Consider the following 56,682-nt stretch of genomic DNA (forward strand, 5'->3'; position numbering starts at 1 on the left):
ACCCCAGCCAAGGCGCCGACCTCCTCTCGGACCGAGGACGCGCAATGGCCGCAGGTCATTCCGGTAACGGTGACAGTGGACGTACTCATGACAACCCCTTGCTCTTGTAACTGCAGTGCCGTGCAGGTGGTGACGCACGGAGACCTCATCAAGGCCTACCTACGGTCTACCATACCCCCTAGGGTATTCAAGGGCGAGGTGTGAGGGTCCACAGGTCGGCGTTGGTGGCGGCGTAGGCAGTGCCGTCGGGTGCGACGGTGATCGCGTCGGGAGCCCCGATCCAGGAATGTTGCAGCCAGGCCCGGCCCTCGAAGCGTTGCCAGGAGTACCCCTCGGCATCGACTGCCCACAGTGTGCTGCCGCTCCCGGCGAGTAGCCCGATGGTGGGTGCGGCGACCTCGGCGAACGAGCGCCCGTCATCGATGCTGTGCCACACCGCGCCTTCGTCGGTGGCCGCCCAGATACCGTCGTCGGTGATCGCCAGGGTGCGTGGAACCAGTTGTGCTCCAGCAGTCCATGTTTCGCCGCCATCATGGGAGACCCGTAGGGGCCCGCCATCGGAGCCGATCAGCAGTCCGTCCGCGGCGGCCAGCACGTGAAAGTCAACCTCTCCAGACAGGGAGCGGTCTTGCCAGCTGCGGCCCCCGTCAGTACTGGCCAGCAGTCCCAGCGGGTTGGGGGCGGTGCTGGACCTACCGGGATGGCCCGAGGCGAAGACCACATCGCTGCCGGGTATTCCGGTCAGGCCCATCAGGTCATCGTCGGAAGTGCCCACCGCGGTGGTCGCCCCGGAGGGATCGATCGCGACCAGCCCGTGGTGGGTTCCGGCCAACAACGTTCGGTCGGCGGACACCTGCAACCCATGCAGGTGTGACACCCCGGGTGAGAGGGCGATGCGCGCGGTGACCTCAGCGCTGGGCTGGGCCCGCTCGGGAGCAGGATCAGCCGAGGTGCACCCGGGCAGCACCAGCATCACCACACTGATGCCGCACGCGGCGGCCACCGTGCGAGGACCCCTCATTGCAGTGCGCTGCCGACGAGCCACTGTTCCCAGGGCACGCTCCAGTCCCCGTTTTGCCAGAGCTCCAGGGGCGGGCCGCCGGTGTTGCGGACTTCCACGATGTCTCCGGGGACCGAGAAGTCGTAGAACCAGCGGGCGTTGTCGGGGTTGAGGTTCAAGCACCCGGCGGACATGTTGGTGTTGCCTTGCTGGGCGATGGTGTCGGTCAATTCGTGCAAGTAGATGCCGTCGTTGCTGATGCGGGTGGCGTAGTTGATCGATTGGCGATACCCCAAGCGCGAGTTCACCGGTAGCCCGTAGGTGGAGGAGTCCATGATGACCGGGTTGGCCTTGTCGAGCACGGTATAGGTGCCCGATTGGGTCCAGAAGTGGATGGTGCGGCCGTTGACGGTCTCGGTGCCCCCGCGGCCCATCGAGGTGGGCATAGTGCGTACCAACTCACCGTTGTTGAACACCGACACCTGTTTGGTGGTGTCGTCAGCGATCGAGACATGGGCATCACCGATGGTGAACGAGGTGCTCACGTCCTCTTGACCGAATAAGTTCTCTCCCAACTGAACTCCGTAGATGTTGGCGCTCACCGACACCGTGGTGCCGGGGGTGTAGTACTCGCGGGGACGCCAGTGCACGCTTCGCTCGTCGACCCAGTTCCAGGACCCGGTCACCGGGGGTCGGTGCGCACCACCAGCGACCGTTCGGCGGCGGCGCGGTCGCCGATGGGCTCGTCGAACTGGGCCACCACCACGATCCCGACTCCGTAGGTGGCGCCGTCGGTGAGCAGGTTCCCGCCGGTGCTGACAAAGGTCGGTTTGGTCTGCGTGCCTGGGGTGACCGTGGAGAACGAGATGGTGCGTTCGGTGCGCTGGTCCTCGTGCACAGCAGCCGCGGTCAGGGTGTAGGTGCGGCCGTACCCCAGTGGCACAGCTGGCTTCCAGTCCACCCGATCCGGGGTGTAGAAACCGTCGATCTGGGTGCCGGTCTCGTTGGTCAGCACCACCGATTCCAATGTGCCCGCAGAGGTTTGCACCTCCACCCGATCAGTGGGGGTGACGGTGGCGTCGCCGTCGCCGGGCGTGATGGTCAGTTGCGGGGCATCATCGCCCGGCCGGTCGGCCGAGGCGGCTGCCGACGTGCTCGAGGATGGTGTGGACGGGGACGAGGTGCAGGCGGTCAGTGCTGCCACACAGAGCGCCACCACCGCCAGCCCCCACCGGGGAGGGGTTCGCATGAAAACTCCGAAAAGTGATGAGAAAGGGAAGCCAGGCAACGGCTGCGCCCGGGTTGGTAGCGACCAGGACGGTGCTGCTGAAGCCAAGAAAGGGGACACGTGGAACGCCAGACCCCGATCTGGCACCGGCGGTGCCAGACCGGGGCGCTGCGCCAGGCCTACTGCGTTTGCAGCGCCTTCATGGTGTCGATCTCAGTCTGCTGGGTTTGCACGATGGTGCGGGCCAACTGCTTGGCCTGCTCATTCGAGCCGTCCGCGATCTCGGTGTTGGCCATCTCGATGGCACCGGTGTGGTGTTCGATCATCATCGTCAGCCACGCCTGATCGAACTCAGCGCCGTTCTTGGCGGCCAGATCGGTCATGTCCTGCTCAGACATCATCCCGCTCATACCGCCGCTGCCGCCGTGGTCCATACCGCCCATGTCGGCGCCGGTGGTCGGGGCGGGTTTGCCCCACTGCGCCAGCCACTGCTGCAGCTGCGTCATCTCCGGGCCCTGGGCGGACTTGATTGCCGCGGCCAGCTCGATGATCTGCGGGTTGGTGGTGCGCCCTTGCACCAGATCGGCCATCTCCACAGCCTGAGCGTGATGGGGATACATCATCTGCGCGAACATCACATCGGCATCGTTGAACTGTGCGGCGGCCTCGGCCGACGGCGACGGTGCGGCACTGGCCGATGCCGTCGACGACATCGAGTCGCCGCCCATCGAATCCATATCGTGGCCGCCGTCGTCGCTGCAGCCGGCTAGCACCACGGCCGCGGCGACGCCGGCGGCGGATGCAACAACTTTGAGTCGGGTGGTACGGGTCGAAAACATCATCGTCTCCTTGAAAACAAAAGTGGCAGAGCGGAATCTAGAGTCGCGACGCGCCGAGGTAGGCACGTGCGAGTGTCAAACGAACGTGCCGTTGGCACCTCGTCTGTCAGATCCGCAACACCGACAATTTCTCCAAAGATGGCGCCGCCCACGGCGGCGCACGCGAGGCATACCCGCCCATCACCAGCGCCCACGCGGCCGAGCAACTCTCATTTTCTCGTAGATCCAGAAGACGGCGCACCACAATCAACGCGGTCGCGATCGTGATGACGGCCATGCACATCGCCATCCCAACATGCGGCGAACAGCCGTCACTGCACCCCATCTCGAGCACAACACCCGACCCGGCCATCACCGCGGCGGCCAGCTCGTTGGTCTCGGCGTGGTGACCGACGTCGGGGTGTAAAGCGGAGACCGCCGTGGGACCAGCGGCACTATGTCCGCTGGGGGGATGCACCATCGGTACCGAATGCATCAGCAACACACCCAGCAGCACCCCGAACGCGGCGCACGTCATCACCGCCGCGGTCAGCCACCCGCCCTGGCGGGGGCGCGCAGAAAACCCGGCGATGGACCCGCCGTCAAGGCGCGGCAACACTGGCATATGCACCCCCGTCCGTTCTTTGTCTCGCTAGCTCTTTACCCCTGGGAGGTATCACCCGATGGTAGATCACGATCAGATCGGCAGCTGGACACTGGATAGAACAAACCCCGTCTACAACATGTCGACTATGACGGGCCGCGGCGGAGTGAAGACTCGCACGGTGGGGGCCATCCCCCGCATGTCGAACATAGGTTCCCTTGGGTTCATTGCGTCGTTGTCGGGGCTGACCTGGGCTTCTGCGTTGAAGACGGTGTTGTCGACGTGGAGGCGATGGCATTTGCGCGCCGTTGTCCGTGGGCGACGGCGAGCTGGTGGCGCAGCTTTTTGTTCTCTTCGGTGAGCTCGGAGATGCGGGCGTGGGCGAGTTCGATTCGGCTTTGCCACGACGCGTCGCTCGCTGGCGTCGCAGGAGAGGAGGAGATTCGGCCGCTGTTTTGGATCGCGTCGAGGAGGTCGGGCTGGGTGTAGATCCAGGATCTGGCGACGTGGGCGTGGCGCGCGAGGAGCGTGACGGTGATAGGTGCGGCTGCGGTATGAAGTTCTGTGAGCGCGTCGAGCGCGCGCCGCCGGGCATCGTCGCTGCGCCGGCGGGTGGCCAGGCGCAGGTGTTCGGTGTTGTCAGCCTTCATTCGGGTTGTCCTGCAGCATGTTTGCTCTCGTCGCGTTCGAGGCTGGCGATGATCGCGGTGAGGTTGTCGGCGGTGCGGGTGTTCATTTCGGCGAGCCGAGTCTGGCCGTTCTGTTCGGCGCGTTCGACGATGTGGAGTGTGAGTTGAAGGTGGTCGCGGTGCTGGGGCAGGAACTCGGGTGTGGTGATGAAGACGGGGCAGCTCAGACAAGCGTTGGCGTGCGGGCAGCTCTGTTGCAGCGGGAGGCCGCAGTATCCGTTGGGCAGGGCCATGGTGGCCCGGGAGAGGTGTTGTTTGGTCCACGCCGCATCAGCAAGGGGGCTGTCTTCGGCAACGGTGACGGGGTCGCCGTGAATGTTGACTTTGCGGGCTTGTTCCCAGTGTCTGCGGACGGTGCTGTCATGCAGCCGTGCGTAGTGGGCGGTCATTTCGGTGGAGGTGTGGTCGAGGATTTTGCGGACTACTTCTTGGGGCACGTCGTTGTTGATCAAACGGGTGCCGAGGGTATGACGGAACTGGTGGGCGGTGAGATGGATTGGTATCTGGTGTTCATCACGGATATCGCAGGCCAGAACCCAGGTCTTGAGTGCGGTGTTGAAGACGTTGGGGCCGGGGATCGCGGTGCCGTCGGCGTTGTTCTGGATCCGGGGGAACAGTGCTGCGGCTGGGGAGTAGGTCTCGCGGACGTGGGCGATCTGGGTGCCGATCTGGCCGGCCATCTCTTCGGAGATCGGCACCAGCGCTTCGCGTTTCATTTTTCGGTTGAGGTAGCGAAGGTAGGGCGCACCATCGCCGTCGCGGACTAGACAGTCTTGGCCCAGATGCAGTGCGTCGTTGGACCGCAGCCCTGTTTGCATCAGGAGCGGGAACAGAAGGCGCCAGCGTGGGTCGGTGAGTTTGTCGAGGTTGCGCGGGGCTTCGAGTTGGGCCATCACGTACTCCGACAGTCCTCGGGGGAGCAGTGCCGTGGTGGCAGGGATGTCGTCGCTGTAGATCCCTGTGTTGGTCGGGACTCCGGGTATCCAATCATGTTGTCTGGCAATAGTGAAGAACCGTGCGACCGAACTCAGCGCTATCCGTCGGCCGTTGGGGGTCAGGCCGTCCTCGCGCAGCAGCGTCAGGAGTCTGTCGATGACGGGGCGGGTGAGTTGTTGCGGTGCTGCGGCGGGTCCGTGCGTGGCGGTCAGCGCCCGGGACAGGCGGCTCAGGGAGATGACGTCCCGGCTGAGGCAGCTGGCGCTGAGCCCGGTGTCGTGGCGCCATCGGACGAACCTTTTCGCGGCGTCGCGAAGCCAGGGTTGGTCGATGTTGGTGAAGTCGAGAATCCAGCCGGCAGCAATACCGTCCACCCCGAGTCGGCGCAGCCGCCACCGGTCGTGTCGATATTCGTGCTCGAAGCTGGCGCAGCCAGCTAGAACGTCGAGTTGATCGATGGTGAACGTGAGGAACCCGATGTTGAGTTTGGCTGGCTTGTGATCCGGGTCGCCGGGGTTCGGCAGTCTGCGGCCGCGGCGTGGCCAGTCGCTCTCGTCGTGATCGAGGAGCGAGGTGATGGCCGATGCTTGCAGGCCGTTGATGAGCGAACGCAGAATCGAATAGCTCAGGTGCGGTGGGTTCGGGTGGGTGCGGGCCGTGCTGATGCCGTAGGCGATCTCCCATCGCAACGGAATCGGTAGTGCTGCCAGGGGAAGTGGACGATCTTCGGTGGTGTCGCCGAGGTTGCGGCTGCCACCGACCGGGTCCGAAAGCGTCAGCGTAATTGCATGGTTAGGATCCAGTTCGCCGGCCACGAGGGTACTGAGATCGTTTGGTTGGCCGACCAGCGCGCGCACCTCAGCTGTCCGCAGGGGGTCGTGGAGTAGTTGGTTCAAGCCATCCCGCGACCTCGAGAGCGGTGCGGACGTCGCTGATCTGCAGGTGAGCGTAGGTGCCGATGGTGGTGGTCACCGACGCGTGGCCCAAGAGCTTTTGCACGACTTCGGCTGGCACGCGGCGCTGCAGGAGTTCGGTGGCGTAGGTGTGCCGAAACATGTGCGCGGTGAAGGTAATTCCGGTCTGTGAACGAATTCTGCCAATTAGATCGGTGACGTTCCAGTACTTCCACGCCTGACCATGCGGTCCGCTCCACAGGTTGACGAACACGTAGTCGCAATCGAGGTCCTGGTACTCGTAGACGAGGTAGTCGGTGTAGAGACGAATCAGCGCCGCCGATACCGGGATCTCGCGCTGGCCGGACTTCACCCGGGCGTAGTTGCTGTTGCGGCGCGCACGAACCCGAATCAGACTGCCCGCGGGATCGATGTCCTCATGCCGTAACCCCAGAACTTCGCCGACTCGCATCCCCGTGCCAGAGAGAATGGTGAATAGCAACTGATCTCGAAGATGATCACAGGCAGCGATCACTGCTCCCACGTGCTCAGGGGTTAGGGTCCGCGGGAGTCTGCGTTGGGCAGGTAATTTGATGGTGCGGGACTTTCGGGAGCCGCCCAGGTGCGCGAGGAACGGCCGCCACTCGGTCGATGCGGCACCGCCAGGCTTCATCGCCGAGAGTAGATCGTCGCACTTGACCCCGTGCCGAGCATGGAACCGGTAAAACGATCCGATCGCTGAGAGTTTCCGATTGATCGTTCCTGCAGAGCAATACGGGGCGACTGTGGGAAGTGTCGTCACTGTGCCTCGACGTGCGTCCGGGGTGAGTCGTAGCCAGGCTACGAAGCGGCCGAGATCTTCCAAGACCACTGCAGTCCAGTCAATCTGTCGCGAGTGCAAGAAGGTGAAGTAGTCGCGGAGATCGAAGGCATACGAACGCACGGTCGTCGGAGAACGCTCGATCCGTGTCAGGTGAGCGAGGAAGAAATCTACCGGCTCGAGGACCGCGTAGCGCTCATCGAGCACGGTCCACGAGGTGTCGCCGTCGTCGGCATCGAGCACCCGCTGTACCAACATGGTGGCTCCGTTCGTAGCCCGACCCGAACACGTGTTTCGGACCGTAGCCGGGGCCACCGACAGCGAACGCGCTCAGTGGGGTCTTGCGACCTGGCTGAACGCGGGTGGTGAGTGCTTCAGGGTTTCGAGGGATAGGTGGACGGCTGGGCCGGAAAGCCGGGGTGCAGAAGATTCTGCAGCCGGTGCAGGGCCGACGTATCCAGTGTCATGTGCTCATACATGCCAAGGGCCCAGTCGTAGTCAGGCGTTGACCACCTGATTGCTGGCAAGTGCTCGGCGTTTTCCCAGCGCAACGGCCACGCCTCTGAGCCCCGAGGCCGCCGCGCGAGGATGCCACGGATACCGCTGCGAGGACTGCCTACGGTTGCTTCGAATGATCCATCGTCGGTGTACTGGCGTACGTCCTGAACCTCCAGTTCGATGGACACGGGGATCTGCAGTTTCTCAGCGCTAACGTGCTCGCGGAACCACTCGACTCCCTTCTGGGTGGCCCTGTCCCGTTCGGCCCGCATGAGCGCGTCGCGTTCTTCAATCGACGTGGCGGGCCCATCCCATTGAAAGAAGTCCGTCGAGGGCGGATCGACCACCGCAAACTCGATGTAGGAAACTCTCGTCGCGAAAGCGTCGTTGCGTTGCTCGAGCACCGTCCCGGTGGCAACATCGACAACTAACTGGATCGGCGCTGGCTTGTGGGACGGCGGAGCGAGCTCAACTTCCCAGCAGGGCCGACCTAAAAAGTCGATCTCCCTGATCGGTCGGTCTGTGGGGCGCGTGAAGTCAGAGCCAGTCCATTCATTGGCCGACCGCGTTCGAATCAACACATCCCCTGGGCCGACGTACAGGACACGTCCAAGAGGGGCCCGAACGCACTCGCCGTTGCTGAATTGCCAGGCACTACTCCCATCGGTCCGGAAAGCTGGTTCACCACTGAGTAATTCGGCGCGAAGACGGTAACCGTGTCGCCACATCCGTACTGGCGTGTTCGTGTTTACGACCAGTGGTGGTTGACCGGCCCACCCGAAGGTAAAGGTGCGTTGATCATCGGGCACATCTGGACTAACGACGCCGGTCACCGGAGCACTGGGCCCATCGACCATTGCACTGAGGACCTGTACCCACTCGACCACAACCAACGCCTCCACCCCGCTCGATCCGTCCCTAGGGGCAGACTACGGGCCCGGGATGGTGAGAACAGAGAACTGGGATCCCCAGGCCAGGCGACTGCGGCAAAGACGTGACCCGCCGACCGCCCATGGGCGACGAGCGCAGCGCTACGTCAGAGACGGACTGGATAATCCCGAATAACGCACACCAAGAGCCTGTTTAGCTGCCCGTGGGCTACGTCGACGGCACCCAGCGCGGAACCCAGGGGTACATAGGTTCGATACTATCTCAGGAGGCGCGGGCCGATGAGGTGTGAAAAGCCTGGGTGCCTCTGTGTCTGTCAAGCGATGAAGCGTTCGAATTCTGTTGGTACGAACAGTTTGGTTGGCATCTGCGCTAGTGGCAGCATGAGGGGTCGAGGACCTGGCGAAGTGCTTGCAGAGCGTCGGTGTGGGCGCTGTAGTAGACGTTCATGCCTCGGCGTTCGGGGTGGACCATGCCGGCTTTTTTGAGTTGGCCGAGGTGGTGGCTGACCGTCGGTTCGGACAGGCCGACGGCGACCGCTAGGTCGCAGGTGCACACTTCTCCTGCGGCGTCGGTGAGCAGGATCGACATCAGTTTGATCCGCACTGGATCGGCAAGGGCTTTGAGCCGTAACGCCACTTCCAGGGCTGCGGCATCATCCATCGGTGATGCCGAGACTGGGGCACAGCAGATGGGCGCGGTCATGTCGATCACCGGCAGTGTCTTGGGCATAACTCAATCCTACCCACGCTATTGACATATGTCGAAGAGGTCGGCACTCTTGGTCCCGACGGTAGTTTGATGTATGTCTCACAGGTGGAGGAAGTTATGTCCCGTATGCAGTTGGCACTCAACGTCGACGATCTGGAGCAAGCGGTCGAGTTTTACTCGAAGCTGTTCAATGTTGCTCCGGCCAAACGTAAGCCGGGCTATGCGAACTTCGCGGTGACCGAGCCGCCGCTGAAGCTGGTGCTGTTGGAGAACCCCGGTAAGGGTGAAACGATCAACCATCTCGGTGTGGAGGTGGAGTCGAGCGACAAGGTGCACGCCGAAATCGCGCGCCTGAGTGGCGAGGGTTTGTTCACCGAGGAAGAGATCAACGCGACCTGTTGCTTCGCCACCCAAGACAAGGTGTGGGTGACCGGCCCGGCAGGAGAGAAGTGGGAGGTCTACACCGTCCTAGCCGACTCGGAGACCTTCGGCACCAGCCCACAGTTGCTGGCCGACAACAATACTCAGGTAGACGGCGACGAGTCGCCGTCTACGTGCTGCGGTACCTCCCAGACTGCGCAGGTCAGCGCCGCCTCCAACTAGAGCACTGTCAGCTGGCGTTCAACCAACCTGTGGCGGGCACCGGTGTGGTTGCCCGCCACTCGTGCTCAGCCTGGGTCTGGAAGTCAGGTGGTGAGGCGGGTGTGTAGGTCGGCGACTCGTGCAGCGATGTCATCGCGGACCAGGCGCATCCGTTCGATTCCGTCGATGCCGCGTTCGGAGGGTTCGTCGGTGTCCCAATTTTCGTAGCGGGGTCCGGCGACGACGGGGGTTTGGCTTCGCGGCCGAGGGTGACCACGACATCCATGTGTGCCAGCAGATCATCATCGATGGCGCGGGGTGTGTTGGCGGAGATGTCTACACCGACTTCGAGGAGCGATTGGGCCGAGAGTGCGTTGATGGCCGACCCGGGAGCGGTGCCCGCGGAATAGACGTCGACCGAGTTGCCGGCGACCTTGCTCATCAGGCCGGCCGCCATTTGCGACTTGCCGCCGTTCTTGACGCAGACAAACAGAACACGAGGAGTCGAACTCATGATGGCAGGCAATCCTTTTCGTTCGGTGGAGCGCTTGGGTCTGGTGGTCAGTAGCGAATTGGTGTTGGAGTGCGCGCCGTCGATGCTGCTAGGGCCTGTAGGGCGCTGACGCCGACGGGTTCGGTGGGCAGCATGGGGATCACGGCAACACGGTGGTGGGCGTCGGTGATGGCCGTAATTTCGTCGAGTTCGGCGTCTGCCCTGCGGGCTAGGAGCGGTGAGGTGGGGTGTGCGGCGGCCAATGAGTTGTTGATGACCCAGGCCCATGGGGTGATGCCGGCGCGTTGCAGGTCCTGCTGCAGGCCTTCGGCTTCCAGGCGCGGGGTGGTCTCGGGGAGCGTCACGACTAGTACTTTGGTGTTGTCGGGACTCTGTAACCGCATCATCGGGGTGGTGAACGAGGCGTTCTCACCCATCTGCCGGGTGATCTCACGGTGGTAGGAGCCGGTCGCATCGAGCAGCAGCAGGGTGTGCCCGGTGGGTGCGGTATCGACGACCACGAAGGTGCGTCGCGATTGGTTGATGACCCGGGAGAAGGCTTGAAAGACAGCGACTTCCTCGGTGCACGGTGACCGCAGATCCTCGGCCAAGGTGGCGCGGCCCTGCTCGTCGAGGTGGGCGCCTTTGGTGGCCAGCACCCGCTGGCGGTACTGCTCGGTCGCCTCGGCGGGATCGATGCGTGAGACGGTCAGGTTGTCGAGATCCTCGGTGAGGGTGTCGGTGAGGTGGGCGGCGGGGTCGGTGGTCGTCAGGTGCACCTGGTGGCCGCGGCCGGCCAGAGCGACTGCGACCGCTGCGGCGATCGTGGTTTTGCCGACACCACCTTTGCCCATGCACATAATGAGCCCGTGGCCCTGGGGTTCGAGGTCGTCGATCAGCGCTGCTAGCGGGGCGTCATCGATGCCGGCAGTGATTTCCGGTTCTGTACCGATGTGGCGATCAGTGGCGGTCGGAGCAAGCAGACTTGCCAGCGCGTCGAGGCCGACGATGTTGGTGGGTTTGAGGTCGATATGGTCGACCGGCAATGCCCGGAGCTCACGGGGCAGATCGGCGATGGCTTGTTGGTCTCGGTCGTAGATGGCTTGTGCGAGTGGGTCATCGGTGTCCGGGCGTGGCAGGACGCCGTTGATGACGACGTGTTGGGTGGTCAGTCCGATGGCGGCGAGTTCGGTGTGGGTGCGGGCGATCTCGGCCAGAGTGGAGTGCTGGGCGCGGGCAACGAGGACGAGGCGGGTGCGGGCCGGGTCCGCCAACGCGGCGACCGCACCTGCGTACATGGCGCGTTGTTTGTCCAGCCCGGACAGTGGTCCCAGGCAGGAGGGGTTACCTTTGCCGGCGGTGAGGAAGTCGGTCCATGATCCGGGTAGTTGCAGCAGGCGGATGGTGTGTCCGGTGGGTGCGGTGTCGAACAGCACGTGGTCGAACCGGGCCAAGGTGTTGTCGTCGTCGGTGAGCAGGGTGGTGAACTCGTTGAACGAGGCGATTTCAGTGGTGCACGAACCGGAGAGCTGTTCGGTGATGGTGGCGAGGTCGGCCTCGGGGAGCAGGCCGCGGACTGGTCCGATGATGCGTTCTCGGTAGGCGGCGGCAGCTTGTTCGGGATCGATTTCCAGCGCCGAAAGGCCCGGCACGGCAGGGATTGTGGTGATGGTGTTGCCGATCGTGAGTCCGAACACCTGGCCGACGTTGGAGGCCGGATCGGTGCTCACGAGCAACACATTCTGGCCGGCGGCGGCCAGGGTGATGGCCGAAGCGCACGCGATGGAGGTTTTCCCGACACCGCCTTTGCCGGTGAAGAACAGAAAGCGGGGTGCCTGGTCGAGGAATGTGGGGGAAGGCACGGTCAGCAGCAACCGCTCGCAGCGGCGGCGCCGGGAGCGCAGCCTCCGCTGGTGTCGGTGAGGGTGAGCAGTCCGGCACCTGCGGCCGGTGCGGTCGCGGGAGTGTCGACCGGGGCGGTGAGCCCGGCCCAGGAGGCCAGCTGATCGCGGGTGGGGTAGCGGCCGGTCATCGCGGTGACACCGTCCACCAGCACCAGCGGCAGGCCTTGGGATCCGGAGAGGTGCAAAAATGCGGTGACCGGTTCGCGTTCGGCGAAGGCCATGGGTTCGCTGGCCAGATTGAATCGGGCGATGTCGGCGCCCTGGGTGCGGAGCCAGTCCAGGTCGGCGGTGAAGGTGATCAGGGCTTGATCGACGTCGTCGCCGCAGACACCGGTGGCACAGCACAGTGCCGGTTCGAAGATTTCAATTGTCATGTAGTGCACGCTTTCTAACAGGTTGATCAGGCGGTGGTGGCGACGGGCTGGTTGGCAGCAGCGAGGGTGTTGGTGGTGATGTCGCCGCGGTCGGCGAGCCAGCGTTCGGCGTCGATGGCTGCCGCGCAGCCGGTCCCGGCGGCGGTGATTGCTTGCCGGTAGGTGTGATCGACCAGATCGCCGGCGGCGAACACCCCATCGATCGAGGTGGCGGTGGTGGGGGGCTGCACTTTCACGTAGCCGGCGTCATCGAGGTCGACTTGGCCGGTGACCAGTGCGCTGCGCGGGTCGTGACCGATGGCCACGAACATCCCGGTCGCCGCGAGGGTGGTGTGTTCACCGGTGATGGTGTCGCGGACAACGAGTCCGGTGACACTGCCCTCGCCGAGGACCTCGATGGGTGCGGCGTTGGTGACAAACCGGATCTTGTCGTTGGCTCTGGCGCGTTCGAGCATGATCCGCGACGCCCGGAACTCGGTACGGCGGTGGACCAGAGTGACGCTGCGGGCGAACCGGGTCAAGAAAGTGGCCTCTTCCATCGCCGAATCACCGCCGCCGACGACCACGATGTCCTGGTCCCGGAAGAAGAACCCATCACAGGTCGCACACGCGCTCACCCCACGGCCGAGGAGTTCCTGTTCCCCAGGAATGTTCAGGTAGCGCGCTGCGGCGCCCATCGCCAGGATCACCGCATGAGCGTGGTAGGCCATCCCGCCGACGTGCACTGTTTTGATCGGCCCAGCGAGCTCGAGCTGGTCGACGTCTTCGGTGCGGATGTCGGTGCCGAACCGTGTTGCCTGCTCGCGCATCTCATCCATCAACTCCGGGCCCGTGATGCCACTGCGGAACCCGGGGAAGTTCTCTACCTCGGTGGTGGTCATCAAAGCGCCGCCGAACTGGCTGCCCTCGAACAGCAGCGGTGCCAGTTCGGCGCGGCCGGCGTAGATACCGGCGGTGTAGCCGGCGGGCCCAGAACCCACGATGATCAGTTCGTGCACGGTGTCGGTCATAGCTCTCCTGGTCTAACAATCAGCAGATCAGTGGGCGGCGGACGCGGAGGTGAGTTCGTCGACGAGCGCTTGCACGCGGACTTTGATTTCGTCGCGAATCGGCCGGACCGCTTCCACGCCTTGACCGGCGGGGTCGTCGAGGACCCAGTCCCGGTAGCTTTTGCCGGGGAAGATTGGGCAGCTGTCCCCGCATCCCATGGTGATCACTACATCAGAGGCCTGCACCGCGTCGGTGGTGAGGATCTTCGGTGTTTGGGCGGTGATGGATACCCACCTCGGCCATCGCCTCGACAGCGGCCGGGTTGATGGTGTCGGCGGGGGCGCTGCCCGCGGAGCGGACCTCGATCGCATCGCCAGCCAGGTGGGACAGGAAACCGGCGGCCATCTGCGAGCGGCCGGCGTTGTGGACACAGACGAACAACACGCTGGGAGTGGTGGTCATGGGAGTCGAGATCCTTTCATCAAAGCGAGAAGACGGTAGTGGGGGAGGTTAGGCGGGCACGGGAGTGGTCAACTCGCGCAACAACTCCTGGACTCGGGTGTCGAGGTCGTCACGAATAGCGCGCACCACATCGAGGGATTGGCCTTGCGGGTCGTCCAGGGTCCAGTCGAGGTAGCGTTTGCCTGGGTAGATCGCGCAGGCATCGCCGCAGCCCATCGACACGACCACATCGGCGGCGGCCACAACATCGTCGGTCAGCGGTTTGGGGTACTCAGCTCCCAAATCCAAACCGCTCTCGGCCATCGCTTCGATGACCATCGGGTTGATGGCATTGACCGGTGCCGACCCGGCTGAGCGCACATGCACCCGGCCCTGGCCGTAATGGTTGAGAAGTGCTGCGGCCATTTGTGATCGGCCGGCGTTGTGCACGCAGATGAACAACACCTCAGGCACATCTTTGGGCGCCTCACCCTGGGATTGGGCCAGCGCGGTGAGCCGGTCGGCGGCAAACCGGCCGGCCAAGGTCGGCAGGTGGTTGTGGATCGTGGAAGTGCGCCGCAGCGCAGTGTAGGACTCGAACACGTAGCGCTCCACCGTTTGCGGGGAGAACACACCCTCGTACTTCTCAGACAGAACCGCAGCAGTGCGCGACAGCAGCGCTTGGGGCATCAACAGTTCGGGTTGAGCGCGGTGTTCAGACATCAGGACTCCTTGGTCACAGACGAGACGGCGGTGGGGGCGGGGGTGAAGCGTTTACGCAGGGCGAGTGAGACGTACACCAGGCCAACGAGCACCGGGACCTCGATCAACGGGCCGACCACCCCGGCTAATGCTTGTCCGGAGGTGACGCCGTAGGTGGCGATAGCCACAGCGATCGCGAGTTCAAAGTTGTTGCCTGCGGCGGTGAACGCGAGGGTGGTGGTGCGTTCGTAGCCCAACCCCAATGCCGCGCCCAGGGCGTAGCCGCCGCCCCACATGATGGCGAAGTAGGCCAGCAGCGGGAGCGCGATCCGCACCACGTCCCACGGCTTGGAGGTGATCTGGTCGCCTTGCAAGGCGAAGAGGATGACGATGGTGAACAGCAACCCGTACAGCGCCCACGGGCCGATCTTCGGCAAGAACTTGTCCTCATACCAGGTGCGGCCCTTGGCTTTTTCGCCGTAGCGGCGGGTCAAGAACCCGGCGAGCAACGGGATACCGAGGAAGATCAATACTGATTTGGCGATCTGCCAGGGGAGGCGTCGATGGTGGTTTGTTCCAGGCCGAGCCAGCCGGGTAGCACCGACAGGTAGAACCAGCCCAAGATCGCGAACATGATCACCTGGAATACCGAGTTGATCGCGACCAGCACTGCCGCGGCTTCGCGGTCACCGCAGGCCAGGTCGTTCCAGATGATGACCATCGCGATGCAGCGGGCCAGGCCGACGATGATCAGGCCGGTCCGGTACTCGGGTAGGTCGGGCAACATGAGCCAGGCCAATGCGAACATCAGTGCCGGTCCCAGCACCCAGTTCAACACCAGCGAGCCGATCAGCAGCTTGCGGTCACCGGTGACGGTGTCGAGGCGGTCGTACCGCACTTTCGCCAAGACCGGGTACATCATGATCAGCAGTCCGATCGCGATGGGCAGGGAGATGCCATCGATCTCGACCGCGCTCACCACATCGTCCAGGCCCGGAATCATTCGGCCCAACAGTAGGCCGGCGACCATCGCCACTCCGATCCATACCGGCAGGAACCGATCCAGGGTCGACAGTTTGCCGACCACGGCCGGGTGCTCGGCGGTGCTCTGGCTCATGCGTCGACCTCCGCCTGGGTCTCGGCCGGCACCGTCATGGTGCTCTCCACCAGGAGCACCGCCGACAGTTGCTGCAGCGCCGAGGGGATCACCCAGTAATAAACCCACGTGCCTCGGCGTTCGCAGTCGAGCAGACCGGCCGAGCGCAGCACCTTGAGGTGATGGGAGATCGTGGGCTGGGACAGGTCGAACGAGTCGGAGAGATCGCAGACGCACGCCTCACCGCCCGCGTGACTGGCGATCAGGCTCAGCATCCGCAACCGGACCGGATCGGCCAACGATTTGAACATCCGCGCCAGATCAGCGGCCCAATCCTCGGTCAACGGCTCACGCACCAGCGGAGAACAGCACGCACCGCCCTCAGATCCCTCTTGTATCGACATACTTCAATATTGACAGGTGTCGATATACGCTGCAAACCAACAACAGGTGAACGCTGCAGCGAGCTGCCCGGGCACGGGCGGGCATCGCCCTCGGAGGAAGCCGCAGGTGCAGACTCGCCCAGCCGCAGCGACAAGTTATCCACAGAAACTGTGCAACACTGATGACGCGCTAGAACTATGCGCACAACCGGCCACTGGCCGGTTTTTTGTGCCCGCTGACCGTCTGGCCAGCATCGGGCCATCACCCTGTCACGCATCGCCGACCGGCACGCCCTCGTGGTGGCTGGTCTCGTCGGCGTGCGCGGCGCACCTCACCTAAGGGGTAACCAAATGTTCGGAGACGTCTCTGCGTTCTGCGTCCTGGGACTGATCGCTCTCACTCTGCTCGGGGTGGGTGTTCTTCCGCTGCTCTACCTCGTGGTCCTCGGTGGCCGCGAAGCACCGGTGCGACGCGTCGAGCGCTTGCTCAAAGCCCTCGCTGTGCCGGTGCGGGCCTGGCGCCGGAAGTAACACCTATATCCCTGCCATGGAGACGCTGATGTCGCCGTAAGGCGCCGCGCACCCACTGGTTGCGCGCCCTCCAACCCCCTGGGCGTTCTTGCAAGCCCCGTGGTCGAACCCAATTCGACGCACGGGGCTTTTTCATGCCCAAAATAGGTCGCCACGGGTTCTTATTCATGCGCACACCCCAGCTAGCGAACCCATGTTCGAACGCCTAGTACGCTCTAGGCGAGCGGGGACCTGGCGCACTCACATCGATTCGGGGTACGCGGGAAGCAGGTCCCCGCCCCTTCGCCGCCACACCGGAATAGCCGTCGCAGGCGGGTGTTGCGCCGCGACGACCGGGGATCTGTCGAGGTTTACATCGCTGGGCTTTCGAGTTGCTGGAGTGCTTGCCATCGTCGGTGGTCGTCGCACATGGTGCGCCAGAGTTTCTTTGCGACTTGGCGTTTGAGGCAGCGCATGGCTGACCGGCGGGTCATCCCGGCGTCCATTTTGGAGTGCAGGTAGGTGTAGCCGGGACTGTTGGCGTTGATGCTCTGGCACACGGCGATGATGTGGATCGCTGAGTTCAGTGTGCGGTCGCCGTCACGGGAGAGGCGGTGGCGGCTGGTGTCGGCGGAGGCGACCTGAACGGGGGCGGTACCGGTGTAGGTGGCGAACGCCGATTCGGACTGAAACCGGAATGGGTTGCCAGTGCGGGCGATGATGCGGCCAGCGGTGACGGGACCGCAGCCGAAGATGGTGGTCAGGGTTGATCCGCAGTCGGCTAGCGCATGCTCGGTACGTTCGGTGATGTCGGAGATCTGGACCGTGCACCGCCGGGCATCCCCGACCAGCTCGAGGCCGATCGCACGTCGCACACCGTCAGCAGCGGTGCGGGCCTCAAACGTCCGGAGAAGATGGAACGCCTTCTCCGAGTCGAGATTCTTTGCGGCGCCGCCAGGTAAAAGCTGACGCAGGATCGCGTGAAGTTGATTGATCAGCCGATTCTTGGTGTGCAGCAGGTTGCGGCGGCGTTCATCGAGACCCGTAACACGCTGGTGTAGTCCTCGGCATAGATCGGCCGGCCCTCACCCTGCAGGACCGCGACACAGGCCGCGGCCGCGGCGTCAATGCGATCGTTCTTGCGGCGACCGCCCCTGGAGAGCTGTCGGACACGGGCGGTCGCGGTGGACGGGACATCGACGACCGACTCACCCTGTTCAAGCAACCACAACGACAAATGATGGCCGAGGCCTTTGCCGTTCTCCACCGCCCACCGACGCTCAGGCCACCGACCCGCCCACTCAATCAGGTTTTGGTAGTCCGAGAGAGTGGACTGGATGCGCAACGACCCGAGGTCGACGTTGGTGGCGGGGTCGACGGCGGTGGCGGTGTGGGAGGACTTGTGCGGATCGATACCGATGACGATCATGGGTTCCTTTCGGTGAGCGGTATTGAGATGGGAATCCCCGGTCGGCACTCCGACTTTTAGCGCACCCGTGGCGTGATGCGTTCATGCCTCTGTTGAGCCAGACCAAAGACGGAGAACGCAGAGGAAGGCACACCCAGGCCAAGCCAGCCCCTCAATGACACGCCGGCAGGGCGGCACGAAGCATCCGAGCCACCCCCTGCGCTCTCCTGCGCCAGGCTACGAACCCGCCGGTTCGAACACCACGACGTACTTCAATCCAAGTCGGAAGCATCGGCCTGCGCCGGCCACTTGTTCCGCCCGCTCCCGCCGGGCGCCGACCGCCAGCCCCAACGGTCGGCAGCGGAAGAGCAGACGCAGGGGATCCAGGATCGGGCCCGCAGACAGGGCCACAACCTCCCTTAATGATCGCCGGGCCACCCGACTGAGGATGCGGGTATGTCCCGCAGTCCTTTCCAGCTGGGATGGCGCGCAGGTGGCCGGTGAACTCGCGGTACTCGATATCGCCGACGTAGACGGCCCTGACCCACCGCATCGACGAGCCGGCATCGGCCGTGAGCGGCTGGGTGAATGGTGGGGTCGGTTGCTCGATCGCCTCGAGCTGCACGCGCAGAATGCGCCGGTCTTTGGCGCTGAACCCGGTACCCACATGCCCGATGTGGCACAGGTCGCCGGCAGGGTTGCGGGCGCCGAGAACCAGCGCCCGGAGCCCACCGCGTGGACCGGGATCCCAACCGCACACCACCACCGATGTTGTCCTCCGCAACGGCGATTTGATCCAAGACGAAGAGCGCCTACCAGTGTGGTAGGTCGAGGTAAGGCGTTTGGCGACAATGCCTTCTAGGCCGTGCTCGCGGGCGATGTCGAGCATCACCTGATCGTCAACATCAATCCAGTACGGTGGGGCTTGCACCGACGTGTCCGCCAACGCCAGCCCGTCGAGAAGGGCGCGGCGCTCGAGATAGGGCAGGGCAGTGTTGTCCTGGCCGTCTAGGGCGAGGATGTCGAAGGCGTAGAACGTCGCCGGGACCATCCGCAGGGCCTATCGGCTGGGTTTGGGAATCCGCAGCCGTCGCTGTAGTCGGCTGAACGAGGGCCGCCCGGCCGCATTGAGTACGACGATCTCGCCATCGAGAATCGCCTGCCGGCCGCCCAACGCCGGCGGGCACACCAGCAACGATCTCGGGGAAGTGGGAAGAAAAGTTGTTGCGGTGCCTACCTACTCCACACATACGTTCTCGCAGAACCGGTTTCGACCAGCGCGCGAGCCCCATCCCCACTTGAACTCGAACGCCCATCCCTCGCCAGATGGGGCTTCGCCCAGGGTGGCGAGCATCGGATCCGGAACAGGCGGCACCCGTTCAGGATGCCCACGCGGCATTCACGTCACACGTACTGCGGTCACGATGTCGCCGCCGGCGGGGAAGTGCGCAATGACAGGTGCTGGCGCGACACTCGCAAACACGCCGGGTGCCTTGCCTTCGAATCAGTGCTGGGCACGACGCCATAGGGGTGCAAATCAGTGGTTGATGACAGGATCCGGTCGTCGAACGCTCCTACGATGGTGACGGTGTGCCGAACCGGGTACACCGAGCCGAGCACAGGAGTTCATTTTCATGGGTGGAATTGCCGACAAGTTCGACAATGCGTACGAGGAAAAGCCGATCAGTGAGCTCGCTGACGCCCCCGTTGAGGCACTGCAGGGTGTGAGCCCGGGCGATGCCCAGCACCTCAAAGAGGCGTTCAACATCAAGACCGTGCGCGATCTGGGCACCAACAAGTACTTCCTCTGGGCCCAGGCAGTCGCCAAACTCGCCGACTAGCCAACCCCGACAGCGAAAGCCGCGACCCTCCACCAGGGTCGCGGCTTTCTGCGTGTCGGTATTTAAAGAGTTGCGGGCCTGGTCGGTCGAGGTCAGGTTCCGCAGGCAGTCGCTGTCGAGGTTGCCGCCGGGATGTTGCGTAACCGGATTGGCCCGGAAACCCCGCTGATTTCGCGTGAGCACTGTTTGCTGTTGAGGCTGCGCAATGACTAAGTGCTGGTTAGGTGACTTAGACAGGGGCCGTCGAGTGGGACGAGGGGCGTTTTGAGTGCAGACGACGCAACAGATCACCGCGTTGATCCGAGAGTTGCAGTCCCACTTTCCTTCCTCGCTAGATGCCCTTGAGGAAATGATCGGCGAGTTTGCGCAGACTATGCCTGGAGAGTGTGCCTGGTACTTTTGCCGTGTCCCGCAAGGGTTCGGTGACAATTCACCAGTTGCATAAGTGTAGGACAGGGAGAACGTTTCACCACTTATTGCACGTCTGGTGACCAGCGCTAGTCGCGGCCTATGCGACGGATACCGAGCAGCAAGATGGTGAGTATGACGGCACCTACAGTCGCTGCCCAGGCCCAGTTGTGTAGGTGTGGCCAGCCGGGGTCGGTGATGTTGGGTGGGTGTGGCTGGCGGGTGTGGACGACGTCGGTGGCGTACGGGGCGGAGAGAACCAGACCCAAGGTAAACGCGATTGTTGCCCCGGAGGCGACGACGAGTACGGAAAACCAGTGGGGCAGGCGTGTGGTGTGAGCCATGACGGGTGGGCAGGCCTTTGGTCGTGGAGCGAACGCGAATTGCCGAGGCTGCTTTCCAAGGGTGAGGAAAGCGAGACTTGTTTAGGAGCGCACTAGCCGGGCGATTGCATCGGAGGCTTCTTTGAGTTTGAGGTCGGCCTGCGCACCACCTGTCTTAGCGGCGTCGACGACGCAGTGTTTGAGGTGGTCGTCGAGCAGGCCGATGGCGACGCCTTCGAGCGCTTTGGTCAGCGCGGAGATCTGGGTGAGGATGTCGATGCAGTATTGCTCTTCATCGACCATGCGGTGCAGCCCTCGGGCTTGGCCCTCGATGCGTTTGAGGCGAGCGAGGTACTTCTTCTTGTCGTCAATGTATCCGTGGGGGGCAGGGTGATCCCCGTCGTGGGTGGGGGTTTTGGCAGCCATGTGAGTCCTTCGTTGTCGGGCGTGTGCATTGTAGGTGGCTACCGGCTGCCTGCGGTGGTCGCGCTGATCTCCGGTCGCAGGTCCAGTCGCCGCAACAGCTGGGCGTTGAGCGCCACGACCACCGTGGACGCCGACATCAAGATTGCGCCGACGGACATGGGCAAGACGAAACCGATACTGGCAAGTACCCCGGCAGCAAGGGGAACCGAAATCAGGTTGTAACCGGCGGCCCACCAGAGGTTCTGCTTCATTTTTCGGTAGCTCGCCCGCGACAGCTCGATGACCGATAGTACCGACCTGGGGTCGTCGCTGGCCAAGATGACGCCGGCTGAGCCGATTGCGACGTCGGTGCCGGCGCCGATGGCGATGCCGACGTCGGCTTGGGCGAGTGCGGGGGCGTCGTTGACGCCGTCACCGACCATGGCTGTCTTTCGTCCCTCGCTTTGGAGCGCTTTGACTTTGGAGGCCTTGTCTTCTGGGCGGACGCCGGCGAACACGCGGTCAATACCGAGTTCGGCGGCCACCGACTGGGCCACAGCGTGCGCGTCACCGGTGATCATGACCACTTGCACGCCGAGTTTGTGGAGCGCGGCGACGGCTTCACGCGATTCGCTGCGTATTTCATCGGCTAATTTCAGTGCTCCGATCGGGTTTCCGTCGGCCAACACATGAAGGATGATGGCACCGTCGGTTCGCCAGGTGTCGGCGATGTCGAGTTCAGCAAGGTGGTACTGCTCCAGCAGCCGTGGGCCACCGACTTGAATGCGGCGTCCGTCCACGAGTGCCGATACACCCACTGCCGGTGACGAACTGAACTCGCGGGCCCTGCTCAGAGATAGAGCACGCGTGCGGGCTGCGTGCACGATCGCTCTACCCAGCGGGTGTTCACTGTCGGCTTCGGCCGCGGCCGCGGCCGCAAGCACCTCATCTTCGGTGTGGCCTGCTGTGGTGTGCACGGCAGTCACGGTGGGTTCACCTTTGGTGAGGGTGCCGGTCTTGTCGAACAACACGGTGTCCACGGTGCGCATACTCTCCAGCGCGAGGCGGTCTTTGATCAACACACCACCGCGGGCAGCGCGCTCGGTCGCGATGGCCACCACCAGCGGGATCGCCAATCCCAGTGCGTGAGGGCAAGCGATGACCAGGACGGTGATGGTGCGCACGACCGCGTCATCCGGATAGCCAAGTACTGTCCAAACAATGGCGGTCAGTACCGCTGCACCCAGGGCGAACCAAAACAGCCAGGCAGCGGCGGTGTCGGCGAGCCGTTGGGCCCGAGACGACGAGTTCTGAGCTTCAGAGACCAACCGTTGGATACCGGCCAGTGCGGTGTCGTCACCGGTGGCGGTAACCTGCACGCGCACACCCGAGTCGGTAGCGACAGTGCCAGCAACGACCATGTCGTTGACGTTGCGGCGCACCGTTTTTGATTCACCGGTCACCATCGACTCATCCATCTCGGCAGTGCCCTCGACGATCTTTCCGTCTGCGGGCACACTTGCCCCTGGACGGACGATGACCACGTCGCCGACCTGTAGCTGTGCAGGTGAGACGGTGACTATGTTGTCGCCGTCGATACGCTCGGCCTCATCGGGCAACAGAGCGGCCAGCGAGTCCAGCGCGGAAGTGGTTTGGGCCAGCGACCGCATTTCGATCCAGTGCCCCAACAACATGATCACGATCAGCAGGGCCAGTTCCCACCAGAAATCGAGTTGGTGGTCGAGCAGTCCAATGCTTGCGCCCCACGACGCCACGAACGCCACCGTGATCGCCAGTCCGATGAGGAGCATCATGCCTGGAGTCCGTGATCGCACCTCGCTGGCTGCGCCGACCAGGAAGGGGCGGCCGCCCCAGGCGAACATCACCGTACCCAGAATCGGCGAGATCCACGACACTGCTCCAGAGTCGGGCACGTCGTAGCCCACCAGCATGGCGAACATGCTCGAAAAACCGACGACAGGGATGGCCAGCAGCAGCATGATCCAGAACAGGCGCCGGAACTGGCCCACATGGTCACCATGCCCGGCGTGGCCCTGATGGCCGCTGTGGTCATCGGTGTGGCCCTGATGGTCACCCGCGTTATGGCCAGGGTGCTCATGGTCGGTATGACCGTGCATCCCACGAGCTTCGGCGTCCTCGGCATGGCCGGGGCTCGATACGGGCGGGTGTGCCCCGGTCGATGCCGGTGTGGGCATCGACTGGCCCTGGTGGTGGTGATGAGAAGCGTTCATAACTACCATCCTATACCCCCAGGGGTATTAGTCGAGGGTGAAGCTGTTGGTGGGTGGGTGGTCAGGCGTGCTGCAGCGACCGGGCCGGTGCGTCGGGCGTGAGCGAGGGGGTCGAGGTGGCCTGGGAGGTGAACGTGCGTAGTCGCAAGCTATTGCTGACCACGAACACACTGGAAAAGGCCATCGCGGCACCGGCAAGCATGGGGTTGAGCAACCCAAGAGCGGCCAGGGGTATTGCGGCAATGTTGTAGGCGAATGCCCAGAACAAGTTCATCTTGATGGTCCGTAGGGTTCTGCGGGCCAACCGGATGGCGTCTGCGGCCGAGCGCAGATCGCCACGTACCAAGGTGATGTCGGCGGCTTCGATGGCCACGTCTGTGCCGGTACCCATGGCTAGGCCCAGATCGGCCTGGGCAAGGGCGGCAGCGTCATTGACCCCATCGCCCACCATGGCCACTGTTTTGCCCTTTTTCTGCAGGTCGGCGATGACGGTGAGTTTGTCCTGGGGCAGGACCTCGGCGATGACCTCGGTGATACCGACCTGGGCGGCGACATGATCGGCGGCGGCGCGGTTGTCCCCGGTCAGCAGGATCGGGGTCAGGCCCAGGGCAGTGAACTGCGCGATCGCGGCGGCGCTGGTCGGCTTCACCGTGTCGGCGACCACCAGCACACCTTGCACGTGCCCATCCCAGGCGACGGCCACCGCAGTTTGGCCGGTCTGCTCGGCGGCAGACTTGGCTGCGGACAGGGTGTCGTCGAGATGGAGGGACCAGTCGGCAAGCAAGCTTTCACGGCCCACCAGTACAGCGTGACCGTCGATGACACCGTGTACGCCTTTGCCGTCCACGCTGGTGAACGACTCCACCGACGGCAGTGGGCCGGCTTGGTCGGCCGCGGCGGCGATGGCCCGGGCGATCGGGTGTTCGGAGGCGTGCTCGAGCGCGCCGGCCAGACGCAAGACATCGTCGGAAGAGGTACCGGGGGCGGTGACGATGTCGTGCAGGGTCATCGTTCCAGTGGTCACCGTGCCGGTCTTGTCTAGAACGATGGTGTCCACAGCGCGGGTCGATTCGAGTACTTCGGGCCCTTTGATGAGGATTCCCAGTTGCGCGCCGCGGCCGGTGCCCACCAGCAATGCGGTCGGAGTGGCTAACCCCAGCGCGCAGGGGCAGGCGATGATCAGCACCGCTACGGCGGCGGTGAAGGCGGCGCTGAGCGGGAACCCGGCACCGATCCAGCCTCCTAGAACGGCGACTGCGATAGCGATGACGATGGGGACGAAGATCCCGGAAATGCGATCAGCGAGTCGCTGGACTTGGGCTTTGCCTGATTGGGCGTCTTCGACGAGTTGGGCCATTCGCGCCAACTGGGTATCGGAGCCCACACGGGTGGCCCGCACGATGAGCCGGCCGCCGGCGTTGACGGTGGCACCGGTGACCGCATCACCTTCGCTGACTTCCACCGGTAGTGATTCACCGGTCAGCATGCTTGCATCGACCGCGGAGTTTCCTGTGATGATGACCCCGTCGGTGGCGATCTTTTCTCCGGGTCGCACCACAAGCTGTCGCCCACCTGCAACTGGGCGATCGGGATTTGCGTTTCGGTGCCGTTGCGCAGCACGGCCACCTCTTTGGCGCCGAGTTCAAGCAAGGCCCGCAGTGCCGCGCCTGCTTGGCGTTTGGATTGCTTTTCGAAGTAGCGGCCGGCCAAGACGAACATGGTGACTCCCGCGGCTACTTCCAGGTAGATGTTGCCTGCGCCGTCGGACGGAGAAACGGTCAGCTCAAAACCGTGGGTCATCCCCGGTTGCCCGGCAGTACCCCAGAACAGCGCGTAAATCGACCAGGCCAAGGCTGCCAGGGTGCCGACCGACACCAGGGTGTCCATGGTGGCCGCTCCGTGGCGCAGGTTCGTCCATGCCGCTGTGTGAAACGGCCAAGCCCCCCATACGATTACCGGTGCGGCCAGGGTGAGTGAGGCCCATTGCCAGTAGGTGAATTGCAACGCCGGAATCATCGCCAGTGCGATGACTGGAACGGTGAGGGCCACCGACACCCATAGACGCTGACGTAACGCGACGAGCTCGCGATCAGGGCGCGCCTGCTCGTCGTCGGCGCCACTGCCATCGGCGGGGCCGGAGGTAGGAAGTGCGGCGGTGTAGCCAGCGTCCTCGACAGCGGCAATCAGGGTGTGTGGATCCAGGTTAGGGGAGGCTGCGGTGACCTTCGCCTTTTCGGTCGCGTAGTTCACTGTCGCGGTCACCCCGGGCAGCTTGTTGAGTTTTCGTTCGACCCGGTTGGCGCATGACGCGCAGGTCATGCCGCCGATCTCGAGTTCGATCGCAGCCTCGGGCTGGGATGCAGGTGCGGTGACCATAGATGCTCCTCGGGAATGGTTAGCGCTGGCGGGACGCCGAACAGCGGTGGTTGTCCAATGGCGGTGGTTAGTGACCACCGTGGGCGTCGGTGGGCGCAGACGGGTTCGGGGCGGGTTGTCCTGCCGGTGGCGCCGTGGGTTGCGCCCCGGTGGTCTGCAGGACGAACTCGGCGGTGTGGACTTGGCCGTCCACCTGAAAATCGAAATACAGCAGATACCGGCCCGGGGTGGGTGCGCTCGTCGCGAACTGCACGTGCGGACCGGAAAGTTGGTCCGGGCCACTGGGGGACGCGCCTTCGGGGTGCACATGCAGGTAGGCCAGATCGCCCTCACGGAGGGCAACGAGGTGTCCGTAGGCGCCCAGGTAAGGCTGCAGGGTCATCACAGGGTTGCCGTCGCGGCTGATGCGGGCCGTGACCATCGAGGTGCCGGCGGTGCTGAGGCTTCCCTGGAGGCTGACCTGAAAGCCAGCCACGTCATCGGTCGCGCTTACTGGCCGCGGCAACGATGGTGCTACCTCGCCGGCCACGGTCACAGTGCTGGTCAGCGTGAGGGCGGTTCCGGTGGCCGCGGGCACGAAATCAGCGAAGACGCGATAGCTGCCGGCAGCGGGCCATTGCCACGGCAACGCCCACCGCCCACCGGCGTCCATCGTGGGGTGCACGTGCTGATAGTGGCTGCCATCTGTGGCGACGATGATCGCATGCAGCTGTTTGTCGTGGGACGTGGCAAACGAGGTGACGGGGCGACCGTCCGGGCCGGCGATGGTGAATGCCAGCTCGCCGCTCTCACCGACGCGGGTGGGGGCTGCTAGGCCGGTCAAGGCAAAGCCGTCAGCGGCGATCGACACCCCGCGTACCGGTGCGGCCTCGGGTGCAGGGGCAGTAGCGGCGTCCGTGGTGGGGGTATGGGCGGTGTGGTCGGCTGAAGTGGTCCAGTCGCTCGCGACCCGATCAGGCACCACAGCACCGGCCGCGATGAAGGCGGCGACAAAGACGGCCACCAGACCCGCACCGTACAGAGCTAACCGGGTCGCCGTGTTCACAATCGTTCTCCTCGCTCATGTAACGGGTGGGAAGGGCAGATACCCGGCGCCGCACCGACATTCGTCCGGCGCCGGGGTCTGCCGTTGTCACTCGGCGACCTGGTACCCCGCCTCAGCCACCGCAGCCCTGACCGCCGACGGCTCGATGGTGTCGGTGCTGGTGATGGTCACTTTGCCGGTGCTCAGGTCAACATCGACCTCGCTCACACCCGCCAGGGCGCCGACCTCTTCCCGGACCGACGAAGCGCAATGTCCGCAGGTCATTCCGGTGACAGTGACAGTGGACGTACTCATGACAACCCCATTTCTTCTTCAGTGCCGCACGGGTCATGCCCTGCGCGGAGACCCTCAATCAAGGCCCACCCCATGTCTACCATACCCCCTAGGGTATTCAAGTGAGGGGTTGGAGAACCCACAACTGGGTGGTCGACGCCGCATAGGCAAGGCCGTCGGGCGCGACGGTGAGTGCGTGCGGAGCACCGATCCACGAATGCTTGAGCCACGGCCGGTTTTCGAAGTGTTGCCAGGCGTACCCGTCGGCATCGATCGCCCACAGCGCGCTGCCGCTGCCTGCCAGAAGCGCGATGGTCGGCGCGGCGATGCGGGCAAACGAGCGCCCGCCGTCGGTGCTACGCCACACGATCCCGTCCTCGGTGGCTGCCCAGATACCGTCGGCGCTGATCGCCAGCGTTCGTGGCACCAACTGCGCTCCAGCACTCCAGGTGTGGCCGGCGTCAGTGGAGATCAGCAGGCGTGCACCCCCATCAGAGCCGATCAGGAGGCCCTCGTCGGCGGCAAGCACATGAAAGTCGACCTCGCCCACTAGCGAGCGATCCTGCCAGGTGCGTCCACCGTCGGTACTGGCCCGCAGCCCCAAGGGATTGGGGGCCGAACTGGACCGGCCGGGATGCCCCGAGGCAAAGACCACATCAGTGCCCGGTATCCCGCTTAGACCCATCAGGTCGTCATCGGAGGTGCCCACGGCGGTGGTGGCGCCGGCGGGGGTGATCGCAGCCAGCCCGGTGTGGGTTCCGGCCAGTAGCGTGCGATCGGCGGACAGCTGCAGCCCATGCAGATGCGTCAGCTCCGGAGACAGTGTGATCGCCTCGGTGACGTCGCCGACACCAGCTGAGGGATTCTGGCGGGGGGCAGGGGCGGCGGAGGTGCACCCAGTCGCTACCGCCACCACGCCCACCAGGAACACTACTGCTGCGGCCCTGCGTCGTTGGGCAGTGAATATCATTGCAGCGCACTTCCATCGAGCCACTGGTCCCACGGCACACTCCAGTCACCGTTCTGCCAGAGCTCCAGTGGGGGGCCTCCGGTGTTGCGGACCTCGACGATGTCGCCTGGTACCGAGAAGTCGTAAAACCAGCGCGCATTGTCCGGGTTGAGATTGAGGCATCCGGCGGACATGTTGGTGTTGCCCTGCTGGGCGATGGTGTCAACAAGCTCGTGCAGGTAGATGCCGTCGTTGCTGATGCGGGTGGCGTAGTTGATCGACTGGCGATAGCCCAGGCGAGAGTTCACCGGGAGTCCGTAGGTGGAGGAATCCATGATGACCGGGTTGGCCTTGTCCAGGACGGTGTACGTGCCCGACTGAGTCCAGAAATGGATGGTGCGGCCATTGACCGTTTCGGTGCCGCCGCGACCCATCGAGGTAGGCATGGTGCGCACCAGCTCGCCGTTGCTGAACACCGAGACTTGTTTGGTGGTGTCATCGGCGATCGAGACGTGCGCATCACCAATGGTGAATGAGGTCGATACGTCCTCTTGCCCAAATAGGTTCTCTCCCAACTGAACCCCGTAGATGTTCGCGCTTACGGTCACGGTGATCCCGGGGGCGTAGTACTCGCGAGGACGCCAGTGCACGTTTCGCTCGTCGACCCAGTTCCACGAACCGGTGACTGGGGGATCGGTCCGCACCTCGAGTGAACGTTCGGCGGCGGCCCGGTCGCCGATCGGCTCGTCGAACTGGGCGACCACCACCATCCCTACCCCGTAGGTGGCGTCGTCGGTGAGCAGGTTTCCGCCGGTGCTGACAAAGGTCGGTTTGGTCTGGTTACCCGGTGTGACCGTCGAGAACGAGATGGTGCGTTCGGTGCGTTGATCCTCGTGAACAGCAGTGGCGGTCAGCGTGTAAGTACGGCCATACCCCAAGGGAACAGCGGGTTTCCAATCTATTCGGTCCGGGGTGTAGAACCCGGCGATCTGGGCTCCGGTCTCGTTGGTCAGCACCACCGATTCCAAGGTGCCCATAGATGTTTGAACCTCAACCCGGTCGGTGGGCTTCACCGTGGTGGTGCCGTCGCCGGGGGTGATGGTCAGTTGCGGCGCGTCGACCGCCGAGGTTGCTGCCGGTGAGGATGAACTCAACGTCGACGGTGAGGGGGAGGAACTACAGGCGGCCAGTGTCGCCATGACGAGCACCAGCACCAGGAGCCCTCGGTGATGAGGGGTGCGCATGAAATCTCCGTAAGTCAAAGCTCAGCGGCCCCGCCCCCCGGCCAGAGGGCCGGGGGAGGGAGCCGTTCCTGAGGTGAAGAAGGGTGAGGGGGCAACTGGTCGAGGGCGGAACCTACTGACCGCATCAGTAGGTTCCGGCCCTGCGACAGTTGTTGAGGGGTTAGGACTGGGCTTGTAGCGACTTCATGGTGTCGATTTCGGCCTGCTGGGTTTGCACGATTGTGCGAGCCATCTCTTTGGCCTGCTCGTTAGAGCCGTCCGCGATTTCGGTGTTGGCCATCTCGATCGCACCGGTGTGGTGCTCGATCATCATTGTCAGCCACGCCTGATCGAACTCGGCGCCGTTTTTGGCTTTGAGCTCGGTCATATCTTGCTCAGACATCATGCCGCTCATGCCGTCGCTGCCGTGGTCCATGCTGCCCATATCGGCGCTCGGAGCAGGTTTACCCCACTGCTGCAGCCACTGCTGTAATTGCGCCATTTCCGGGCCTTGAGCGGCTTTGATCGCCGCGGCCAGCTCGATGACCTGAGGATTGGTGGTGCGTCCCTGTACCAGCTCGGCCATCTCGACAGCCTGGGCGTGGTGGGGGTACATCATTTGGGCGAACATCACATCGGCGTCGTTGAATTGGGCGGTGGCCCCCGTCGAAGTCGAGGGAGCGGTCGTGCTGGTAGATGCAGGCGCCGACATCGAGTCGCCACCCATCGAATCCATGTCGTGGCCACCGTCACCGCCACAGCCGGCCAACACCACGGCCGCAGCGACACCAGCACCGGATACAACAACTTTGAGTCGGGCAGAACGGGTCAAGAACATAATCGTCTCCTTGGAAAAGAAATGTGGATGTGTGGGGATCAGGGATCGCGACGCGCCGATAAGCACGTACAACGTCACAACGAAAGTGCCCAGGGCACTTCGTCTGTCAGATCCGCAACACCGACAACTTCTCCAACGAGGGTGTCGCCCACGGCGGTGCACGCGAGGTGTACCTGCCCGTCCACCGCATCTGGTGGGCCCCACCGACGGTGGGCAGATGCGCCACTAGCCGACGTGTCATCAGCAGGGCAGCCACCACACTGACCACCGCCATGCACATCGCCATCCCGGTGTGCGGCGTACAGCCGTCGCCGCAACCCATATCCATCACCACGCCTGCGCCGTGCATCCCGAGGGCGGTCAGATCGGCGAGGGCGGTGTGGTCATGGCTAGCCGGGTGCGTGACCGTAGCGGTGGAAACACCGGCTAAACCGTGCCCGGCCGGTGGGTGCACCATAGGCACCGAATGCATCAACAACACGCCCACAAGTACAGCGAAAGCGGCGCACGCCATCGCCGCCGCGGTCAACCAGCGACCGCGGCCCGGCCGATGACGCAGGACAACATCAGTGCTGCCATGACCGCCTACAAACCCTGACATCGTCCACCCCCTTTGTGTCTGCGCTCGCTGTCGTTTTCTGGGTTTACCCCTGGGAGGTATTGACCCTTATCGTAGTGGACAGTCCCGCCGATGACAGAAACTTGTGTCTGCTGCCCAGTGCCTACGCGGGGTCGCTCGTCGCAGCCGCACTAAGTGCACCTCGCCAGAAACTTGCGTCGAACAGTGAGTGTGGACCAAATTTACGGGCACACAATCGATCTCACGCGCTGAGCCGACTCCTGTAATCACATGTTTGTGATTCAGATGAGGCTGCTGTTTCCTATGGTGCATCTGGGAAAGGAGTGCAATAGTGGGGTCTACGCCCGGTGGTGGACCCTGTCAAAACTCGTGCGGTCCGCCCCTTCCCGACACCTCCAAAAGGAGCGTTGCCGTGCGCTTTGAAGTATTTGTTCGTTCCCGCAGACCGCGAACACGCCGCCGTTGGACAGCGGCAACCTCCACAGGCTGTGTGGTCGCCGCAGCCGGGGCGTTAGTTCTTGTCCACCCACAGCAAGAACAGCAGCCGGCGTCAGCACCCGAGCTCTCCCTGATGAACGCCCATCAGCTCGTGTCCGACGAGGTCGCCGACGTGGCGTCGGGAGATCAGCCCGTCGCCGACAGCACCCACATCCGACGAGAATTGCTGCAGCTGGCGGTAATGAACGCCCAGGCGATGGTCACCGACAACGGCGTTGCTGCTCTGACAGGAGTGGGCCGCGAGGTGGGCACATGCGTTGCCCAGTGGTCACTCGCCACCCTCGGTGCCCCCTACGTCGATGCCCAGGCCCTCGCCCAATGCCTGAGCCCCCTAGCCAATCTCGATCCCAGCGAGACCACCGAAGCAATGAGAGCGCTGCACTTCGGTGACATCATTGCCACTCTCACCGCCGCCGGGACTCCGCACAGCCCGACCATCGTCCACACTCTGGCATCCTCTTTCGCACCTGCACCTGCACCTGCGCTCGCATCACCCACACACGCCGGGCAGCTCAGCGCCACCGCGCCCGCAACTCCTGAACTGACGCCGCCGCCGCCATCGACAACCACCACACAGGCCATCGAATCGACGGCATCTATCGGATCCACGCCCCCGTACCCAGCGCCGCACCGGCAACTCCGTCGGCGCCCGTCCCGTCGACCACGCCACCACTGCCTCCGGACACCTCCAGCCCGCCGGCACCAATCGAAACTCCAACTGAGATTTCGACCGTCGGCCGGCAGTACGTCGCGCCGACCTCGGGGACAATCACTTCCCCGTTCGGTGACGGCCGCAACCACCAAGGCATCGACATCGCCAACTCGACAGGAACACCCATCGTTGCCGTCGCCGACGGGGTGGTCATCAGCTCGGGCCCGGCACAGGGATTCGGGCTGTGGGTTCGCATCCAGCACAACGACGGGACCATCACTACCTACGGACACAACAACGAAAACACCGTCACGGTGGGACAATTCGTCACCGCCGGCCAGGAGATCGCCACCGTCGGTAACCGCGGACAATCCACAGGACCCCACTTGCACTTCGAGGTGCAGGACCCCTCAGGACAGAACGTGGACCCAGTGGCGTGGCTCGCCGAGCGTGACGCATCAATCCTGTGAGAACAATGCTCTCCCGTGAGCGCACGAGGTGCGCGAGCAACACAGTTGCTCGCAATAGACGAGCGAAGGCTCCCCGACGGAACTACCCGCCAAGTACCAGATTGGTTGTACCCCGTCCGGTTGGCTGGCTCTAACGAGGGTGCTTAAATCGCTTAGACAGACTCTTACGCAACGCAGGTGGTACTTGGGGCCGTGGCGCCCAAATCTTCACCGGGCAGGTCGCCGCGCTCTCTGTCGGGGCTGGTCCCGAAACCCAGTACGACGTCACTGTCGGCGTAGTGGTGAAAGGAACGGTCGCACGGTCTCTACTGCAACGGACACGTGTGCGTGTTTCAGGTCAGCTCTCGGTTGGTGACCGAGCCCAGGACGAACAGCACCAGCGATGTCAGATAGACCTTCTTGGTGCCGAAACTAAACCTTCTTGGTGCCGAAACGTGCGGCGGCCAGCTCGACAGCGGGATGACCGCGGCCAGGGCGAGCGTGTAACCGGTCATCGTCCACGCCGAACCGGCCTGGTCGGTGCTGAAATGTGTTCTGCGCCACGGGTAGTGGGTTGAGGCCGCAGCGGTTGGCGATTGTGTGGATCGCGCATAGGCGGATGCGGTGATCGTACTGCTGACTATTGCCTTATTTCGGCCCGCTGTCGATAGGTGAGTCCGTCCGAGGACTTCGTATCTTGGTCCGCACAACAGCTCTGATGTTTGGTAAGGGTGTCAGGCTAGGGCTAGGAACAGTTTCTCCAGTTCGGCTTCGGTCAAGGGCGGTTGGTCGCCGTCGGCGCCGTTGATGCATTGGCGCATTCCTGAGGCGACAATCTTGAAACCGGCGCGGTCGAGAGCTCGGGACACTGCAGCCAGTTGGGTGACGACGTCTTTGCAGTCGCGGCCTGCTTCGATCATCGCGATCACCCCGGAGAGTTGTCCCTGTGCCCGGCGGAGTCGGTTCAGTACGGCCGCCATTGATTCTTCGTCACCGGTCACCGGTCATGCCTCTCTGTTTGTGTAACAAGCGTCACGGTACCCCAGGGGGTATGGGAACGCGGTCCGATCGAGGGTTGACCCAATGATACCCCGGGGGTACCGTCGGGCTCCGTACATACCCCAGGGGGTATTCAGTCTTCACCTAGAAAGAAGGATCGTCTCCATGCCCGGCATCTCGACCACCGAACAAGAGCCCAGTTCGCCACCGAGCTCAGCGCCTGGTCTGCTGGGCCGGTGGGGTGCGGCGATGGCTGGGCGATCCCGCTGGGTCTTCGCCGTCTGGTTGTTGGTGCTCGTCGGTCTCGGGGCGGCCGCGCCATCGGTGTTTTCTTCCTTGGCCGGTGCCGGCTGGCAGGCCAACGGGTCTGAGTCCGTGCAGGTGCGGGAGCTGGCGCAGCAGCACTTCGGCGGGAACTCGTCGGCTGCGGTGCAGGTCGTCATCCATTCTGACCGCGACACCATCAACAGCCCGGTGATGCAAGAAACGATCGCGAATGCCACGACAGTGTTCGGCGGTGACTCCCGGTTCGGAGCGGTGGTGCCCCCACAACCGGGGATGACGATCAGTCCGGATCAGCACACCGGCATCTTGATCGCCGGCGCGAATGCGAACACCGACGACATGGTGCGGGCTGTCGACGAGGTCAAGGCGGAGCTCACCGGACTGTCCGGCGATGGTGTCGAGGTGTATCCCACAGGGGCCTCGGCCTTGTGGAGCGATTTCAATAAGGCCAACCATGACGCAATGATCAAGGCCGAATTGTTCTCGTGGCCGGTCACTCTGGCGATCATGGTCTTGGCGTTCGGCTCGCTTGTGGCCGCGGGGCTGCCGTTGCTGCTCACCATCGCGGGGCTAATCGCGTCGGCCGGTGGCCTCGTTGTGCTCAATCAGGTGACGCCGATCTCGGTGTGGGCCATGAACTTTGCGATGATGTTCGCCCTCGCCCTGGGCATCGATTACGCACTGTTCATCGTCTCCCGATTCCGGGACGCTCTCAGACATCACACCAGCAAGGCCCATGCGGTCGCCGAAACGATGGATACCGCCGGTAAAGCTGTGGTGCTGTCGGGCTTGACCGTGTTGGTGAGTTTATCGGCGGTGTTGTTGGTGCCGGCTCCGGCGGTGCGGACGATGGCTGTGGGCATCATGCTCGCGGTGACCTTTGTTCTCGCGGCTACGTTGACGTTGCTCCCGGCCACCCTAGGCGCACTGGGTCCGAAGGTGAACGCTGCTTCGCTCCCGTACGCCCAACGTCAGCAACATCGTTCGCCGTTGTTCGAACGGTGGGGCACGATCTTGCACAACCATCCGTGGCCGTTCGCGATCGGCTCGCTGGCGGTGTTGATTGCGCTGGCTATTCCGGTCATTGGCCTCAAGGTGGCTATGCCGTCGATCTCGGTGGTCCCCGAGGAGGCACCAGTGCGTCAGGGTTATGAACTGGTTCAGCAGCAGATGGGGGACGGTGCTCCTGGCATGCTCCAGATCGTGGCCCCCTCGGCACAGGCGCAGCAGGCTGCCACGACGGCGGCACAAACCCCTGGCATCAGCATGATCACCCCTCCGCTACCGGCGCTCGACGGCACCAACTACGTGTTGATGCAAGCACTGCCTGCGGTTGATCCCTCCGATGCCGAGCTCGGCACCATCGTCGATGACCTCCGCAACGTTCTGCCCGCTGATGCGCTGGTCGGCGGTGCGCCGGCCGAGAATCTTGATTTGCAACAGGCCCTCAACGACTACTTCCCGCTGATTGTCGGCATCATCCTGGTTCTCGGGTTCACCTTGCTGTTGGTCTCACTGCAAGCCCCGCTGATTGCGCTGATCGGCACCGTCGTCAGCCTCCTGTCGACCGGAGCAGCGTTCGGTGTCGCCAAGCTGATCTTTCAGGACGGACACTTGTCCGGACTGCTCGGATTCACTCCGCAAGGGTTTCTCGACGGTTGGGGGCCGGTGTTCTTCTTCGCCATGATTTTCGCGATTGCCATGGACTACACCGTCTTCCTGCTCGCGACCGCCAAAGAACACTTTGAACGCACCGGCGATGCCGATACTGCGCAGATCGACGGCATGGCGCATTCGGGACGGATCATCTTCGCCGCGGCAGCGGTGATGGTCGCGGTGTTCTTCACCTTCGCACTGGCGGACCCGTTGCCGCCCAAAGAGATGGGCATCATCCTCGGTGTTGCCGTTCTGCTCGACGCAGTCCTGATCAGGCTCATGCTCCTACCAGCACTGCTCCGAATCACCGGACGGGCAGCATGGTGGTCACCGATCTGGCTTCGAAAGGTCTTGCCCGCGATCTCGTTTTCCCACTAAGCACCCACCAGAAAGGCCTCTACCCGATGAACACCCGAACAACTTCCGCTAGGTGGACGGTCGACCGAGCAGTGCCACTTCTGGCAGGATTCATGATTCTCGTGAGCCTGGCCCTGGCTACTGGCCTGTCGACCTGGTGGCTGCTGCTGACCGCCTTCGTAGCAGTGAACCTGCTGCTCTTCGCTGCTGTTGGCTGGTGCCCGGCCAGCCTGCTGATGCACCGCCTGGGACTACCACGCCGCACCGAACTCCGCTGAATCCGAACACGTACACCCCGCCCGGAAGGAAAACTATTATGGCACTGGCCATCTCCACCGTCCTCAACCTCCCGTTCGATGAGGCAGTCGCACGAACCCGCGCCGCACTGTCCGACCAAGGTTTTGGGATCCTCACCGAGATCAACGTCAAAGACACTCTGAAAACAAAGATCGATGCGGACATGGAAAATTACCTGATCCTGGGCGCCTGTAATCCATCTTTGGCCCATCGCGCACTGGGGGTCAGCCGGCAGATCGGCCTGCTGTTGCCCTGCAACGTCGTGGTCCGCACCGACCCCACCAATCCATCGAACTCGGTCGTCGAAGCGATGAATCCCGACCTGATGGTCGAGGTCTCCGGGGTCGCCGAACTTGCGCCGGTGGCCACCGATGCGTCCGCCAAACTCTCGGCCACTATCGCCGCATTGGAAGCCATAGCCTCCGCGTGAGCAAACACATCTAGCAGTCCGCGATCTGAGGAGTACCTACGAGCGCAGTCACGTTCTGTTGACCCGGCATGCCCGTTCGCCTCCTCGGCATCATGTTGGCGCAGAACCGCGTTGGACCAGTGGCATGACGGTGGTGGTGAAAGTGATCGGAGCGGCATAGGTAAAGCCCAGTATTGCTCACGTCAGGGGCGGCCCATCGGGGCCGTGGTCATGACCACCCACGCTGCGTCGGGCACGCTGATCTTCGAACTAATCGCCATGGCGTGCAGCAGCTCGAGGCCTTCGGTGGAGGACGCGTTGTTGTATTCCATCAGCATGCCGACGGCGACTGCGATCGTGCAACTGACCTCGAGGGCCGCGCGAACCTCATCGCCGTCCATGGGGTCCTGTCCGTTGATAGCCAACGAAGAGAACTCCTCGCCCGCTTCAGTGTGCGCCCCACGGGCGACGTGGGCGGTGACCTACCGGAAACAGGGGAGTTCATCAGATCAGAGAGCGTCACTGAGCTATGCGCAGACCCCCACCGCAGCGAGGCCTGAGGGTGTACCGCCTTCGGCTAACTACTACTTCGTATAGTAGTTTCGCGGCGTGGGACAACACGAATCTGGACGCGCGTCATGGCTGGTGACTGTAGGAAGGCTGGTCGCGATTGCCGCGCTCGCCGCAGTGGGCTCGTTGCTGCTGGGTGTGGGGCAGGCGTCGGCGCATAGTGCGCTGACATCGTCGACCCCGACCGATGGGGCGGTCCTGGAACAGGCTCCGGCAACGATTGATTTGGTGTTCAACCAGTCCATCTCCAAAAATTTTGCCGAGGTAGCGGTCCTGAGCACTGATAGCGAGCCGGTGCAGGTATCTGCCCCGGCGGTCACCGGAGCGCAGGTCAGTGTCAAGGTGCAAACCGCTCTGGGTTCGGGCGCCTACACCGTGAACTACCGGGTGGTCTCTGCGGATGGACACCCGATCACGGGCCAGGTCGCTTTTTCGGTGGCCCCGTCGTCGTCAGCGCCGACCGCGTCGGTGCCCTCGGCGACAGGTGTTGAACCGCCACCGCCAGCGGGCACGGTGACGGGTGTGCCGGCGACAACAAGTCCGTCAACAGGTTTGCATCCCGGCGATGACCCCGAGGGCAAGCTGGCAGATAACTGGGTGGTGGTGGTTGTGATCGTTCTGGTCGTGGCGGGGTTGGGCGCGATTGCGCTGCTGTTGGTGCTGCACTCCCGCGATGACCACGACAAGGATGACCACAACAAGGCAGTCCCACCGCCGGCAGAGCCAACAGCGGCGACACCGCACACCCCGACATCGCCAACCCCTGACTCTGATCAGCCTCCGAAGGGCGACAGGTCAGGACACGATGGTGCAGAAGAGGGCTGAGAGCGCGGCCATGGTCGCCACTGCGGCGGTGGCCGCGATGGCCGCGGGCATCACGGCGTACGCGGTGTAGGTCAACGCGGTCGGGTGCGGGGCGAGGGGAGCACCCAGGGTGCGTAGTCGGCGGTCGGTGGTGGTGTGGGCTCTGTGCGTGGCGCAGCCTGGCTGGGGCCGGGGGTGATTGTGCTTTGTTGTTGTTCGATAACCCGGCTCAACGCTGACCGTAGGACTGCGGCGCCACTGGCGGTGGCGGCGGTCTGATCGGCGTCGAGTTCGACCAGGGCCGCGATCGCGGTCGGCGCTTGGGTCATCAACGGCACGAACGGCAGCGCGCAGGCCAGCACTTCGCAGACTGCGAGGATGCGGTGGTGGCGGCCGTTGAGGTGGGCCCTTTCGTGGTCGAGTACGGCTTGAGCCTCTGAGGAGGTCAAACACTTTTTCAGGCCTTCGGTGGCGACGACGAATCCGGGGTTGCCGGCGATGCTGTAGGCGAAGGGCAATGGATGATCGAGCCACAGGATCGGGTACGGCCCGTCCTGCTGGCCGGTGCGCGCCAGCACGGTGACGATGTCGTGGTGGTAGTCCAGTAGTTGAAGGCGCGAGCGACGGTGGCGACTGCTGACGATCGCGACCCGAACCGCGATATAGGAAGCCACGGCCACTGCGACCGAGATGATGATCTCGGTGACCCAGGGGCGCATGGTGTGTTGCGCTGAGCTCAAACAGCGGATCCACACGTCGGTGAGGCTTTCTCCGGGAGCGTGGCGGGGCCAGGCGGCCACGACCACCGCCGAGACGGCGAGGAGGAAGAACGCGGCGATGCTGCCCAGCCAGAGCGCGACCATCGACCTGGGCGCGGTGGTCGCCAGGGGACGCAGCAATAGCCGCGGCATCAGCACTGCGATCAGTGCCGCGGCCAGTCCCAGGGTGAGGGCCAGGGTCACCGCCGAGCCTGCTTGGTGCGAAGACTTTTCCGTAGAGCGTCTTGTTCTGCGGGGGTGGCGGTTTGGGCGAAATGCATCAGCACTGCCGCCGAATCGTCACTGCGATCGAGGATGTCTCGCAGGGCCTGGGAGGTGGCTTCTTCCCTGGTCTGCACCGGTGAGTACAGGTACGCACGGCTCACCTTGGCGCGGTTGAGGAAGCCCTTGGTGTGCAGGTTCGTCACGACGGTCAAGATGGTGGTGTACGCCAACTGCCGATCTGCGAGGGCGTCGAGGATGTCGTGCACCGACTGCGGTTGCGGTCCGGCGCTCCACAGGACGTCCATGACGTCCGCTTCGAGTGCTCCCAGCCGTTTCATACCTTTATTGTCTCTGCCACGTCGGGGCCCGTCCACCGAGGCTCATCCGACCTCGACGCCGCAGCTGCCTAACCATTGCACCGGATCGAGTTTTCTGTGCCGCCCTCCATCGGTTCCACTGCCGCACCCGACGGCAAACTCCCACCACCGCGTGGTGCGGTGGCGCACCGTCTCGTTACCGCAAGTGGATAGCCGGCAATTCCCGACCTTGGTTCAATCAGGGTTGAGATCCCGTAACGTGGCCTGTCGAATGTTTTCGTCGGTGTCCGGTATGTCCGCTCTGGTTCCGTAAACTACTAATCGTCCTAGTAGTCACGACGGAGGAGTGTTCTTAGTGCCGACGCAGCGGTCTGGGTGGAATGGGGTGCAGCTCAATCGCCGGAGTGTGCTCGTGGCCGGGGCCGGCGCGCTGATCACTGGCGTGGCAGCAGCGTGCTCTTCCAGTAACGGGGGATCCTCCTCACCGCCGTCGCGTTCGGGGGCGTCGGCATCGGTGGACGCGCCCGCCGTGACATTTGCTCCCGCGCCCGGTGCCCGCGATGTCGACCCGCTCACCGCGGTGATGGTGACCGTCACCGGCGGCACCCTGGCGGAGGTGGTGATGACCAACGACGACGGTCGCCTCATCCCAGGGATCATGACCCCCGACCGGCTGACATGGAAACCCGATACGCCGTTGGGCTACAACAAAACCTATGAGCTGGTCGCAACAAGTACCGACGCCCAAGGCCGGACCGCCGACCACACCAGTGCGTTCACCACGGTCGCACCGAACAACCTGACGCAACCGTCGCTGTTGACGACTGGCGGCGGCACGCTCAGTTCCGGACGCGCCTACGGGGTAGGGCTGGTGGTGGCCGTACGGTTCGATGAGCCGATCACCGACCGGGCCGCGGCCCAACGAGCGCTGTCAGTGCAGACCGAGCCGGCGGTCGAAGGGCAATGGAACTGGATCGATGATCAGACCGCGCACTACCGGCCCCGCGACTACTACGCACCGGGCACCGCGGTCACCGTGGCAGCCGACGTCTACGGAGTGGACCTGGGCAACGGACTATACGGCCAAGAAGACGTGCGCGTGTCCTTCACGATCGGCGATGCCCACGTCTCGATTGCCGATGACACCACCAAGCAGGTATCGGTGTACGCCAACGGGGAACTGGTGCGCACCATGCCGACCTCGATGGGCCGCGGCGGCACCGAAACGGTGAACGGCCGCACCATCCACTTTTGGACTCAGCCGGGCATCTACACCGTCCTGGACAAGGCCAATCCGGTCATCATGGACTCCTCCACCTACGGGCTACCGGTGAACTCTCGACTCGGATATCGCCAATCGATCAACTACGCCACCCGCATCAGCAACGACGGTATCTACTTGCACGAGCTCGTCGATACCATTGCCCAGCAAGGCAATACCAACATGTCCGCCGGCTGTCTGAACCTCAACCCCGACAACGCCCGGTGGTTCTACGACTTCTCGGTCACCGGCGACGTTGTGGAAGTGCGCAACACCGGCGGGCCTGCCTTGGAACTGTGGCAAAACGGCGACTGGAGCGTGCCCTGGGACACCTGGGTAGCCGGCAGCGCGCTCTAATTCGTGCCGCTCCGCGCGGGCACGCCGTCTGTCCGTGGGTGTGAATACACCCCGAACAAAACTACTATTGTGCGTAGTAGTTAGGGTGGTCGTGTCCGGTGTGTGCACGAAACAGCGAGGAGGGCGCAGGTGTCCGACTTTGCGGTGGCCGGGGTAGGCGAGGCGTTCTCGACCGCAGCGGCCGGTGGGCCGCTGCTTCTGGCGCTGGGTGCATGCCTGGCGGCCGGACTCATCTCGTTCGCCTCACCCTGTGTCATTCCGCTCGTGCCCGGGTATGTGTCCTATCTCGTCGGCATTTCCGCAGGCGGAAACTCCCCGGAGGCGGACGGTCATGCGCTGCAGGGTATTCGGCGGTTCCGGGTGGCCGGTGCTGCACTATTGTTTGTCGCCGGGTTCACTGTGGTGTTCGTGTTGGCCACCGCCACCATTTTTGGTGTCACCTCGACGTTGATCGTCAATCGCGAGATTCTTCAGCGCGTCGGTGGCGTCATCACCATTGTGATGGGGCTGGTGTTTATCGGTGCTTTTCCTGTCCTGCAACGGGAGGCGCGGTTTCATCCTCGTCAGGTATCGCACCTGGTGGGTGCCCCGCTGTTGGGCGGGGTGTTCGCTTTGGGGTGGACCCCGTGTCTGGGGCCGACGCTGGCGGCGATCATCGCCACCGCCAGCGGTACCGCTGACACCACCGCGGCTCGGGGGTGGCGATGATCGTGGCGTACTGCCTGGGTTTGGGGCTGCCGTTCGTGGCGATGGCGTTTGGCTCGGCGTGGGCGGTGCGGGCTGTGGGCGTGTTGCGGCGCAATTCGCGGCGCATCCAGATAGTGGGCGGGCTGCTGATGGTGGCGGTGGGTATCGCGCTGATCACCGGCATCTGGGACCACTTTGTGGTGTGGGTCCGGGACATGTTCATCACCGACACCACCCTGCCGATCTAACCCCACCCCAGGCGCGCGTGCGTCGGTGAGGAGTACGAGGTCAGCCCAGAGTGGACCAGTACCACCAGAACTCGATGATGATGAGCGTGAGGATGCTCAGCGCCCACACGACCGGGACCACCGAGTGCACACTGATCAATGCATCGACCAGACGCCGTGCCCGGCCCCTGACGATCATCTGGTCAAGGTTGCGCAGGGTGACGTACCAGAACGCCACCACCACCACGATCCATACCGCCATGCAATACGGGCACAGCGCCCCGATCTCGTACAAGCTCTGCACGATCAGCCAATGGACGAACACCACGGCCGCGCTCAACCCCACCTGGGTGCTGATCCATATCCAGGCGGGAGTGGCGGGGGTGAGCAGCACTGCGATCGCGAGGACAGCGGTGAACCCGGCGATACCCAGCAGAGAATTGGGAAAACCGAACACCGCAGCCTGCGGGGTATCCATGATCGACCCGCAGTTCACAATGGGGTTGAGGCTGCAGGTGGGGGTGTAGTCCGGGTCGGTGGCCAGCTCGAACTTTTCCACCGTCAGCGTGAACGCTGCGATCAGGCCGATGACCCCGCACACGCCCAGCACCCACCGAAGCAACCGCGGAAACAGCACAGCGCGTCCCCCAGGATCGTTCCGCACACCTGGATCATCACCGGTGCCGGACAGGTGCGACGACATCGAAGTCACTGTGCCAGAGCGTCGTTCAATGCGGCCTTGAGTTGATCGTAGCTGCCGGCCTCCACCTCAGCGTCGTCAATGAAGAAGGTTGGGGTGCCGCGGACCCCCAGTTCGGCGCCGTCGCGCAGGTCGGCATCGATGCGCGCCCGTGTGGCCGAGGATGTGTAGTCGGCCTGGAACTGAGTCATGTCCAGGCCGAGGTCGGCGGCGTAGGACGCGAACAAATCATCCAACGGCACCTGCTGTTCACCCCACTGTTTTTGGCTGTCGAACATCTTCCGGTACATCGCCTCAAACCGGCCCTGGTTCGCAGCCGCGACCACCGCCCGCGCCGCCCGGTCGGCGTTGAAATGGCCCGGCAACGGAAAGTATCGAACCACGAACGTGACCCTGTCACCGTACGTTTGGCGCAGTTGCTCCACGGCGGGGTACATGGCCCCACACGCCTCACATTCAAAGTCTAGGAACTCGACGAACGTGGCCTCAGAGTCCGCCGGCGAGGTCAACCGTTGCGAGTCCGAACGCACCACCGCGCCGTCGGACTCGGTAGCGGTGTCACCGGCCCGGGTCACCACGAACACTGCGGTCAAAGCCAGGCAGAATGCAAACACCACCCCCAAGGTGACCTTAACGCTACGGCTCATCAGCAGGCCCCGGTCACAGCAACACCACCGCGGTACACAGTCAAGTCATCGCTCCTCACTTCGTGCTACTACGATGCTTAGTAGTTTACGTGGTGTGGCCGCCGGGTCAGCGGCCGGTAGTCGATGGCGAGTAAGCGAAAGGATGGCGGTATAAAGCGATGGGCGTTGCGTTGATGGACTTGCCCCAGGCGCCGCCGAACCTCCTGGCGATGGTCGGATGGGACCTGCCCGCGATTCCGCTGTTGCCCGCGGTGGGCGCTGTGCTTGGAGCTGCTTACTGTGCGGCCTTGCTGCGGCTACGCCGGCAGGGTCGACGATGGCCGTGGCATCGTTCGGTGAGTTTTCTGGCCGGGTGCCTCATCCTGATCGCGGTCACCGGGCTGGCCATCGAAAGCTATGGTCTCGGACTGTTCAGCGCCTTCATGTTCCAGCACATGACCCTATCCACCCTGGTCCCCCCGCTACTGGTCCTGGGCTCACCCGGGTTGCTGCTCTTTGCCGTGGTACCGAACCAGGGCACGGGCAGAAGTATCCGGCGAGCCATCCTCCGCGCGGCCAGGTCACTGCCGAGCCGGGTGCTGCTGCACCCGGGTTTCGCGATCCCGGTGTTCTTGTTCAGTTTCTACGGTCTGTATCTGTCACCGATCTTCGATGCCCTCAACACCACCTGGGTCGGCCACACCGCCATGGAAGTGTTCTTCCTCGTCAGCGGTCTGCTGTTCATCATCCCGATTCTCTCGATCGGTCCGCTGCCGCGACGACAATCGAACATCGGACGGCTCCTCGACATCTTCTTGGAGATGCCGCTACACGTGTTCTTCGGAGTGGTGTTCATGATGTCGCCGACCGTCCTGGTAGCCAGCTTCGCTGACCCACCGCCGCAGTGGGGCATCGATCCGGTCGAGGACCAGTCCATCGCCGGAGCGCTGGCGTGGTCCTACGGCGAGCCAGTGGCGTTGCTGATCGTGCTGGTCTTCGCCTCCCGGTGGCGCCGCGATGAAGAAAAGATGTCCTCTGCTGCCACCGCGGCCCAGACCGCGCAGCACGACGACGAGCTCGAGTCCTACAACCGTTTTCTTCGTCAGTTGGGAAGCAGCCGATGACCACCACGACATCGTCACCACCGTCGCGCCCCAGGTGGCGATGGGCCATCGCGGTGGTGGCGGCCCTCACACTGGCCCTCGCTGGGTGCGGTACCGGCGATGATGCGGTCCGCCAAGGCGATTCGTTCGAGTTCGTTTCCCCGAACGGGCAAACTGTCATCTTCTACGATCCGCCCGCCAGTCGCCAGAAGGTTGCCGCGCTGCGTGGCCCCGATCTGTTCGCTGATCAGAAGACCATTCGCCTGGACGACTACACCGGGCAAGTGGTCGTGATCAACGTGTGGGGCTCATGGTGCGGACCCTGCCGCGCTGAGGCCCCGGTACTCGAAGAGGTCTACGCCCAAACCAAAGAACGCGGAGTTGCGTTCTTGGGGATCGACTTTCGAGACCGCAAAGAAACAGCCCGCGATTTCGTGGTCGACCGCGCGGTGACCTACCCGTCGATCTACGACTACGACGGACGCACCCTCGCCGCGCTGGGAACCCCAACGTCAGTGGTACCCACCACCGTTGTCTTGGACCGCCAGCACCGAGCGGCGGCGGTGTTTTTGCGGGCGGTCACCGCCGCGGATCTCTTGCCCGTCGTGCAACGCCTGGCCGACGAAACCTGACCCACTGTGAAAGGCCCTCTGCTGTGAACGATGACGACGTCAGCAAGTCGTGGAATGATCCCACCGCCCTACGCACAGGCGGCGCCTACCTCGCGACCGTCATGGCCGCAGGTCTGGCCGCGGTGATCTTGTACAACAAGACCGGCTGGCCCATCTGGGGTTTCGGGGCGCCGGCCATCTTCTTCCTCGGCGGGCTGGGCGCATTGGCCCAGACCTACCGCGTCTGGAAGCGCGGCGGCACCTGGCCGATTTGGCAAGGCATCGGCTGGCTGCTGCTCATGACCATGCTGGTCGCACTCGGAGTCCCCGACATCAGCTGACCCCGTGCGGGCGGCCACCCGTGCAGGTGTATGCAAAGTCCGCCGGCGCCCGGTGGGGCAGAGGGCTGCTCACTCACCACGACAAGTCGTGGCAGCCCGACCCCTGCGCGGGTTCGACCTGCACGGTGGCGTGCTCGAGACCGTGCCGGGCAGCCAACATGTGCTGGACAGCAGCGAGCACCACAGCAGAGTCGGCATCGGGTGTGATCACCACATGAGCCGAGGCCACCTCCATGCCCGAGGTCAGCGTCCACACATGCAGATCGTGTACCTGCACCACTCCTTCCACGGCGACCACATCCGCGCGCACCGCGTCGACATCGATGCCTGCCGGGGCATGCTGAAGCAAGATACGCAGCGCCCCACGAGCGAGGGTGAATGCTCGCGGCAACACGAACAGGGCAATACCGACCCCGATGAGCGGATCGGCGTACCGCCACCCAAACAGCACCGTGAGCACCCCACTGACCAGCACGCCGAACGACCCGATCATGTCGGCCATCACCTCGAGGTAAGCACCCCGAACATTGAGACTCTCTTTGGCGCCAGATCGCAACAGCGCGAACGCGGTTACGTTCATCACCAGCCCCACCACCGCGACCGCGATGACCGGGACTCCCGGAACTTCGGGCGGATCGGAGAGCCGCTGGGATGCCTCGTACAAGATCCAGGCGGCGACCGCAAACAACAGCACCGCATTGAACAACGCTGCGAACACCTCGGCCCGGTACAACCCGAACGTGCGATCAGCTCGAGCAGCGGCCCGCTGAGCCACCATCACCGCCACCAACGCCATCGACACCCCGAGCACGTCGGTGAACACATGCGCCGAATCAGAAAGCAACGCCAGCGACGACGTCGCCAAACCCACAATCACCTGAGCCAGCAGGGTAATGAGACCCAGCCCCAACGCCATCCACAGGCGACGAACATGGCGTCCAGATGCACTGGCCGCACCCCCGGGCTCAATGCCACTGTGCGAGTGTCCGGCCCCCATCAAAACTCGTTACGTAGTCGTATGCGCATGCGTGCAAGTATGGCCTGGTTGCGGGTCGGCTCGCAAGACATGTTCGTAGTGTGGGCGGTCTCAACTTAGACAGCCAACGGGGTGGAGGCATCAAAGCTATGCGCCGTCGACGAAGCCGATTGGCGATAGCCGACGCTCCGGCTCGTCGGTCCGGGATTCGGATCAGCGGAAGCGTACCAACCCGCCGCGTGCTCGCAGCAGGACCACTGTCTTGCAAGCGATTTCCGACGGACTGTCGAAGCAGACCTAGCCGACTACGGTGGGATAGATCAACGCCACATTCAAAACGATGATGACCACCGCGGTTAGCCACGCCATGGCACTTGTGACGCGATGATTGGTGTCCCGTCCCATTAGCGTGCGATCGCTGGTTAACCGCACCAGAGGAATCAGCGCAAACGGTATTCCAAACGACAACATGACCTGCGACAGGTGGTTCGCTTGCACAAAAAAGTTCAGACGATAGGACGTTCGAGTGCCGAGTTACGCAAAGAGTGGCGTAGCAGGCTAGGAAGCGAAGAAACAGTACGCCGCCGACAGGGTGGCCATCGCTACGATCGCGGAGATGGCCGCTGTCGCCAGGGGCAGGAGTGCCGCAGCGGCGTAGATGAGGTGGTGTGGGGTCGGTAAGGTGGCGGCGCTCAGAACGTGTAATCGTCGGTCGTTGGTGGTTTTGAGGTCAGGTGCGGTAGATGTGTAGCCCATGGCCTCAACAGAGGGTTCGCCACCTTGAACCTCAAGGACTCGACATAGGGCTGAGTGAACGTTGGCAGGGCTGGTCTTACGCGCGGCGACGCGGTCGGCGTCGAGTTCGACGAGTATGGATATCGCCGCCGGAGCGCGGCTGAACAAAGGGACGATAGGTGCCGTACGTGCCAGCACAGCACAGATCGCCAGGATGTCGTGATGGCGACTGTGTAGATGGGCGCGCTCATGTTCGAGGACGGCGGCCGCTTCTGTGGGCGTCAAGAACGTATTTAGGCCCTCAGTCGCTATGACCAGCCCGGGGCTACCGGCAATACTGTAGGCAAATGGTAGGGGATGGTCGAGCCACAAAACCGGGTATCGACTGTCGGGATCGGGTTTGATGCGGGCGATGACTGTAAGTACATCGTCGTGGTAATTGCGGACTTTCATTCGGGAACGGTGTAGCCGTCGCCCGGCAGCAGTGAACTTGCCCGACAAAAACACTGCGACGAAAGAGGCTGCGCCTAACGCGATCTCGGATACCCAAGGCGACATTGTATGTTGCGCCGAGCTTAGGCATCGGATCCAAATATCGGTGACGTTCTCGGCGGGAGCGTGGTCGGGCCAGGCGGCCACCACCACCGCCGACAGTGCCAAAAACACAAATGCGGCGATACTAGCTAGCCAGCAGATAATCATGAGACGCGGCGACGCGGTGGTTTGGTGAAATGTTAGGAGTCGGGGCATAGTCACCCCGATGAGGGCCGCCGCCAGGGCCAGCGTCACTGCAAGGGTCATTGGCGGAGCCGTTTTCCAGGCAGACCATCGCGTAGCGCCTCGGTCTCTTCGGAGGAGGCGGTTTGTGCGAAGTGAACTAGGACTGCTGTGGGGTCGTCGCTGGAATGGAGTATGCCGCGCAAGATTTGCGCGGTCACCTCTTCACGGCTGTACGTCGCGCAGTATCGATATGCCCGGCCGAATTTTTTGCGGGTCAGGAAGCCCTTGCCGTAGAGATTGGTCATAACGGTCGAGACGGTGGTGTACGCCAGTTGTCGGTCGGTCAAGACGGCTAGGATGTCGTGCACTGACAGCGCTTCAGGAGCGCCATTCCAGACGGCGTTCATGACGTCACCCTCCAGGGTGCCCAATTGCTTCATACCACTAAAGCCCCACAATCGTGTGTAGTCCCGCTTAGTGGACTACTCGATTACGATTCCCCGGTTGCTTAGCCACTGTGCGGGGTCGAGTTTGAGTCCGTCTTGCTGCCAAACCTCAAAGTGCAGGTGCGGACCGGTGGAATTGCCACGGTTTCCCACCGTCGCTATCTGTTCGCCAGCCAAGACCCGTTGTCCAACACTCACCAATGTCTCGTTGATGTGCCCATACACGCCGATCGTTCCGTCGTCCTGGAGGACGCGAATCCATAACCCAAAGCCATCGGCGGGCCCTGAATCGATAATTTCACCGTCGCTGGTCGAAACCACCGGTGTGCCAATGGTATTGGCTATGTCAAGACCGTAGTGTGTAGTGTTCCAGCGCGACCCATAGCTCGATGTCAAGGTTCCGTAGGTGGGTGCGGCTGAGCGCGGCCGCGGCGGCGCGGGCGGCTCGGGAGGTAGCCCTTGTTTTGGCTCGACTAGGTCCCGCATGGCTGTGGTCAGCTCATCGAGCGGCGGTATCGGCGGCGACGTGGGGGAGCCTTCTTGGGTGTTTGCGGCAGCGAAAGGCTGCGGCGAGGTGACGGGCTGGCCGGTGACGGGCTCGCTGATGGTCTGGGCCACCGGGGTGATTGCGAGATCGGGTCGATCAGCGAGTGCAGTAGCCGCCGTGCCCCCAGCCGCGAGCAAAACCACAGCGGCAACGAGGGAGCCGCTGATGCCGGCAGCAGTGGTCGATCGAGCCGACGTGCCCGGCAGGTCCTTGTTGTCAAGCCGCTCCAAAAAACTAGCTGTCGCGAGCTCGCAGCCTCTAGCAGCCTCGTCACACAGCGACCGCTCCCAGGGGGCAAGGGGTGTCAGGGCGGTTGAACCATAATTGGCGATGATCGGGTGCTGTGGGCGAGGCCTCGGCGCGAAGTCTTGATAGTCAGGGCTGGCAGCATGGCGACGGGCGGGCGGGGTCGCAAAGGTCAACGCAGAGGGCGCTTTCGTCGATCGAGAGCGCAACGCGTGTGGTGGCATGACAGTTTTAATCTGAGTGGGCGCAAGTGGCTCGGAAGGGCCCGGCAGTCGATGCCGTCCAGGTTGGACCAGCGCGACTGTCTGCTGTGACCGCCTCGATCTGGTGGCGAGGGGGCCGGCGCGGCCACCACACGGGCGGGTCGAAGATCAAGCATGCCAGGAACGGGCAGTGTCGGATCGGTTCTGCGGTGTCGTGCCAAGGAAATGTCCTTCAGTCCAACGGCGGGCAGGATGGAAACGGTTTGATATCGAGGAGAGCACGGACAGGTTACTACTATCCTGGCTAGTTGTTCAGCGGCGGTGTCGGAACGGGGAACCGTGTCGTTTGTTCTGGGCAGGTCAGAGGCAAGTGGCGCGATCGATCATGGGCGTCGGGTGTTGCCGGGCCATGCGAGAATGGTGGTGACCGCCCAGCGAAGGACGTTGCCCGGGTTTACCTCCTGATGAGTCGTGATGACGAAGACGGTCAACAGCCATGTCGTCCACTCGACTCGCCCGAGGGCCGTGTTTAGAGCACCACCGCTGGGCCCGCCAGGCTTCTTTCTTCGATGCCTCATCCGCCCTTTCACGGCGTAAGCCACGGCACGGATGTACGCATCTGTCGCCACAACTCTGGTGTCAGACTCCGCACGAAGGTTGCGCTGAGATGGTGCCAGTCGTGGTATACGACAATGTTGCCGATCACAGCGGGGCACATGCTCTTATTGCATAAACCTTCAGATAGGTCTAGCGGCAACACGTTGGGGTTGGAGGCGAGGATCGCCAATGTTGGATTGGTCGGTTCGAGCGCGAGCGATCGTGGGGTGCCGCAGTCGTTTGCGCTGCCGCCTTCGGCCAAACACGTTGGGGTATCGATGAGACCGTCGTCGTTGTGCGGCCAGACAGTATCGCGCATGCCGAGTACGGGGATGCCCGCAGCGGCGAATCGGGCGAAGATTGGCAAATAGGTCGGGGGAACCCAGTCTCCCGGAGCAGTGTCGCGAGGTCGGGTCGTGGTGGTGAAGACAGCGTCTGGACGATCCGCGATGATCTGTTGCATGGCTCGTTGAACCCAATCGAAACAGCCGGGGTAGGGAACGCCCCGCTGGGTGGGCATAGGGTCGGTTGACAGTGGGCATCCCATTTTGAGATAAGTGGTGACCTTAAAATTGTTTCTCTTTCCCAACTCATCGAGTGCAGTAATCCAAAATTCGGAGTGCGACCCGCCGGCCAGCGCGATCGTGCGGCTGGCGGTGGTATCTCCGTAAGTGCCCACGCGGACCTCCGGGTCGGCGAAATCGCTAATTTCTCCCCGCAGCGATGTGATGGGGAGGTCTTTGACCACTTCGAGCGGCGACGGTTGCGGATCGACGGGTGCCACTGGCATGCCGTCGAGCAGGGCGCGAGCTCCAGGGTAAATTGTCGGGTCGAGATTTGCAGTGTCGACGCGAAGGCTACTGACATGATGGTCCCAAACTTTGATAGCAACGCCGCAGGCCAGCACTCCGACGAGCAGCAGACTTACGGTGACGCTCGTGTACGTCATGGGTCTGCGACGACGTAGCTGGCCACCCTGCTCAGTGACGTCGCACGACGCAGTCGAAAGCGCGGTGTGCGAGCCCGCGCGTAGGGGTTGCTCGATAAACCGGCAGGTTCCCCATGCCAGAGCGATCGACGTGCTCAGAACGAATAGGCCGCCAACAACGCCGGCATGATTGGACTTGCTCCAGGACAAATAAAATATCAGCAGCGGCCAGTGCCATAAGTACATCGCGTAGGCGATCGATCCCAACCAGACTGGGACAGCGGTTGCCAGTAGCCGGTTAACGGGAGTACCTGTACTGCCTGCGGCCGCGCGACTCACGCTCCCGGACAGAATTAGCGCCATCGTGGCCAAGACCGGGACCAGGGCCCAGGGCCCAGGATAGCTTCGCAGTCCGTCTATCCACCAGCCGCTGGTCAGAATTAGCCCTAGGCCGGTGAATGCCATCGCGCTGCGCAGCCGGCAAGACTTGATCGTCGGAGCCCAGACAGCCATGAGACCGCCGGCCAGCGGTTCCCAGGTTCGGGCAACGGTGTCGTAGTAGTTGAACGGCTGGTTGACCTCCATCCGCATCGTCGCCCAATACAGCGACACCGCCGCCACACCAGTGATCGCAATGCCTACCATTACGCGTAAAACCGCTGGATGTGCCGCAGCCGAGACTTTACGGGCGGCGAGCTTGAGCAGAGCGCCGATACAAAGTCCCGTGACCAATGTGACAACAAAATACTGGCCCTGCACTGCCATGGACCACACGTGCTGCAACGGGCTGTTGACCGAACTTGCAGCGGTGTAGTCCTGGGACCTGAAGGCCAGATACCAATTCTGGTAGTACAGCGCACTGGCCACAACCTCACGCCCTGTAGTGAGCCATCGCGTCTGAGGGAAGACGACTACAGTTCCGATGACGACCGCGATCAGGACCACAGCCAAGGCCGGCACTAACCGGCGGACCAACCGGATCAGACGTGGGATTGGCGAAATCGTGAACCACCAGCCGGCGGAGGGCGCCTGGCTGGCAGTGACATGCCGCAGGAGTGATCCGACAAAAAAGTAGCCCGACAACACCAAGAAGACATCAACACCGCCTGAGACACGGCCTAACCAGATGTGAAAGCACGCGACCAGCATGATCGCAACCCCGCGCAGCCCGTCAAGATCGAGGCGGTGAGACTCGACGGGAACGGCCAGGTCTTGCTTCACGGTTGTAGCCGGCGCGGTGCCCGTCCCCGGTTGTGCCACTAGCTGCCCTACTCTCCGTTGTGCTGCTCGTCTGCGCTGGCCGTGGTAGTTCGACGCGATCGCAACGCGGAATAATACTATTTCGCATAGTAATTACAGGCCGTAGTGGTTGTGTGGGACGCCTCGGCCGACGTCAAGGCCGCTAATCGATGTCAGACGAGACTGCTACTTCGGCTGGCGGTAGATCAACAGGCACTGTTAACTCGTGCTTCAGGTCTGAAGAGGTGTATCAGACGGCCAGAACTGGGTTGCAACTCGAACACCGACACCCTCGGGTAGCTTCGGTTTCAAGACCCATACCAGTGAGGGAAAGTGCCTTTCGCGTCGTGGTGGCGCGCCCGGCACCTGCTGGGCCTGGGCTGGCACGTTGCTACTATAGTAGATAGTAGTATGTGCGGCGTGTATGACTTTGCCTCTAGTCGGCTGATCCGCGACGTCATCGTTCTTAACGGTGCCCGGTTGGGTGCAGTTGCCCTAACGGTGGCCATAGTCTATTTCGGTGGCCGTCTGGTGGGAGTGGATGTGCCCCTCTTCGTTTCTATGATGTGCGGACTCGGCGTCGCACTTGCTGCTTCAGCATCCGTTCTGCGTCCCCTACGCAAGCGGGTCAATGACGGTATAGCTGCGGTGGACGCCGAACGCAACGTGCGCGACTCCTTCCTCCAGTAGTGACCTTCAATGTGGTTCTCCCTACATCCACAGCAGTCGCCTTCAGGTCACGCACAGAGCAACAATGCGGTCCAGCTGTTCGGTGCCGTCCGCGAACGTGGTACTGGGTGGACTAGCCCGGATACTATCCGGGCTAGTAGTTAGCCTCACTAGGGATGGCCATGCAGTCTGGATCCTGCCCCGAGCTGGTACACCTAACTACTATGCTGCATAGTATCTGTGTGACGGTTGATTGGTTCTCGGTGAGTTGGGTGATCATATGAGTCTTTTGGACGAACCAGCGAAAGTGGAACCGGCGCGGCCGTTCCCGGCTCGTACCGGCCCGAAAGGGTCGTTCATCTACAAGATGCTCACCACCACCGATCACAAGACGCTAGGCGTGATGTACCTGGTGGTGTGCTTCGCGTTCTTCCTCATCGGCGGATTGATGGCTCTGTTGATTCGGACCGAACTAGCTGCACCGGGGTTGCAGTTCCTGTCCACTGAGCAGTACAACCAGATGTTCACCATGCACGGCACCGTGATGCTCTTGATGTATGCGACCCCGATCGTCATCGGCTTCGCGAACGTCGTGCTGCCGTTGCAAATCGGCGCCCCTGATGTTGCGTTTCCGCGCCTCAACGCGATGAGCTTCTGGCTTTTCGTGTTCGGATCGAGTGTCGCGTTGGCCGGCTTTATGACCCCGGGCGGCGCTGCGGACTTCGGCTGGACCGCTTACACCCCGTTGACCGACGCTGTGCACTCGCCGGGCCCTGGTGCTGATATGTGGATCTTGGGGCTTGTGGTTTCGGGGTTGGGCACCATCCTGGGGGCAGTCAACATGATCACCACGGTGGTGTGTCTACGAGCGCCGGGTATGACGATGTTCCGGATGCCGATCTTCACCTGGAACATCTTGGTGACCAGTGTGCTGATCTTGCTGGCGTTTCCGCTGTTGACAGCGGCATTGCTGGCCCTGGAGTTCGATCGGCAATTCGACGGCAACATCTTCGATCCCGCCAACGGCGGCGCGCTTCTGTGGCAGCACTTGTTCTGGTTCTTCGGCCACCCCGAGGTGTACATCATCGCCCTGCCATTTTTCGGAATCGTCTCAGAGATCTTCCCCGTCTTCGCCCGCAAACCGATCTTCGGGTACACCGGATTGATCTACGCCACCCTGGCGATCGCGGCACTGTCAGTGGCGGTGTGGGCCCACCACATGTACGCCACGGGAGCGGTATTGCTGCCGTTCTTCTCGTTCATGACCTTCCTCATCGCAGTACCCACCGGGGTGAAGTTCTTCAACTGGATCGGCACCCTGTGGAAAGGAAACCTCACCTTCGAAGCCCCCATGCTGTTCTCGATCGGGTTCCTGGTCACCTTCCTGTTCGGCGGCTTGACCGGCGTGCTGCTAGCCAGCCCACCATTGGACTTTCAGCTCTCGGACAGTTACTTCGTGGTCGCGCACTTCCACTACGTCCTATTCGGCACCATCGTGTTCGCTACTTACGCAGGTATATACTTCTGGTTCCCCAAGATCACCGGACGCATGCTCGATGAAAAGCTTGGAAAGATCCATTTCTGGCTCACCTTCATCGGGTTCCATACCACATTCCTCGTGCAGCACTGGCTCGGCAACGAAGGCATGCCACGCCGCTACGCCGACTACCTGGCCTCGGACGGATTCACCGCACTGAATATAGTCTCCTCCGTCGGTGCATTTATTCTCGGCGCATCGACGCTGCCATTCCTGTGGAATGTGTTTCGTAGCTACCGATATGGTGAGGTCGTTACCGTCGATGACCCCTGGGGATTCGGTAACTCGCTAGAGTGGGCGACCAGCTGCCCACCGCCACGCCACAACTTCACCGAACTGCCCCGAATCCGTTCCGAGCGTCCCGCATTCGAGCTGCACTACCCGCACATGGTCGACCGTATGCGCGCTGAAGCCCACGTCGGTAAGGGACACGGCAGCAAGAAGACAGAAGAGGCTCGCCGCGAACCGCTCACGGTTGGCACTCACGAATCGTCAACCGACCCGAATACGTAAAAGTAATGCGACAAAGGCTCGCAACGTCTTCATCAACTCGGTGGACAGTTGCCGCTCTAATTGTGGTGCTCGCATTGATAGCAGCGATTTGGCCGCGTGATGCAACAGACCCGGGTCCGGCGGCGAACCCGGGCAGCACTAAATCCTTGGAGGCTTTCCCCGGCGAGCAGGCTGAGGTGCCCACAGAAGAGCTGGCTGCCGCTCGAGAAAAGGCCGCCCTTAGCCCGTGCCCATCGGGCACCGAGACACCCCGCCCGAGTTCGGTCTTGGCAGGTGTGAGGGTGCCCTGCTTGTCGGACGGTTCGGACGTTGATCTCGGAAACGCGACCGCGGGCGCCATGTGGGTGATCAATTTTTGGGCCTACTGGTGCGCGCCCTGCCGCAAGGAGCTGCCGATCTTCGCCGAATTCGATCGCGTTGCTGGTGATCGCGTCAACGTTCTAACTGTGCAAGGCAGCGACGGCGCGCAGAATCCGTTTCTTTCACTGAACTTGCTGATTGACATTGGTGTGGATCTACCCACCGTGGTGGACACCGACGCAGCGATGGCCGCCGCACTGGGTGTTCCCCGCGTCTATCCTTCGACGGTCCTTGTGCGCGCTGATGGTTCGGTCGCTGCCGTTCTGCCCCAGGTCTTCGCCTCCACGGACGAGTTGATCCAAGCAGTCAATACCCATCTCGGACTCACGCTGTGAGTACGACAACGCCGACACTGATTAAGCCTCGGCCAGATCGCCAGCGTGCGACCCGGCACTTGCAGCGTTACCTGTTCTGGCCCGCCCGGAACCTGTGGCGGTCACTGACCTCCATGCGCACCGCCCTAGCACTGCTGTTCTTGCTCGCTATTGCTGCTGTACCCGGGGCCCTGCTGCCGCAGCGAGACCTCAACGCTACGAAGACCACCCAGTACATCGCCGACAACGGCGCCGTGGGTGACGTTCTAGACAGACTTCAGATGTTCGATGTCTTCTCCAGCATCTGGTTCACCTCCATCTACGCTTTGCTGTTCATCTCACTGGTGGGATGCCTGACCCCCCGCATCGCCGAACATGCCAAGTCGCTACGGGCTCGGCCGGTCGCCGCACCTCGCAACCTTGCACGGATGCCACGGCACGAAGTTCGCGACACCGATGGCACACCCGAGCAGACCGCAGCCCTAATCCAACAACGGCTAAAAGGGTGGCGCACAACGGTGCGCACGGTGCACGGGCCTGGCTCAGAGCGTGGTTCGGTCACTGTAGTGGAAGTGTCGGCCGAGAAAGGGTACCTGCGGGAGTTCGGCAACCTCGTCTTTCACTTTTCGTTGCTCGCCCTGCTCGTGGCGATCGCCGCGGGCAAGATGTTCGGCTACGAGGGCACCCGCATCTTGGTTGCCGACGGGCAAGAAGGCTTGTGCAACACCTCCACTGCCGTGTACGACTCGTTCCGAGCCGGCAATCTCGTCGACGGCACCAGCCTCAACGAGTTCTGCATTCAGGTGCAGGCGTTTGAAGCCAGCTACCTCGAGACCGGACAACCCGACATGTACACCGCCACCCTGAAATATCAGAGCGGCAACGAGATCTCGAAGAATGAATGGAACGAGCGAGCGCTCCAGGTCAACGACCCACTGCGCGTGGCCGGCGATCGGGTCTACCTGTTAGGCCACGGCTTCGCGCCCACGTTCACCGTCACTTTCCCTGACGGCCGCACCCGCACCCAGACCGTCCCGTTTCAGCCCGACGAACTGCAAACAATGATGTCTAGTGGAGCAGCACGTTTCGACACGCCAGCTGGCCTGTATCCCGACGAGGACGAGCGGCGGACAAAACAGATCGCCGTGGAAGGACTGTTCGCACCCACCGCAGTCTTCAACGGCGGCTTGATGACCTCGGCGTGGCCGATCCCGGACAACCCGGCTGTGGCCATCGACATCTATCAGGGCGACACCGGACTCGATACAGGCCGACCGCAAAATGTTTACAGCCTCAACGTCGACATGATCAACCAAGGCCGGCTCCTCAAAATAGAACGCGTCAACCTCCTCGCCGGCCAAGACACCCGCCTGCCGGACGGAACAGTCGTCCAATTCGACGGCTACCAACGCTGGGTATCGCTGCAGGTATCGCACGATCCCGCCCAGAAATGGGTGCTGGCGTCCTCGATTGCCATGCTCGGCGGCCTGCTGATCTCCCTGCTGATCAAACGCCGACGGATCTGGGCTCGAATCACACCCACACCCGGACCCGAGCATCCTCGATGCACCGTCGAAATGGCCGGGCTGGCCCGAACCGACCAAGCCGGATGGGGCGAAAACTTCACCCGGATGGTGGACGCTCTTGTCGACGGACCAGCCGACAAGGCACTACCGAACCAACTGCCCACCTAGACAGCCTTCAGCATTCAAACTGCAAGGCCGCGCCCTCGACCTACCCCAATGGTGGCCTCCCTTGGTCGCAGGCGAGCGACAATTCAGTCATGCAAAGCCAGCAGTTGCGGAGGTGGTCATCGGTCTCACGAATCTTTGAGTGAGAAGGGTCACCGATTGTCGCAAATACTATCAGGCGTAGTATTTTGAGTTCGTGATCTTCTCATGGGTGGTCAAGCGGAGTGTGGTGGTCACTGCGGTCGCGCTTCTGGTTTGCATTGTTAATGCAGGCTCGGCTTCGGCGCACAG

At 63.1% G+C, this 56,682-nt stretch carries 57 protein-coding genes and 6 pseudogenes (2 of these 63 running past the window's edge); 18 read left to right on the forward strand and 45 right to left on the reverse strand.

Annotation, left to right across the window (positions count from 1 at the left end):
- From MVA47_RS01170 to MVA47_RS01215, 10 genes and pseudogenes are all read right to left on the reverse strand, one after another.
- A protein-coding gene (locus tag MVA47_RS01170; RefSeq protein ID WP_030174455.1) for a heavy-metal-associated domain-containing protein crosses the window boundary here: on the reverse strand, positions 1–89 show its 5' end (the start). The gene continues 118 nt to the left of window position 1, outside the view; 89 of the gene's 207 nt are visible here — the first part of the coding sequence; its start codon is at positions 87–89; the stop codon falls past the left edge of the window.
- Between the two features lie 98 nt (positions 90–187).
- Positions 188–1,021, reverse strand: coding sequence for a hypothetical protein (locus MVA47_RS01175; protein ID WP_033336195.1), 834 nt, complete (start codon positions 1,019–1,021; stop codon positions 188–190).
- Positions 1,018–2,249 (reverse strand): annotated as a pseudogene (locus tag MVA47_RS01180) (Ig-like domain-containing protein). The gene MVA47_RS01175 and the pseudogene MVA47_RS01180 overlap by 4 nt, the downstream one beginning before the upstream one ends.
- Before the next feature lie 158 nt (positions 2,250–2,407).
- A complete protein-coding gene (locus MVA47_RS01185) occupies positions 2,408–3,067 on the reverse strand; it encodes a DUF305 domain-containing protein (protein WP_030174464.1) in 660 nt (219 codons plus the stop codon).
- Between the two features lie 106 nt (positions 3,068–3,173).
- Entirely contained in the window at positions 3,174–3,671 is a 498-nt protein-coding gene (locus MVA47_RS01190) for a DUF6153 family protein (protein ID WP_143695997.1), read from the reverse strand.
- A 203-nt stretch (positions 3,672–3,874) separates the two neighbouring features.
- On the reverse strand, positions 3,875–4,300 hold the full coding sequence (locus MVA47_RS01195; protein ID WP_247206376.1) for a DUF6262 family protein: 426 nt from the start codon (positions 4,298–4,300) through the stop codon (positions 3,875–3,877).
- Positions 4,297–6,090, reverse strand: a complete 1,794-nt coding sequence (locus MVA47_RS26905; protein ID WP_247206377.1) for a tyrosine-type recombinase/integrase — start codon at positions 6,088–6,090, stop codon at positions 4,297–4,299. Before MVA47_RS26905 ends, MVA47_RS01195 begins: the two co-directional genes overlap by 4 nt.
- A 43-nt stretch (positions 6,091–6,133) precedes the next feature.
- Complete coding sequence (locus MVA47_RS01205) at positions 6,134–7,246, reverse strand: tyrosine-type recombinase/integrase (protein ID WP_247206378.1); 1,113 nt, start codon at positions 7,244–7,246, stop codon at positions 6,134–6,136.
- 116 nt (positions 7,247–7,362) lie between these two features.
- Entirely contained in the window at positions 7,363–7,890 is a 528-nt protein-coding gene (locus tag MVA47_RS01210) for a hypothetical protein (RefSeq protein ID WP_247206379.1), read from the reverse strand.
- 856 nt (positions 7,891–8,746) lie between these two features.
- A complete protein-coding gene (locus MVA47_RS01215) occupies positions 8,747–9,106 on the reverse strand; it encodes an Rv2640c family ArsR-like transcriptional regulator (RefSeq protein ID WP_030174469.1) in 360 nt (119 codons plus the stop codon).
- A gap of 96 nt (positions 9,107–9,202) precedes the next feature.
- On the opposite strand from MVA47_RS01215, the gene MVA47_RS01220 reads away from it, so the two are divergent.
- The gene (locus MVA47_RS01220; protein WP_062800873.1) at positions 9,203–9,688 is read left to right on the forward strand and encodes an ArsI/CadI family heavy metal resistance metalloenzyme; all 486 of its coding nucleotides are present in this window, start codon (positions 9,203–9,205) and stop codon (positions 9,686–9,688) included.
- Between the two features lie 83 nt (positions 9,689–9,771).
- Here the strand turns inward: MVA47_RS01220 and MVA47_RS01225 are convergent.
- From MVA47_RS01225 to MVA47_RS01260, 8 genes and pseudogenes are all read right to left on the reverse strand, one after another.
- Positions 9,772–10,181, reverse strand: a pseudogene (locus MVA47_RS01225) (low molecular weight phosphatase family protein).
- A 47-nt stretch (positions 10,182–10,228) separates the two neighbouring features.
- Positions 10,229–12,022: an arsenical pump-driving ATPase gene (arsA, locus tag MVA47_RS01230; RefSeq protein WP_062800972.1), complete on the reverse strand. Its 1,794-nt coding sequence runs from the start codon at positions 12,020–12,022 to the stop codon at positions 10,229–10,231.
- A gap of 2 nt (positions 12,023–12,024) precedes the next feature.
- Entirely contained in the window at positions 12,025–12,438 is a 414-nt protein-coding gene (gene arsD, locus MVA47_RS01235) for an arsenite efflux transporter metallochaperone ArsD (protein WP_062800970.1), read from the reverse strand.
- Between the two features lie 26 nt (positions 12,439–12,464).
- Complete coding sequence (gene trxB / locus MVA47_RS01240) at positions 12,465–13,448, reverse strand: thioredoxin-disulfide reductase (RefSeq protein WP_062800871.1); 984 nt, start codon at positions 13,446–13,448, stop codon at positions 12,465–12,467.
- A gap of 27 nt (positions 13,449–13,475) precedes the next feature.
- A pseudogene (locus MVA47_RS01245) lies at positions 13,476–13,890 on the reverse strand (arsenate reductase ArsC).
- A 48-nt stretch (positions 13,891–13,938) separates the two neighbouring features.
- On the reverse strand, positions 13,939–14,592 hold the full coding sequence (locus tag MVA47_RS01250) for an arsenate reductase ArsC (protein WP_030174494.1): 654 nt from the start codon (positions 14,590–14,592) through the stop codon (positions 13,939–13,941).
- Positions 14,592–15,688: pseudogene (arsB, locus tag MVA47_RS01255) on the reverse strand (ACR3 family arsenite efflux transporter). The gene MVA47_RS01250 and the pseudogene arsB overlap by 1 nt, the downstream one beginning before the upstream one ends.
- The gene (locus tag MVA47_RS01260) at positions 15,685–16,071 is read right to left on the reverse strand and encodes a helix-turn-helix transcriptional regulator (RefSeq protein WP_030174502.1); all 387 of its coding nucleotides are present in this window, start codon (positions 16,069–16,071) and stop codon (positions 15,685–15,687) included. The pseudogene arsB and the gene MVA47_RS01260 overlap by 4 nt, the downstream one beginning before the upstream one ends.
- Positions 16,072–16,401: 330 nt before the next feature.
- Between MVA47_RS01260 and MVA47_RS01265 the strand changes: the two genes are divergently transcribed.
- Positions 16,402–16,581 carry a hypothetical protein gene (locus MVA47_RS01265; RefSeq protein WP_030174504.1) on the forward strand — a complete coding sequence of 60 codons (180 nt, stop codon included), beginning with the start codon at positions 16,402–16,404 and terminating at the stop codon, positions 16,579–16,581.
- A gap of 350 nt (positions 16,582–16,931) precedes the next feature.
- Here MVA47_RS01265 and MVA47_RS01270 read toward each other — a convergent pair whose 3' ends face one another.
- The 3 genes from MVA47_RS01270 to MVA47_RS01280 form a co-directional block, all read right to left on the reverse strand.
- The gene (locus MVA47_RS01270; RefSeq protein WP_197038090.1) at positions 16,932–17,435 is read right to left on the reverse strand and encodes a transposase; all 504 of its coding nucleotides are present in this window, start codon (positions 17,433–17,435) and stop codon (positions 16,932–16,934) included.
- A 119-nt stretch (positions 17,436–17,554) separates the two neighbouring features.
- Entirely contained in the window at positions 17,555–17,989 is a 435-nt protein-coding gene (locus tag MVA47_RS01275; RefSeq protein WP_197038091.1) for a transposase, read from the reverse strand.
- Positions 17,990–18,140: 151 nt separating this feature from the next.
- Positions 18,141–19,019 (reverse strand): hypothetical protein, encoded by an 879-nt coding sequence (locus tag MVA47_RS01280; protein WP_197038092.1) that lies wholly within the window; start codon positions 19,017–19,019, stop codon positions 18,141–18,143.
- Between the two features lie 583 nt (positions 19,020–19,602).
- Between MVA47_RS01280 and MVA47_RS01285 the strand changes: the two genes are divergently transcribed.
- A complete protein-coding gene (locus MVA47_RS01285) occupies positions 19,603–19,809 on the forward strand; it encodes a hypothetical protein (RefSeq protein ID WP_030174506.1) in 207 nt (68 codons plus the stop codon).
- Between the two features lie 497 nt (positions 19,810–20,306).
- Here MVA47_RS01285 and MVA47_RS01290 read toward each other — a convergent pair whose 3' ends face one another.
- From MVA47_RS01290 to MVA47_RS01340, 11 genes and pseudogenes are all read right to left on the reverse strand, one after another.
- A complete protein-coding gene (locus MVA47_RS01290) occupies positions 20,307–20,561 on the reverse strand; it encodes a hypothetical protein (protein WP_030174508.1) in 255 nt (84 codons plus the stop codon).
- Positions 20,562–20,642: 81 nt separating this feature from the next.
- The gene (locus MVA47_RS01295; RefSeq protein WP_030174510.1) at positions 20,643–20,966 is read right to left on the reverse strand and encodes a metal-sensitive transcriptional regulator; all 324 of its coding nucleotides are present in this window, start codon (positions 20,964–20,966) and stop codon (positions 20,643–20,645) included.
- Between the two features lie 38 nt (positions 20,967–21,004).
- A complete protein-coding gene (locus MVA47_RS01300) occupies positions 21,005–23,083 on the reverse strand; it encodes a heavy metal translocating P-type ATPase (protein ID WP_030174512.1) in 2,079 nt (692 codons plus the stop codon).
- A gap of 175 nt (positions 23,084–23,258) precedes the next feature.
- Positions 23,259–25,573: pseudogene (locus MVA47_RS01305) on the reverse strand (heavy metal translocating P-type ATPase).
- 67 nt (positions 25,574–25,640) lie between these two features.
- Positions 25,641–26,618, reverse strand: a complete 978-nt coding sequence (locus MVA47_RS01310) for a hypothetical protein (protein ID WP_247206380.1) — start codon at positions 26,616–26,618, stop codon at positions 25,641–25,643.
- 87 nt (positions 26,619–26,705) lie between these two features.
- Positions 26,706–26,912, reverse strand: a complete 207-nt coding sequence (locus tag MVA47_RS01315; protein ID WP_030174521.1) for a heavy-metal-associated domain-containing protein — start codon at positions 26,910–26,912, stop codon at positions 26,706–26,708.
- Between the two features lie 97 nt (positions 26,913–27,009).
- Positions 27,010–27,861, reverse strand: a complete 852-nt coding sequence (locus MVA47_RS01320; RefSeq protein WP_247206381.1) for an exo-alpha-sialidase — start codon at positions 27,859–27,861, stop codon at positions 27,010–27,012.
- Positions 27,858–29,084, reverse strand: coding sequence for an Ig-like domain-containing protein (locus MVA47_RS01325; protein WP_247206382.1), 1,227 nt, complete (start codon positions 29,082–29,084; stop codon positions 27,858–27,860). The genes MVA47_RS01320 and MVA47_RS01325 overlap by 4 nt, the downstream gene beginning before the upstream one ends.
- Positions 29,085–29,244: 160 nt before the next feature.
- On the reverse strand, positions 29,245–29,901 hold the full coding sequence (locus MVA47_RS01330; RefSeq protein ID WP_030174530.1) for a DUF305 domain-containing protein: 657 nt from the start codon (positions 29,899–29,901) through the stop codon (positions 29,245–29,247).
- A gap of 106 nt (positions 29,902–30,007) precedes the next feature.
- A complete protein-coding gene (locus MVA47_RS01335) occupies positions 30,008–30,502 on the reverse strand; it encodes a DUF6153 family protein (RefSeq protein ID WP_247206383.1) in 495 nt (164 codons plus the stop codon).
- Between the two features lie 1,073 nt (positions 30,503–31,575).
- Complete coding sequence (locus MVA47_RS01340) at positions 31,576–31,845, reverse strand: hypothetical protein (protein ID WP_247206398.1); 270 nt, start codon at positions 31,843–31,845, stop codon at positions 31,576–31,578.
- On the opposite strand from MVA47_RS01340, the gene MVA47_RS01345 reads away from it, so the two are divergent.
- On the forward strand, positions 31,817–32,101 hold the full coding sequence (locus MVA47_RS01345; RefSeq protein ID WP_374474031.1) for a M23 family metallopeptidase: 285 nt from the start codon (positions 31,817–31,819) through the stop codon (positions 32,099–32,101). The two genes, MVA47_RS01340 and MVA47_RS01345, sit on opposite strands and share 29 nt — an antisense overlap.
- A gap of 332 nt (positions 32,102–32,433) precedes the next feature.
- Here the strand turns inward: MVA47_RS01345 and MVA47_RS27170 are convergent, their stop codons facing one another.
- Together MVA47_RS27170 and MVA47_RS01355 are read right to left on the reverse strand one after the other, a co-directional pair.
- A complete protein-coding gene (locus MVA47_RS27170; protein WP_374474033.1) occupies positions 32,434–32,595 on the reverse strand; it encodes a hypothetical protein in 162 nt (53 codons plus the stop codon).
- 219 nt (positions 32,596–32,814) lie between these two features.
- Positions 32,815–33,081, reverse strand: coding sequence for a metal-sensitive transcriptional regulator (locus tag MVA47_RS01355; RefSeq protein ID WP_247206384.1), 267 nt, complete (start codon positions 33,079–33,081; stop codon positions 32,815–32,817).
- A gap of 163 nt (positions 33,082–33,244) precedes the next feature.
- On the opposite strand from MVA47_RS01355, the gene MVA47_RS01360 reads away from it, so the two are divergent.
- The 3 genes from MVA47_RS01360 to MVA47_RS01370 are packed head-to-tail and all read left to right on the forward strand — an operon-like array spanning position 33,245 to position 36,104.
- Positions 33,245–35,398, forward strand: coding sequence for an MMPL family transporter (locus MVA47_RS01360; protein WP_247206385.1), 2,154 nt, complete (start codon positions 33,245–33,247; stop codon positions 35,396–35,398).
- Positions 35,399–35,424: 26 nt separating this feature from the next.
- Entirely contained in the window at positions 35,425–35,655 is a 231-nt protein-coding gene (locus MVA47_RS01365) for a DUF2892 domain-containing protein (protein ID WP_030174540.1), read from the forward strand.
- A gap of 38 nt (positions 35,656–35,693) precedes the next feature.
- On the forward strand, positions 35,694–36,104 hold the full coding sequence (locus MVA47_RS01370) for a DUF302 domain-containing protein (RefSeq protein WP_030174542.1): 411 nt from the start codon (positions 35,694–35,696) through the stop codon (positions 36,102–36,104).
- 182 nt (positions 36,105–36,286) lie between these two features.
- Here MVA47_RS01370 and MVA47_RS01375 read toward each other — a convergent pair whose 3' ends face one another.
- Positions 36,287–36,508 (reverse strand): ANTAR domain-containing protein, encoded by a 222-nt coding sequence (locus MVA47_RS01375; protein ID WP_133248756.1) that lies wholly within the window; start codon positions 36,506–36,508, stop codon positions 36,287–36,289.
- A 220-nt stretch (positions 36,509–36,728) separates the two neighbouring features.
- On the opposite strand from MVA47_RS01375, the gene MVA47_RS01380 reads away from it, so the two are divergent.
- Positions 36,729–37,478 (forward strand): copper resistance CopC family protein, encoded by a 750-nt coding sequence (locus MVA47_RS01380; protein ID WP_247206386.1) that lies wholly within the window; start codon positions 36,729–36,731, stop codon positions 37,476–37,478.
- A 71-nt stretch (positions 37,479–37,549) separates the two neighbouring features.
- Here the strand turns inward: MVA47_RS01380 and MVA47_RS01385 are convergent, their stop codons facing one another.
- Both MVA47_RS01385 and MVA47_RS01390 read right to left on the reverse strand, forming a co-directional pair.
- Complete coding sequence (locus tag MVA47_RS01385) at positions 37,550–38,419, reverse strand: M56 family metallopeptidase (protein WP_247206387.1); 870 nt, start codon at positions 38,417–38,419, stop codon at positions 37,550–37,552.
- Positions 38,416–38,778 carry a BlaI/MecI/CopY family transcriptional regulator gene (locus MVA47_RS01390; RefSeq protein WP_247206388.1) on the reverse strand — a complete coding sequence of 121 codons (363 nt, stop codon included), beginning with the start codon at positions 38,776–38,778 and terminating at the stop codon, positions 38,416–38,418. Before MVA47_RS01390 ends, MVA47_RS01385 begins: the two co-directional genes overlap by 4 nt.
- A gap of 364 nt (positions 38,779–39,142) precedes the next feature.
- Here MVA47_RS01390 and MVA47_RS01395 point away from each other — a divergent pair, with 364 nt between their 5' ends.
- Both MVA47_RS01395 and MVA47_RS01400 read left to right on the forward strand, forming a co-directional pair.
- Positions 39,143–40,375 carry an Ig-like domain-containing protein gene (locus MVA47_RS01395; RefSeq protein ID WP_051722010.1) on the forward strand — a complete coding sequence of 411 codons (1,233 nt, stop codon included), beginning with the start codon at positions 39,143–39,145 and terminating at the stop codon, positions 40,373–40,375.
- 129 nt (positions 40,376–40,504) lie between these two features.
- Positions 40,505–41,310, forward strand: a pseudogene (locus MVA47_RS01400) (cytochrome c biogenesis CcdA family protein).
- Positions 41,311–41,350: 40 nt separating this feature from the next.
- On the opposite strand, the gene MVA47_RS01405 reads toward MVA47_RS01400, so the two are convergent.
- Both MVA47_RS01405 and MVA47_RS01410 read right to left on the reverse strand, forming a co-directional pair.
- Positions 41,351–41,992 carry a vitamin K epoxide reductase family protein gene (locus tag MVA47_RS01405; RefSeq protein WP_084248565.1) on the reverse strand — a complete coding sequence of 214 codons (642 nt, stop codon included), beginning with the start codon at positions 41,990–41,992 and terminating at the stop codon, positions 41,351–41,353.
- A 5-nt stretch (positions 41,993–41,997) separates the two neighbouring features.
- On the reverse strand, positions 41,998–42,636 hold the full coding sequence (locus MVA47_RS01410; RefSeq protein ID WP_062801228.1) for a thioredoxin domain-containing protein: 639 nt from the start codon (positions 42,634–42,636) through the stop codon (positions 41,998–42,000).
- 158 nt (positions 42,637–42,794) lie between these two features.
- Between MVA47_RS01410 and MVA47_RS01415 the strand changes: the two genes are divergently transcribed.
- From MVA47_RS01415 to MVA47_RS01425, 3 genes are read left to right on the forward strand one after another with little or no spacing between them, the layout of a single operon-like run.
- The gene (locus MVA47_RS01415) at positions 42,795–43,739 is read left to right on the forward strand and encodes a cytochrome c oxidase assembly protein (protein WP_030174570.1); all 945 of its coding nucleotides are present in this window, start codon (positions 42,795–42,797) and stop codon (positions 43,737–43,739) included.
- Positions 43,736–44,350 carry a TlpA disulfide reductase family protein gene (locus MVA47_RS01420; protein WP_030174573.1) on the forward strand — a complete coding sequence of 205 codons (615 nt, stop codon included), beginning with the start codon at positions 43,736–43,738 and terminating at the stop codon, positions 44,348–44,350. Before MVA47_RS01415 ends, MVA47_RS01420 begins: the two co-directional genes overlap by 4 nt.
- 23 nt (positions 44,351–44,373) lie before the next feature.
- On the forward strand, positions 44,374–44,670 hold the full coding sequence (locus tag MVA47_RS01425; RefSeq protein ID WP_030174576.1) for a hypothetical protein: 297 nt from the start codon (positions 44,374–44,376) through the stop codon (positions 44,668–44,670).
- Positions 44,671–44,743: 73 nt separating this feature from the next.
- Here MVA47_RS01425 and MVA47_RS01430 read toward each other — a convergent pair whose 3' ends face one another.
- From MVA47_RS01430 to MVA47_RS01455, 6 genes are all read right to left on the reverse strand, one after another.
- Positions 44,744–45,667, reverse strand: a complete 924-nt coding sequence (locus tag MVA47_RS01430; RefSeq protein ID WP_030174578.1) for a cation diffusion facilitator family transporter — start codon at positions 45,665–45,667, stop codon at positions 44,744–44,746.
- A 276-nt stretch (positions 45,668–45,943) separates the two neighbouring features.
- On the reverse strand, positions 45,944–46,156 hold the full coding sequence (locus MVA47_RS01435; RefSeq protein ID WP_370623765.1) for a divalent metal cation transporter: 213 nt from the start codon (positions 46,154–46,156) through the stop codon (positions 45,944–45,946).
- A gap of 48 nt (positions 46,157–46,204) precedes the next feature.
- Complete coding sequence (locus tag MVA47_RS01440; protein WP_247206389.1) at positions 46,205–47,170, reverse strand: M56 family metallopeptidase; 966 nt, start codon at positions 47,168–47,170, stop codon at positions 46,205–46,207.
- An 8-nt stretch (positions 47,171–47,178) separates the two neighbouring features.
- Positions 47,179–47,541 (reverse strand): BlaI/MecI/CopY family transcriptional regulator, encoded by a 363-nt coding sequence (locus MVA47_RS01445; RefSeq protein WP_030174582.1) that lies wholly within the window; start codon positions 47,539–47,541, stop codon positions 47,179–47,181.
- A gap of 42 nt (positions 47,542–47,583) precedes the next feature.
- On the reverse strand, positions 47,584–48,324 hold the full coding sequence (locus MVA47_RS01450; RefSeq protein WP_030174584.1) for a M23 family metallopeptidase: 741 nt from the start codon (positions 48,322–48,324) through the stop codon (positions 47,584–47,586).
- Positions 48,325–49,129: 805 nt separating this feature from the next.
- Positions 49,130–51,289, reverse strand: coding sequence for an acyltransferase family protein (locus tag MVA47_RS01455; protein WP_030174586.1), 2,160 nt, complete (start codon positions 51,287–51,289; stop codon positions 49,130–49,132).
- A 438-nt stretch (positions 51,290–51,727) separates the two neighbouring features.
- Between MVA47_RS01455 and MVA47_RS01460 the strand changes: the two genes are divergently transcribed.
- The 5 genes from MVA47_RS01460 to MVA47_RS01480 all read left to right on the forward strand — a co-directional run.
- Positions 51,728–51,997, forward strand: coding sequence for a DUF4229 domain-containing protein (locus MVA47_RS01460; protein WP_165842600.1), 270 nt, complete (start codon positions 51,728–51,730; stop codon positions 51,995–51,997).
- A 259-nt stretch (positions 51,998–52,256) separates the two neighbouring features.
- A complete protein-coding gene (gene ctaD / locus MVA47_RS01465; RefSeq protein ID WP_030174590.1) occupies positions 52,257–54,026 on the forward strand; it encodes a cytochrome c oxidase subunit I in 1,770 nt (589 codons plus the stop codon).
- Positions 54,027–54,316: 290 nt separating this feature from the next.
- Positions 54,317–54,721, forward strand: coding sequence for a TlpA disulfide reductase family protein (locus MVA47_RS01470; RefSeq protein ID WP_197038096.1), 405 nt, complete (start codon positions 54,317–54,319; stop codon positions 54,719–54,721).
- A 113-nt stretch (positions 54,722–54,834) separates the two neighbouring features.
- Positions 54,835–56,394, forward strand: a complete 1,560-nt coding sequence (locus MVA47_RS01475; protein WP_081907091.1) for a cytochrome c biogenesis protein ResB — start codon at positions 54,835–54,837, stop codon at positions 56,392–56,394.
- Positions 56,395–56,587: 193 nt separating this feature from the next.
- Positions 56,588–56,682, forward strand: partial view of a copper resistance CopC family protein gene (locus MVA47_RS01480; protein WP_030174596.1) — the 5' portion only. Its footprint extends 505 nt past the window's final position; the window shows 95 of its 600 coding nt (coding positions 1–95); it begins with the start codon at positions 56,588–56,590; the stop codon falls past the right edge of the window.

This window comes from Williamsia sp. DF01-3 (assembly GCF_023051145.1).
Taxonomy (GTDB): domain Bacteria; phylum Actinomycetota; class Actinomycetes; order Mycobacteriales; family Mycobacteriaceae; genus Williamsia.

Excerpts from the sequence above, each read along its gene's own strand:
- MVA47_RS01475 (WP_081907091.1), top strand. The coding sequence starts at position 54,835 with ATGCGCACCGCCCTAGCACTGCTGTTCTTGCTCGCTATTGCTGCTGTA.
- ctaD (WP_030174590.1), top strand. The coding sequence starts at position 52,257 with ATGAGTCTTTTGGACGAACCAGCGAAAGTGGAACCGGCGCGGCCGTTC.
- MVA47_RS01275 (WP_197038091.1), bottom strand. The coding sequence starts at position 17,989 with ATGATCGTCATCGGTATCGATCCGCACAAGTCCTCCCACACCGCCACC.
- MVA47_RS01250 (WP_030174494.1), bottom strand. The coding sequence starts at position 14,592 with ATGTCTGAACACCGCGCTCAACCCGAACTGTTGATGCCCCAAGCGCTG.
- MVA47_RS01205 (WP_247206378.1), bottom strand. The coding sequence starts at position 7,246 with ATGTTGGTACAGCGGGTGCTCGATGCCGACGACGGCGACACCTCGTGG.
- MVA47_RS01260 (WP_030174502.1), bottom strand. The coding sequence starts at position 16,071 with ATGTCGATACAAGAGGGATCTGAGGGCGGTGCGTGCTGTTCTCCGCTG.
- MVA47_RS01430 (WP_030174578.1), bottom strand. The coding sequence starts at position 45,667 with ATGGGGGCCGGACACTCGCACAGTGGCATTGAGCCCGGGGGTGCGGCC.
- trxB (WP_062800871.1), bottom strand. The coding sequence starts at position 13,448 with ATGACCGACACCGTGCACGAACTGATCATCGTGGGTTCTGGGCCCGCC.
- MVA47_RS01410 (WP_062801228.1), bottom strand. The coding sequence starts at position 42,636 with ATGAGCCGTAGCGTTAAGGTCACCTTGGGGGTGGTGTTTGCATTCTGC.
- MVA47_RS01390 (WP_247206388.1), bottom strand. The coding sequence starts at position 38,778 with ATGAAACGGCTGGGAGCACTCGAAGCGGACGTCATGGACGTCCTGTGG.
- MVA47_RS01340 (WP_247206398.1), bottom strand. The coding sequence starts at position 31,845 with ATGACCACCCCGTCGGCGACGGCAACGATGGGTGTTCCTGTCGAGTTG.
- MVA47_RS01300 (WP_030174512.1), bottom strand. The coding sequence starts at position 23,083 with ATGCACGGTCATACCGACCATGAGCACCCTGGCCATAACGCGGGTGAC.
- MVA47_RS01405 (WP_084248565.1), bottom strand. The coding sequence starts at position 41,992 with ATGTCGTCGCACCTGTCCGGCACCGGTGATGATCCAGGTGTGCGGAAC.
- MVA47_RS27170 (WP_374474033.1), bottom strand. The coding sequence starts at position 32,595 with ATGACCGGTTACACGCTCGCCCTGGCCGCGGTCATCCCGCTGTCGAGC.
- MVA47_RS01365 (WP_030174540.1), top strand. The coding sequence starts at position 35,425 with ATGAACACCCGAACAACTTCCGCTAGGTGGACGGTCGACCGAGCAGTG.
- MVA47_RS01335 (WP_247206383.1), bottom strand. The coding sequence starts at position 30,502 with ATGTCAGGGTTTGTAGGCGGTCATGGCAGCACTGATGTTGTCCTGCGT.
- MVA47_RS01265 (WP_030174504.1), top strand. The coding sequence starts at position 16,402 with ATGTTCGGAGACGTCTCTGCGTTCTGCGTCCTGGGACTGATCGCTCTC.
- MVA47_RS01325 (WP_247206382.1), bottom strand. The coding sequence starts at position 29,084 with ATGCGCACCCCTCATCACCGAGGGCTCCTGGTGCTGGTGCTCGTCATG.
- MVA47_RS01420 (WP_030174573.1), top strand. The coding sequence starts at position 43,736 with ATGACCACCACGACATCGTCACCACCGTCGCGCCCCAGGTGGCGATGG.
- MVA47_RS01185 (WP_030174464.1), bottom strand. The coding sequence starts at position 3,067 with ATGTTTTCGACCCGTACCACCCGACTCAAAGTTGTTGCATCCGCCGCC.
- MVA47_RS01175 (WP_033336195.1), bottom strand. The coding sequence starts at position 1,021 with ATGAGGGGTCCTCGCACGGTGGCCGCCGCGTGCGGCATCAGTGTGGTG.
- MVA47_RS01285 (WP_030174506.1), top strand. The coding sequence starts at position 19,603 with ATGGGTGGAATTGCCGACAAGTTCGACAATGCGTACGAGGAAAAGCCG.
- MVA47_RS01445 (WP_030174582.1), bottom strand. The coding sequence starts at position 47,541 with ATGAAGCAATTGGGCACCCTGGAGGGTGACGTCATGAACGCCGTCTGG.
- arsD (WP_062800970.1), bottom strand. The coding sequence starts at position 12,438 with ATGACAATTGAAATCTTCGAACCGGCACTGTGCTGTGCCACCGGTGTC.
- MVA47_RS01360 (WP_247206385.1), top strand. The coding sequence starts at position 33,245 with ATGCCCGGCATCTCGACCACCGAACAAGAGCCCAGTTCGCCACCGAGC.
- MVA47_RS01320 (WP_247206381.1), bottom strand. The coding sequence starts at position 27,861 with ATGATATTCACTGCCCAACGACGCAGGGCCGCAGCAGTAGTGTTCCTG.
- MVA47_RS01190 (WP_143695997.1), bottom strand. The coding sequence starts at position 3,671 with ATGCCAGTGTTGCCGCGCCTTGACGGCGGGTCCATCGCCGGGTTTTCT.
- MVA47_RS01220 (WP_062800873.1), top strand. The coding sequence starts at position 9,203 with ATGTCCCGTATGCAGTTGGCACTCAACGTCGACGATCTGGAGCAAGCG.
- MVA47_RS01280 (WP_197038092.1), bottom strand. The coding sequence starts at position 19,019 with ATGGTCCCGGCGACGTTCTACGCCTTCGACATCCTCGCCCTAGACGGC.
- MVA47_RS01330 (WP_030174530.1), bottom strand. The coding sequence starts at position 29,901 with ATGTTCTTGACCCGTTCTGCCCGACTCAAAGTTGTTGTATCCGGTGCT.
- MVA47_RS01415 (WP_030174570.1), top strand. The coding sequence starts at position 42,795 with ATGGGCGTTGCGTTGATGGACTTGCCCCAGGCGCCGCCGAACCTCCTG.
- MVA47_RS01290 (WP_030174508.1), bottom strand. The coding sequence starts at position 20,561 with ATGGCTCACACCACACGCCTGCCCCACTGGTTTTCCGTACTCGTCGTC.
- MVA47_RS01370 (WP_030174542.1), top strand. The coding sequence starts at position 35,694 with ATGGCACTGGCCATCTCCACCGTCCTCAACCTCCCGTTCGATGAGGCA.
- MVA47_RS01315 (WP_030174521.1), bottom strand. The coding sequence starts at position 26,912 with ATGAGTACGTCCACTGTCACTGTCACCGGAATGACCTGCGGACATTGC.
- MVA47_RS01195 (WP_247206376.1), bottom strand. The coding sequence starts at position 4,300 with ATGAAGGCTGACAACACCGAACACCTGCGCCTGGCCACCCGCCGGCGC.
- MVA47_RS01295 (WP_030174510.1), bottom strand. The coding sequence starts at position 20,966 with ATGGCTGCCAAAACCCCCACCCACGACGGGGATCACCCTGCCCCCCAC.
- MVA47_RS01215 (WP_030174469.1), bottom strand. The coding sequence starts at position 9,106 with ATGCCCAAGACACTGCCGGTGATCGACATGACCGCGCCCATCTGCTGT.